The following is a 55,920-nucleotide window of genomic DNA, read 5'->3' on the forward strand; positions in this document are numbered from 1 at the left end:
GTGTGATCGCGATGCTGGCGTTCCGCTGGAGCGAGCGCGAGCAGAAGCGGCCCACGCGTACGTCCCTGCGGCCCGACAGCAACGCCGCGCTGCCCCCGGGGGTGGACACGGTCCTCTCCGTGCTCAGCTCGTCGGCCGTGGTGCTCGACGAGAGCGACAGCGTCGTCAAGGCCAGTTCCGCCGCTTATGCGCTGGGCCTGGTCAGGGGCGGACGCCTGGCGGTCGAGCCGATGCTCCACATGGCCAGGGACACCCGGCGCGACGGTGAGATACGACAGGTCGAGCTGGACCTGCCGCGTCGCGGCACGGGCAGGGGCGAGGCGCTCGCCGTGTCGGCCCGGGTCGCCCCGCTGGGGTCACGCCTGGTCCTCCTGCTGGTCGAGGACCTCACGGAGGCCCGTCGCATAGAAGCGGTGCGGCGTGACTTCGTCGCCAATGTCAGTCATGAGCTCAAGACGCCGGTCGGAGCGCTCTCCCTGCTCTCCGAGGCGGTCATGGACGCCTCCGACGACCCGGAGGCGGTGGAGCGGTTCGCCGGCCGCATGCAGATCGAGGCGACCCGGCTGACCAACCTGGTGCAGGAGCTGATCGACCTCTCCCGGGTGCAGAACGACGACCCGCTGGAGGACGCCGAACCCGTACGGGTGGAGGATCTGGTCGACGAGGCGATCGACCGGTGCCGCCAGCAGGCCGGTTCGAAGCAGATCACCATGGCCTCGGGCGGCACCGCGGACCTCTTCGTCTGGGGCAACCGGAGCCAGCTCGCGGCCGCCCTCGGCAATCTCGTGGAGAATGCCGTCAACTACAGCCCCGCCCGCACACGCGTCGGCATCGCCGCCCGGAAGCTGGCCGCGCCCGGCGGGGATCTGATCGAGATAGCCGTGACCGACCAGGGCATCGGCATCTCCGAGAAGGACCGTGAACGCGTCTTCGAGCGGTTCTACCGCGTCGACCCGGCCCGCTCACGGGCCACCGGTGGCACCGGTCTCGGCCTCGCCATCGTCAAGCATGTGGCCGCCTCGCACGGCGGGGAGGTCACCGTATGGAGCTCGGAGGGACAGGGCTCCACGTTCACCCTGCGACTGCCCGAGTCGGGCGTCGTACGGGGTCGTACCACCGGCGGATCGCTCGTCGTCAACGGTGCTGTTGACCACGACGGGCCGTACGAGACCGATTCTTTTGAACCATTCCCTGCCCCGGAGGCCCTTCCGTGACCCGAGTGCTTGTCGTCGAGGATGAGGAATCCTTCAGCGACGCCCTGTCCTACATGCTCCGCAAGGAAGGCTTCGAGGTGGCCATCGCGGCCACCGGCCCGGACGGCCTCGACGAGTTCGAGCGCAACGGCGCCGATCTCGTGCTGCTCGACCTGATGCTGCCGGGCCTGCCCGGCACGGAGGTCTGCCGTCAGCTGCGCGTCCGGTCCAACGTTCCGGTGATCATGGTCACCGCCAAGGACAGCGAGATCGACAAGGTCGTGGGCCTCGAAATAGGAGCCGACGACTACGTGACCAAGCCCTTCTCCTCGCGGGAGCTCGTGGCCCGCATCCGCGCGGTCCTGCGCCGCCGTGGAGAGCCGGAGGAGGTCACCCCGGCGGCCCTGGAGGCCGGCCCGGTCCGGATGGACGTGGACCGTCACGTCGTCACCGTCTCCGGCGGCAAGGTCGACCTCCCGTTGAAGGAGTTCGACCTCCTCGAGATGCTCCTGCGCAATGCCGGGCGCGTGCTCACGCGCATGCAGCTGATCGACCGGGTCTGGGGCGCGGACTACGTGGGCGACACCAAGACCCTGGACGTCCACGTCAAGCGGCTGCGCGCCAAGATCGAGCCCGACCCCGGGGCGCCGCGCTACCTGGTGACGGTGCGGGGCCTGGGTTACAAGTTCGAGCCGTAAACCGAGGGCTGCGAGCTACGTGGGGGGTGTCTCCGGCGGAGACACCCCCCACGCGCGCGATCAGTGCTCGGCGGCTGCGCCCTCGGCCGGCGGGGCCGTGTCGGTCGCCTCGCCCGAGGGGCTCCCGGACTGCTCGCCCGGCGTCTCGGACGCACCCGGGCTCTCGGACGCACCCGGCGTCCCGGACGCGGAGGCCGAGGGGGTGGGCTTCGCCGACGGCAGTGCGCTCGGGCCGAAGTCCTCGAAGAAGCTGGTCGCCGGGACGATGGCGGCACCGAGGGAGATCTCGCCGGTCTCGCTGAACGTGAAGGCGACGTTCTGCACGTTGCCGTTCGCCCCTGCCTGGCGGCCGTTCTCGATCACGGCCGAGGCGTTGTTCTTCCCGCCGATGATGAGCCGTCCGCCGGCCGGGACCACGAGCGGCCCCTTGCCCTTGGCGGGCTTCAGCGCCACCGTCGCGTTGGTGCCCGGCAGGGCGATCGTCTCCACGACCTCACGCTTCGGGCCGTCGTTGAAGAGGGTGGCGGCGATGACCGCCGGGCCCTCGGCGTCCGGCTCGGGCTGGGTGATGATGTTCAGGTTCTGGATCTTGATGGAGTCGACAGCGGTGGCTGCGTTGTCCGGCCTGACCTGAAGCGTCTGCGCGTTGTTGCCGGCACTGCACGCGGACAGCGCGGCGATCGAGAACACGAGGGCAGTGGCGGCGAAGGCGCCGTGTCGAAGGCTGCGGCTCACGGCGGCGGCAACTCCTTGAACGTTCGGACTGCGGACTTCGGACTCTGCGGACAGGAAGGCCCGAGCGGCCGTAAAGCCGCCCTAAGTGTGTGTCAGCGGCCTCAGGTTACCGAGCCGCCGTCCTGGGCCCGCACCCGACCCGCCCCTGCGGACGCCCGAGCTGCGGACCGGCGCCGCCGGCCGTGGTTCCGACATCCCCCGGCCGTCTCCCCGGGCATGACGATTCGCACGGTGTTCACAAAGCGCGGTGAGCGGCGCGTTGATGTGCCGATGATCGATTTCCGGCGGTGGCGCATTTCCCGCGCATAATCCACCCGGCCCCAGGCCGTTGATCAATTTCAATGACCACGCACGCTAAGAGCCGTACGGGTGATCGAGGGCCGAACGGAGTACAGAAAGTTCACCATCCGGAATCCGGCAAAACGGGACGTTCGGCACCTTCTTGAGGGCTTCCGGCACCTGTGACGCGCGTGTTTCGGCTCGGTCGTACGCCCGCTCCGACCTGCGAATATCGCCTTCCGGAAGGCTCCCGCAGCACGTTCGTGTCTCAGTTGTCAAGCCCCGAGATATGCCCTGACCTGCGAAAACGCCATTCAGGAGAAGCCGTTCTCGTGTTACTCTGGATAGCCACGGAAGGGGTACCTGTCACATGACGTTCAAGGTTGGCGACACCGTGGTCTATCCCCATCACGGGGCCGCGCTGATCGAGGCTATCGAAACTCGCCAGATCAAAGGCGTGGACAAGACCTACTTGGTGCTCAAGGTCGCCCAGGGCGACTTGACGGTTCGTGTACCGGCGGACAATGCGGAGTTCGTCGGTGTGCGTGACGTAGTCGGGCAGGAGGGGCTGGACCGGGTCTTCGAGGTGCTGCGCGCACCGTACGCCGAAGAGCCGACGAACTGGTCCCGACGCTACAAGGCAAATCTCGAGAAGCTCGCCTCGGGCGATGTCATCAAGGTCGCCGAAGTGGTGCGTGACCTGTGGCGTCGCGAGCGCGAGCGTGGACTCTCCGCAGGTGAGAAGCGCATGCTCGCCAAGGCCCGCCAGATTCTGGTGAGCGAGCTCGCTCTCGCGGAGAACACGAACGAGGACAAGGCCGAGGCCCTGCTCGACGAGGTCCTCGCGTCCTGAACCGGACGACACCGGTGACCAAGGTGACACTGGTGACCAAGGTGACCGGACACCGGTGACCGGACCACGCCGGTGACCGGATGACGCCGACCAGCCGGATCCGGTGTCCAGGAAATATGCAGCGGTGCCCGCTGACCAGCCGTTTTCACGGCAGTCGTCGGGCGCTGCGGCATGTTCGGGCCCGAGCGGTATGTCCCGAGCGGCATGTGCGGACCCGAGAAGAAGATCCGTCCCGGAAAGCTGCCGACGCACCCGCTGCCGTCCCCTCGGCAACCTCCACCGGGCCCTGCCGCGGCTCGTCCGACCGGGGGTCACGGAAGGGGTCCCGGTCAGGTCGAGGCGTCGCGCCCGGCTCGTCCCCCGGCCTACGGTCGGGGCACGCCCAGGCCATACCCATGTCGGCCGTGGAAACAAACCTGCCGAAGCTTCGGAGTGCAACCGATGTCACCGATGTCACCGATGCCCGCTGAACCGAGCCCTTCCCGCACCGCTGCCGTGATCCCCGCGGCGGGCCGCGGAGTCCGGCTCGGCCCCGGCGCCCCGAAGGCGCTGCGCACGCTCGGCGGCACCCCCATGCTGATCCACGCCGTACGGGCCATGGCCGCCTCCCGGGCCGTCAGCCTCGTCGTCGTGGTCGCGCCCCCGGACGGGGCCGCCGAGGTCAAGAACCTCATCGACGGGCACGCGCTGCCCGAGCGCACCGACTACGTCGTCGTCGCCGGCGGTGCGACACGCCAGGAGTCGGTGAAGCTCGGCCTCGACGCCCTGCCGGACGACGTCTCCGTCGTCCTCGTCCATGACGCGGCCCGGCCCCTCGTGCCGGTCGACACCGTGGACGCCGTCATCGAGGCCGTACGGGAAGGGGCCCCGGCCGTCGTTCCCGCGCTTCCCCTCGCCGACACCGTCAAGGAGGTCGAGCCGGGGGAGCCGGGTGTGCCGGAGCCGGTCCTCTCGACCCCCGTACGGGCGCGGCTGCGGGCCGTGCAGACGCCCCAGGGCTTCGACCGGTCCACGCTCGTCGAGGCGCACGCGAGTGTGGCCGTCGACGGCGAGGGCGCGACCGACGACGCGGGCATGGTCGAGCGGCTGGGCGCGCCGGTCGTCGTCGTACCCGGGCACGAGGAAGCGTTCAAGGTGACCCGCCCCCTGGACCTGGTCCTGGCGGAGGCCGTTCTCGCACGCCGGAGGGCGAACGATGGATTCTGAGGCAACGACGCAGCCGGCTCCCCTGATCCCGCGCGTCGGTATCGGGACCGACATCCACGCCTTCGAGGAGGGCCGCGAGCTCTGGTGCGCGGGCCTGCTGTGGGAGGGCGAGGGCCCCGGCCTCGCCGGCCACTCCGACGCCGACGTGGTGGCGCACGCCGCCTGCAACGCCCTGTTCTCGGCCGCAGGACTCGGTGACCTGGGGCAGCACTTCGGGACCGGCCGCCCGGAGTGGTCGGGCGCCTCCGGTGTCACCCTGCTCACGGAGGCCGCCCGGATCGTCCGCGCCGAGGGCTTCGCCATCGGCAACGTCGCCGTGCAGGTCGTCGGTCTCCGGCCGAAGATCGGTAAGCGGCGCGACGAGGCCCAGAAGGTGCTCTCCGACGCCGTCGGCGCCCCCGTCTCGCTCTCGGCCGCGACCTCCGACGGTCTCGGCTTCACCGGCCGAGGCGAGGGCATCGCGGGCATCGCGACCGCCCTGGTCTACCGCGCCGCCGGCTGAGGGCTGTCCCGTAGCCCCGACCCCGCCCCCCTTATTGCACATCGCTTGCACGTACGCTGGTGCGGCAAGTGATGTGCCGTTACGGCCGAGAGCGAGGGTGAGCGTCAGTGGTGAGCACGACCGCCGGGGCGACGACGAGGCCGGAAGCGCCGGCCGGAGCGGACGGATACGTCCTGCGGACCGCCACCGCCCAGGACGTCGGCGGCGCCCGCGCCGTCATGCTGGACACCGTCTACCACGACCTGCGCTCCGGCTACGTGCCCCGCTGGCACGCCGACATCATCGACCTCGAGGGCGCCTATCTGCGCCCCGAACGCTGCACCCTCCTGGTCGTCGTGCGCGGCGACGAGGTCGTGGCGACCGGGGCGGTACGGGACCGGGGACCGCAGGCGCCGCCCAATCCGCAGTGGGTCGCGGACCGCTTCCCCTCCGGGTCGACGGCGCAGCTGTGCAGGATCTACGTACGCCCCGATCACCGCAGGCACGGCCTGGCCCGCAGGCTGGTGCGGGAGCTCGGGGCCTTCGCCGCCCGGGCGGGCGGCTACACCTCGCTCTATCTGCACACCGATCCGGCCGTGCCGGGCGCCGAGCCGTTCTGGCGGTCGCTCGCCCATGAGGTCTGCGACGAGCGCGCGCTGCCGGGTGGCGGGCAGGGCATCATCCATTTCGAGCTGCCGATGCCCGAACTCCAGGGGCCCTCGGGGGCGGCCCGGATGACCACCCCGAATATCAGATGACAATCGTTTTCACATAGGGTCTCCGTCATGCCTACGTCCCGAAGCCGCCGCTTCCCGCTGCCGGTCATCGCCGCCACAGCCGCCCTGCTGCTCCCGCTCGCCGCCTGTTCCTCGTCGAGCGGCTCCGGAGCGTCCGGCGACGCACAGCGGCTCCGGGTCGTCATGGCCTTCCCGCCCGCCCAGGCCATGTCCCCGTACGGGGACGACGCGGTCACCCTCAGCCGGCTCGCCGTCATCGAGGGCCTCACCACCCTGGACGAGAACGGCGCGGCGAAGCCCGCCCTCGCCACGTCCTGGAAGCAGGACAACCCCACCACCTGGACGTTCACCCTCCGCGACGCCGTCTTCCAGGACGGTGCGAAGGTCGACGCCGACGCGGTCGCCCGGTCCCTCACCGCCGCGAGCAAGGCGTCCCCGCTGCCCCGGGTGCTCTCCGACACCACCCCGAAGGCCACCGCCGCGGGCCAGGACACCGTACGGATCGTCACCGAGGAAGCCGACCCCTTGCTTCCGCAGCGACTCGCCAACCCCTCCCTCACGATCCTGTCCGCCGGCGCCTACAAGAACGGCAAGGTGAACCCCGCCGGGCACGCCACCGGCCCGTTCACCCTGACCGACGTCAAGGGCGCGGTCGCCGCCACTCTCGAACGCAACGCCGACTACTGGGGCGACAAGGCCGAGGCCCCGGGCGTCGACGTCACCTTCGCCGCGGACGGCACCGCCCGCGCCAACGCACTGCGCACGAAGACCGTCGACGTCGCCGAGTACGTACCGATCGCGCAGGCATCCCTGCTCGGCGACGCGTACGTCCACGAGTTCCCGTCCGCCCGGACCAACGGCCTCTCGCTCAACACCGAGCGCGGCGTCTTCGCCGACCCGGCCATGCGCGCCGCCGCCCGCGAGGCCGTCGACTCCAAGGCCCTGGTCGACGGGGTGTACGAGGGCCGCGCCGACACCGCACAGGGACTCCTCGGCCCCGGCATCCCCTGGGCCGCCGGGAAGCGCACCACGCCCACCGGCCGGACCCAGGCGGCGAGCCGCGCCGAGGTGGCGAAGACGAAGGAGATCGTCCTCGCCACCTACACCAACCGGCCCGAGCTCCCCGAGGTCGCGACGCTCGTCCAGCAGCAGCTGGAGAAGCGCGGGTTCACCGTCAAGCAGGTCGTCCGCGACTACGCGCAGATGGAGGCCGACGCGCTCGCCGGGAAATACGACGCCTTCATCCAGGCCCGCAACACCCTGCTGGACACCGCCGACCCCGTCTCCTACCTGGCCTCCGACTTCACCTGCGACGGCAGCTTCAACATCTCCCAGCTCTGCGACGAGCGGGTCGACGCCGCCGTCGGCAAGGCCGCCTCGCTGACCGGTACGGACGCCCGGCACACCGCCGAGATGACCGCCGAGGCCGCCGTCCTCGGCGCCGACGCCCTCGTACCGCTCGTCCACGAGCGCTTCGTCCAGGGCTACGACGACGCCCGCGTCGAAGGCGTCGCACTCGACCCCATGGAACGCACCCTCATCACCGCCGACACCCGCGTCGGGTGACCGCGTGAAGTACCTGGCCGGACGGCTGGGCGCGCTCCTGGCCGTCCTCGCCGTCATCGGTCTGCTGCCCAGGCTGACCCGCACCGATCCGGCGCTGACCATCCTGCACGCCCGCTACGCGGACCGTCCGCCCACACCGGCCGTGCTCGACGCCATCCGTGCCGAGACCGGCCTCGACGGCGGCCCGCTGCACGTACTCGGCAACTGGGCGTCCGGACTGCTCCGCGGCGACCTGGGGGAGTCCTGGGTCTCCGGGCAGCCCGTCGGCCCCGACGTGACCTCCGCGCTCGGCGTCTCCCTCACCCTCATGGGCGCCTCGCTCGCCGTCGCCGTACTCCTGGCGCTCGCCCTCGTCGCCGGAACGCTCCGGCGGGGCGCCCGCCGCCGGCTCGTCACCACCCGGGCGGGCGTCGGCGCGGCCGTGCTCGCCGCCCTGCCGGAGTTTCTCCTCGCCGCGGTGCTGGCCACCGTCCTGGCCGTACAGCTGGGCTGGTTCCCCGCCCTCGGCTGGGGCGGGCCCGAGCAGCTCGTCCTGCCCGCCCTCGCCATGGGCGTCCCCGCCGGCGCGCTCCTCGGGCGGCTGCTCGACGACGCGCTGCCCGCCGCGTTCACCGAACCCTGGGCGCGCGCCGCCACCGCCCACGGGATGCCCGCCCGCCGGATCGCCGCCCACGCCCTGCGCCGCACCCTGCCCGCACTGCTGCCCCAGCTCGGCCTCGTCGTCGTCGGGCTCACCGGCGGGGCGGTCGCCGTCGAGACGCTCTACGCCGTCCCCGGACTCGGCGGTACGGCCCTGGCCGCCGCCCTGGCCCAGGACCTGCCCGTCCTCCAGGCCTGCGTGCTGCTCCTGCTCCTCCTGGGCGTCGCGGCCGGGCTCGCGGCCCGGCTCGGCTCCAGGGCCCTGCTCGGCCCCGCCCGGGCCGACGGCGCCCTCCCCCCGCTCGTCGCACCGCCCCTCCCCGCGCGCCGCACCGTGGCCGTCGGGGCGGCGGTCCTGGGAGCCCTCCTCGTCGCCGTCGTCCTCACGGGCCTGCTGCGCGATCCCCTGTACGCCGACACCGCCGCCCGCCTCGCGTCCCCCTCGGCCGCTCACCCGCTGGGCACCGACTCCCTGGGCCGCGACGTCCTCGCCCGCCTCGGCCACGGGGCGGCCCGGACCGTGCTCACCGCGGTCGCCGTCGGCGCCGTCACGCTCCTCCTGGGGCTGCTCGCCGGGGCGGCCCGCGCCGGAGCCCTCACCGAGACGGCCAACGCCCTGCCCGCGGTCCTGGCCGGCCTCGTCGTCGCGGGGATCGCGGGCCCCGGCCCCTGGGGCGCGGCCGCCGCCGTCGCCGCCGTCGCCTGGGCACCGCTCGCCGCCCACACCTCCGCGCTGTACGCCCAGGAACGCGCCGCCCCGCACGTCGCCGTGGCCCGCGCCCTCGGCGCCGGACCGTGGCACCGGCTGCGCCGCCACATCCTGCCGGGCGTCCTGCCACCCGTCGTACGCCACGCCGTCCTGCGCGTCCCCGCCATCGCCCTGGCGCTCGCCTCCCTCGGCTTCCTGGGCCTCGGCACCCCCGCCCCCGCGCCGGAGTGGGGCCGCATGCTCTCCGAGAACATGCCCTACGCCGAACGCGTCCCCTGGGCCGTCCTCGCCCCCGCCGCCGCCCTCGCGGCCCTCGGCGCGCTCGCGGTGCTGACCTCGGCGGCCGTACGCGGCAGGCGGCACCGATGACCGCGTTCGCGACGCACACCTGCGCCGTCTGCGGCGGGCGGCACCGATGACGACTCCGGCGACGCACACCCGCGCCGTACGCGGCGGGCGGCACCGATGACGACTCCGGCGACGCACACCCGCGCCGTACGCGGCGGGCGGCACCGATGACGACTCCCGCGACGCACACCCGGTCCGGCGCCGCCCGGGGGCTCACGCCCTACCTCCGGCTCCTGACCGCCACCCAGTTCGCCTTCAACACCGGCTTCTACGCGGTCCTGCCCTACCTCGCCGCACACCTCGGCGACGGCCTCGGCATGGCCGGGTGGCTCGTCGGCCTCGTGCTGGGCCTGCGCACCTTCAGCCAGCAGGGCCTCTTCGTCGTCGGAGGCGCCCTCACCGACCGCTACGGCCCCCGGCCCGTCGTCCTCACCGGCTGCGTGCTGCGCATCGCCGGATTCTGCTGGCTCGCCCAGGCCGGCACCACCGCCACCGTCATCGGCGCCGTCCTCCTCATCGGCTTCGCCGCCGCCCTCTTCTCACCCGCCGTCGAATCCGAGACCGCCAGGGCCGCCGTCGCCCACGAGACCGGGACAGGGACGCCGCGCGCCCAGGTGCTGGCCGTCTTCTCCGCCGCCGGCCAGGCCGGGGCCTTCCTCGGGCCCCTGCTCGGCAGCCTGCTGCTGCTCCTGGGAGGAGACTTCCGCACGGCATGTCTCGCCGGGGCCGTCGTCTTCGTCGGCGTACTCGCCGGACACGCCCGCCTCATGCCCCGACGGCCGCGCCGCGTCCGCACCGGCCCGACGGACACCGCCCCCCTCCGCCAGGTCTTCGCCAACCGCCCCTTCCTCGTGCTCTGCCTCGCCTACAGCACCTATCTCGTCTCCTACAACCAGCTCTACCTCGCCCTGCCGGCGGAGGTGGAGCGGGCCACCGGCTCCCAGAGCGCGCTCGGCGCACTCTTCGCGCTCTCCTCCCTGCTCGTCGTCGCCGCCCAGCTGCCGCTGACCCGCTGGTCCGCCCACCGCGTCGCACCCCGGACCGCCCTCGTCGCGGGGCTCGCCGTCGTCGCCGCCGGATTCGCCGCAGTGCCCCTCGCGCCGGACGGGCCCGCCGGACTGCTCCCCGGGGCGGTCCTCGTCGTCCTGCTCACGCTCGGCCAGATGCTGCTGGTCCCCGCCGCCCGGGGCCTCCTACCGGACCTGGTCGACGACCGGCGGCTCGGGCTCGCCACCGGGGCCCTGTCCTCCGTGTCGGGCCTCGCCGTCCTCGTGGGCAGCGCCGCCACCGGCACGCTCCTCGGCGCCCCCGGACCCGTCCTCTGGACGGTGCTCGCCGCCGTCCCCCTCGCCGGTGCCGCGCTCTCCCTGACCCTGCCCACCGGGCGGCGCACGCCGGAGTCCGTCGGCACCGTCACCGATTAGTTGTGACACGTTTTCCACAGGGGGCGCTGGGCACGGCTGCGGGCCCACTACCCTTGAGGGGTGACTATTCGCCTGCATGACACCAACGCCCGGCAGATCCGTGACTTCGTCCCGCTCACAGCGGGCTGTGTCTCGATCTACCTCTGTGGCGCCACGGTGCAGGCCGCCCCGCACATCGGGCACATCAGGTCCGGGCTGAACTTCGACATCATGCGCCGCTGGTTCGAATACCGCGGGTACGACGTGACGTTCATCCGGAATGTCACCGACATCGACGACAAGATCATCAGGAAGTCCGCCGAGCAGGGCCGCCCCTGGTGGGCCATCGGCTACGAGAACGAGCGCGCGTTCAACGCCGGCTACGACGCCCTGGGCTGCCTCCCGCCCACGTACGAGCCGCGGGCCACCGGCCACATCACCGAGATGGTCGAGATGATGCGCGGCCTCATCGAGCGCGGCCACGCCTACGAGGCCGATGGCAACGTCTACTTCGACGTCCGCTCGTACGAGGGATATCTCGAGCTCTCCAACCAGGACCTCGACGACCTGCGGCAGCCCTCCGGCGACAACGAGACCGGCAAGCGCGACAAGCGCGACTTCGCCATGTGGAAGGCCGCCAAGCCCGGCGAGCCCAGCTGGGAGACGCCCTGGGGCCGCGGCCGGCCCGGGTGGCACCTCGAGTGCTCCGCCATGGCGCACAAGTACCTCGGCAGCGCCTTCGACATCCACGGCGGCGGCATCGACCTGATCTTCCCGCACCACGAGAACGAGATCGCCCAGGCCAAGGCCTTCGGCGACGAGTTCGCGAAGTACTGGGTGCACAACGGCTGGGTCACCCTGGCCGGCGAGAAGATGTCGAAGTCCCTCGGCAACTCCGTGCTGGTCAGCGAGATGGTCAAGCAGTGGCGGCCTATCGTCCTGCGCTACTACCTCGGCACCCCGCACTACCGCTCCATGATCGAGTACAGCGAGGAGTCGCTGCGCGAAGCCGAGTCCGCGTTCGCGCGGATCGAGGGCTTCGTCCAGCGCGTGGTCGAGAAGGCCGGACCCGTCGAGGCCGCCGCCGAGGTGCCGCCCGCGTTCGCCGAGGCCATGGACGACGACCTCGGTGTGCCGCAGGCACTCGCGATCGTCCACACCACCGTCCGGCAGGGCAATTCCGCCCTCGCCGCCGACGACAAGGAAGCCGCCGTCGCCCGCCTCGCCGAGGTCCGCGCGATGCTCGGCGTCCTCGGACTCGACCCCCTCGACCCCCACTGGGCCGGCGAGAGCGACCGCGGCGAGGACCTCCACGGCGTCGTCGACACGCTCGTACGCCTCGTCCTCGACCAGCGCCAGTCCGCGCGGGAACGCAAGGACTGGCCCGCCGCCGACGCCATCCGCGACCAGCTCAACCAGTCCGGCCTCGTCATCGAGGACAGCCCCAGCGGACCCCGGTGGACACTCGGACCGCGCTGAGCGGACCTTCGCACCATGCGTGAGCAGCGCAAATGTGCCGCCCGGCCGTCCGGGCGGCACACTTTCACTTGACGACGTCTTTCTGAAGCAACGAAACAGGTAGGTCATGGCCGGGAACAGCCAGCGCAGGAACCGCCGCACGTCCAACAAGAAGGGCATGCAGGTCGGCAGCGGTGGGCAGCGTCGCCGTGGCCTCGAAGGCCGGGGACCGACGCCGCCCGCCGAGGAGCGTAAGAAGCACAAGAAGAACCGCATGGCCACCGCCAAGGCCAAGCAGGCCGCCAACCGCCGCCCCGCCCCCCGGCGCGGCGGCGTCAAGGGCACCTCGGAGATGGTCGTCGGCCGTAACCCGGTCTTCGAGGCTCTCCGCGACGGCGTGCCCGCCACCACCCTCTACGTCCAGCAGTACATCGACAACGACGAGCGGGTCCGCGAGGCACTCCAGCTCGCCGGTGAGCGCGGCAACATCCACCTCATGGAGGCCCCGCGCCCCGAGCTCGACCGGATGACGAACGGCCTGAACCACCAGGGCCTCGTCCTCCAGGTCCCGCCCTACGAGTACGCGGACCCGCAGGACCTCACCGCCGCCGCCTACGACAACGGTGAGGACCCCCTCATCGTCGCCCTCGACGGTGTCACCGACCCTCGCAACCTCGGCGCCATCGTCCGCTCCGTCTCCGCCTTCGGCGGCCACGGCGTCGTCGTGCCCGAACGCCGCGCCGCCGGCATGACCGCCGGAGCCTGGAAGTCCTCGGCGGGCACCGCCGCCCGCACGCCCGTCTCCCGGGTCACCAACCTGACCCGCGCACTCGAGGCGTACAAGAAGGAAGGCATCGCGATCGTCGGCCTGGCCGCCGACGGCGAGCACACCGTCGAGGACCTCGAAGCCCTCGGCGGCCCCGTCGTCGTCGTCATCGGCAGCGAGGGCAAGGGCCTCGGCCGCCTCGTCGGCGAGACCTGCGACTACCGCGTCCGCATCTCCATGCCGGGCGGCGCCGAATCCCTCAACGCCGGCGTCGCCGCCGGCATCGTGATGTACGAGGTCGCACGCCGCCGGGCGTGACCCCCACCGCACGGGACCTGGCCCCGCGGCCGACGCGGCACGCGGGGCCCCCGCCCACCGGGCGGGATACGCCCCCTGGAGGACCCACGTCCCGCCCCGAGGACGTGCGCGCGTACGCGGACCCGCGCACCGCGGAGGACTGTTGACGGGTCTCGGACACTTCGGACGCGTCAAGGCAGTGTCCTAATCACACATCACTCGGTTAGATGAGTGTGGACACCAGAACGCCTCGGTTCGACGACCAACCCGCCCTGAGCATGACGAAGGTGGACAGCGACCCCGCGCAGGTCATCGTCAGCCACGCCAGCTTCCGGGTGCAGCTCGCCCCGGGCCAGCGCACCCGTCTGCGCCCCGTGGGCCCCGCCGGACCGGCCAGGATCCCCGCCATGAGCGGCGCGGGCGGCCGCAGGCGGGCCCCCGTCGTCTGGAGCGGCAGGTCCGAACCGGGTGACCCCGGAGCGACCGGACTCCTGCAGGCCGTACGGAACTCCACCGCCGGCCATCTCGACTCCCGCACCGGCGGCGACTTCGGCCCGGGCCACGACGACGCGGGCGGCGGCACGCAGGTCATCCCGCGCCTCGACGAGACCCAGCCCAACCCCGTACTCCGGCCCCCCCACCAGCCCGGGGGCCGCACCGGCCCGCTGCTGCCTCCCATGCGGCAGGCCGTCGGAGCGTACGACGCCGCCGACACCCAGGCCCGCGACGCGTACGACCTCACCTACGACGACGACCCCGACACCGAGGGCCAGGACGGCACCTCCGCCGGGGAACGACGCCACGCCAACGACACCGTCCGGCACGCCTACTACCCCGGCCGCCGGATGAACCTCGGGGTCGTGCTCCTCCCGCTGCGCGTCATCCTCGGCTTCCTCGCCATCTACGCCGGCATGGGCAAGCTCTGCGACCCCGCCTACTTCGACGGCGGCGACCGCGGCTCCATGGTCAAGTGGCTGACCTCGCTGCACCCCTGGACCGCCGCCGAACCCCTGCGCGACTTCGCGCTCGGCCACCCCGTCGCCGCCGGCCTCTCCGTCGCCTTCCTCCAGGTCGTCGTCGGAGTCCTCACCGTCCTCGGGCTCTGGCAGCGGGTCGCAGCGGCCTTCGGCGCCCTGCTCTCCGCCGCCATCCTGGTGACGGTCAGCTGGCGCACCGCCGCCGCCTACGACACCCCCGACATCATCCTGCTGGCCGCCTGGAGCCCGCTCGTCATCGCCGGCGCCCCCGTCTACTCCCTCGACGGACGCCTCGCCGGGGAGGCCTGGCGCACCCTCGGCCCGCGCTCCGGCATCTGGGACCTCCGCCGCCGCGTACTGCGCCGCGGCAGCGCGGTCGCCACCGTCGTCGTCGGCCTGACCCTGCTGGTCGGCTCCATGCTCGGCGGCGCCGTCCGCTCCACCGAGGTCGTCACCGTGCCGGGCCCTGACAGCTACCCGACGAACCAGCTGCCCGGTTCCCCGCTCCCCGAGAAGTCCAAGGACAGGAAGGGCAAGCCCTCCAGGACCCCGGACAACCGCACCCCCGAGACATCCCCCTCCAGCGCCCCCGGCACCCCGTCGGCCGAGGAGACGACCCCGGGCTCCGGCTCCGGGCGTGGCTCCGGCCCGACGGCCGGGGCGAACACCGGTCAGCCCAGCCAGACCCAGGGCACCGGCCAGGCGCCCCCGCAGGAGCCGGCCCCGCAGGAACCCCCCACGGGCGACGCGGGCCCCAGCTCGTCGGGTTCCGACGGCTCGGGCGGCACCACCGGCGGCTCGGACGACGGGGGTTCCACCGGCGGCGGATCCGACGGCGGCTCGTCCGGCGGCGCCGGGCAGAACCCCATCGGCGGGCTGCTCGGCTGACGCACGCGTCACCCACCACGAGGACGGTCACCGGAGCCCGGTGACCGTCCTCGCCTACGTACGGGGCCGGGTCTCAGCCGCCCTACAGGTGCGGGTCAGCCGCCCGCGGGGGCGCCCAGCTCCTTCGCCGCCTCCGTGAGGTCCTTCGCGGTGTCGATCGCCCGCCAGTACGCCCCGTGCGGCAGGGGGAACCCGGCCAGCCGGCGCTCACGGGCCAGCCGGGGGAAGGTCGTCCGCTCGTGGTCACCGCGGTCCGGGAGCATCGCGGTGAACGCCGGCGCGAAGACGTACACGCCCGCGTTGATCAGATACGGCGACGGCGGCGACTCGATGAAGTCGGTGATGTGCCCGAACGCGTCGGTCTCCACGGCGCCCCAGGGGATCCGGGGACGGGCGAGCGCGAGCGTCGCGGTGGCATCCCGCTCGGCGTGGAAGGCGGCCATCTCCCGCAGCGAGAAGCGGGTCCAGATGTCGCCGTTCGTCGCATACCAGGGCTCCGACGGATCGGGCAGCCGCGTCGCGGCATGCTTGAGACCGCCGCCCCGGCCCAAGGGCTCGGTCTCGACGACGGTCGTGACACGCAACGGAAGAACGGCCGAGTCCAGCCACTCCTGAAGCACATCGGCAAGATGGCCGCACGAGATCACGGCGTCCGTGACGCCCTCGGCGGCCAGCCAGGACAGCTGATGGCCGATGATCGGGGTCCCGGTCCCCGGGATCTCGACCATCGGCTTGGGGCGGTCATCGGTGTACGGGCGCAGCCGCGAGCCCTGACCACCCGCCAGGATCACGGCCTGCGTCGGATACGTATGCATGCCAGGCACGATATGCCGTGCCCGGACGCACCCGGCTCAGCTGAACTGCGCGACGCCCGAGGCGAACGAGGTGTCGCAGACCGGACGCGAGAAGCGGTGGGCGCGGGTCGGACCGTACTGGTCCACGGCGGCCTTGCCCAGCGCCTTGGCGATCGACATGCAGTGCTTGGCCAGGGACGGCCGCCCCTCGACGGTGCGCTGGAGACTCGTCAGCGCGACACCCGGGTCCTTCTCACGGAGCTCCAGGAGGAGCTTGTCCCGCAGAACGTCCTGAGGTGCCCGGGCCTTCGCCCGCTTGGACACGGTCTCCGAGGCGGCGGTCAGCAGCTGGGTCTCGGTGTCCTGCCCCGACCACTGCACACGGGTGACCGCGAGGGTCCCGGACAGAACCATGACGACGGGCAGTACGAGAGCTAGGGTTCGGCCGATACGGCGCGCGGTGTGGGTCACGCAGGCGAGCGTAGCGGGCAGTGATGACTTGGCGACATTTCGTCACCCTTGCGAGGGATGGTTCGAGAGGTCTTTTCGAATTGCGCGTTGACGCCCTGGGATGAATTGACCGGTGTGCCAGGGTATTTGAGGCCCGTCCGGTCCGAAACCCGATCCTGCCCGCGACACGCGAACGGCCCCGCGTCCCTCGGAGGGAGCGGGGCCGTGGCGGCTGGATCGAGGATCAGTCGGTCAGACGCTCACCGGTCGAGGTGGCGAAGACGTGCAGCTCCTCCGGGCGCGGCACGACGTGCAGCTCGGTGCCCTTCTCCGGGACGGCGCGGCCGCCGACGCGGACGACCAGGTCCTTGTGCTCGCCACCGACCTGCGCGGCACCGTAGACGAAACCGTCGGCGCCGAGCTCCTCGACGACGTTGACGGAGACGGCCAGGCCGGCCGGGGCGTCGGAGGAGGCCTTGGAGAGGCCGGTCGCGGCGGCGCCGCCGTGCTCGACGATGTCGAAGTGCTCGGGGCGGATGCCGACCGTGACGGTGGTGTCACCGCGGTTCGCGGCGGCGGTGAGCGCCTCACGCGAGACCGGGACGACGCTGTTGCCGAACTTCACGCCGCCGTCGGTGATCGGGACCTCGACGAGGTTCATCGCCGGGGAGCCGATGAAGCCGGCCACGAAGAGGTTCGCCGGGCGGTCGTACATGTTGCGCGGCGAGTCGACCTGCTGGAGCAGACCGTCCTTGAGGACCGCGACGCGGTCGCCCATGGTGAGGGCCTCGACCTGGTCGTGGGTGACGTACACGGTGGTGATGCCGAGGCGGCGCTGCAGCGAGGCGATCTGCGTACGCGTCGAGACACGGAGCTTGGCGTCGAGGTTCGACAGCGGCTCGTCCATGAGGAAGACCTGCGGCTCACGCACGATGGCACGGCCCATCGCCACACGCTGACGCTGACCACCGGAGAGCGCCTTCGGCTTGCGGTCCAGGTAGTCGGTGAGGTCCAGCATCTTGGCGGCCTCTTCGACCTTCGCCCGGATGTCGGTCTTGTTGATCCCGGCGATCTTCAGCGCGAAGCCCATGTTGTCCGCGACGGACATGTGCGGGTAGAGCGCGTAGTTCTGGAACACCATGGCGATGTCCCGGTCCTTCGGCGGCAGGTGCGTGACGTCGCGGTCACCGATGCGGATCGCACCGCCGTTGACGTCCTCGAGACCCGCGAGCATGCGCAGGGAGGTCGACTTGCCGCAACCGGAAGGACCGACGAGGACGAGGAACTCGCCGTCCTCGATGTCGATCTCGAGCTGGTCCACAGCCGGCTTCGTGGAGCCGGGGTAGACGCGGGACGCCTTGTCGAACGTGACACTGGCCATGACGATGCTTCTCCTCAACCGGCAGGAACGTGCCGGACGATCCGAGTAGGGAGTGGTGTGGTCCACTGGAGTGAACCTGAGGTGACGCTACCTGGCGTTTTCGGATCTGTCAGTAGTCCGAGGTCTCGAATATCGAGCAGGTTCCGGTGCCGGCGTTGGTTACACTGCTCCCGCACGCCTCCTTAGCTCAGTCCGGCCAGAGCAACGCACTTGTAATGCGTAGGTCGTCGGTTCGAATCCGACAGGGGGCTCAGCGAAAGCCCAGGTCAGACATCCTCTGACCTGGGCTTTTCGGTTGTCCCCCCGCTCCCCGGCCCCTGCCCGCCCGGCGCCCCCGCCCTCAGCCCGTCCATGACCAGGTCCAGGAGGCGGGTGGCGCGGGACTGCCAGTCGCCGTGGGGGTCGAGTTGCCAGAGGCCGGCGATGGCGAGGACGAAGTCGTCCGCCGTGACTCCGGGGCGGATGGTGCCGGCCTCCTCGTTGGTGCGGAGCAGGAGTTCCGCCGCCGATGTCACCGGGGTGTTGCCCGGCTTCGCCGGGCCGTCCGGGGTGCTGGTGGCCTGGCGGATCGCGTCCGCCAGGCCCGCCTTGGTCATGGCGAACCGGGCGAGGTGGTCCATCCACTCGCGCAGGGCGCGGTCGGGTTCGTGGGTCCTGATCAGTTCGGTCGCGGCGTCGGCGACCTGCTGCATCTCGTGGCGGTAGATCTCCAGGACGAGGGACTCGCGCTTGGGGAAGTTGCGGTAGAAGGTGCCCTGTCCGACGCCCGCCTTCCTGGCGATCACGCTGAGCGGGACGTCCGCGCAGCGCGTCAGCTCCGTTACGGCCACTTCCAGGATGCGCTCGCGGTTCCGCTGCGCGTCCGAGCGCAGAGGCGCGTCCTTCTTCCGCTGCACTCGTCCTCCTCGCGGGTTCGTGGCCGAATCCCACCCTTGCTAAGTGGACAACTGTCCACTACGTTTTCCAGTGAACGGACAGTTGTCCACTTCACTTAGGTCCACCTTAGCGGTGGGTGGTCCGGGTGGACAGCCGATGGCCGGCACCGGTCTTCCCCTCACGCGTCTCCGGTCCGGCGTCTCCGCATGCCGCCTCGCCCCCCACTCCCGAGACCTCTCCCTACGTCCTTGTGTCTTCCGTCTCCCTGCCTGCCGGACCGCCCTCGCGTCGCGGTCCGGGAAAGCGAAAGAAGGCTGATCATGGCCCCAGAGCCCTCGTCGACGTACAGCGCCGTCACTCTGAACATCAACGGCGAGAAGCACACGCTGACCGTCGACCACCGCACCACCCTGCTCGACGCCCTGCGTGAGCGTCTCGATCTGACCGGTACGAAGAAGGGCTGCGACCAGGGGCAGTGCGGTGCGTGCACCGTCCTGATCGACAAACGCCGGGCCGTCGCCTGTCTGCAACTGGCGGTGGCGGCCGAGGGCCGGGAGATCACCACCATCGAGGGCATCGCCGAGGGTGAGGAACTGCACCCCGTGCAGCAGGCGTTCCTCGACCTCGACGGCTTCCAGTGCGGTTACTGCACGCCTGGCCAGATCTGTTCGGCCGTCGCGGTGATCGAGGAACACGCCGCGGGCTGGCCGAGCGCCGTCACCGGTGACCTGAGTCCCGAGGCGGGGCCGCCGCCGCTGACCGCCGAGGAGGTGCGGGAGCGGATGAGCGGCAACCTGTGCCGCTGCGGTGCGTACGTGTCGATCGTGCAGGCGGTCGAACGCGCGGCCGGGATCCACGCGGAGGCCGTCCGGGCCGATGAGAGTACGCAGGACGGCGAGCGCGAGGGGGCCGCGGCATGAGGGAGTTCGGATATGAACGCGCGGTCGACGTCCCCGGTGCCCTGGCGCTGCTCGACGCCGACCCGGACGCCCGGTTTCTCGGCGGCGGCACCAATCTCGTCGACCTGATGAAGACCGGTGTCGAGCGGCCCGGCAGGCTCGTCGACGTACGCGAACTCCCGCTGGACCGGGTCGAGGTGACCGAGGGTGGCGGGCTGCGCATCGGCGCGACCGTCACCAACAGCGACCTCGCGGCCCACCCCGACGTGCGCCGGAGCTATCCGGCTCTGGCGCAGGCGGTGCTGGCAGGTGCCTCCGGGCAGCTGCGCAACATGGCGACCGTCGGCGGGAACCTGTTGCAGCGGACCCGCTGCGGCTACTTCGCCGACGTGACCAAGCCGTGCAACAAGCGCGTCCCCGGCAGTGGCTGCCCCGCGATCGAGGGCGAGCACCACAACCACGCGGTCCTGGGCGCCTCCGGCCACTGCGTGGCGACCAGCCCGTCCGACCTCGGTGTGGCGCTGACGGCCTTCGACGCCGTCGTCGAGTACGAGACGGCCGACGGGCCGGGCCGGGTGCCGCTCGCCGAGTTCTACCTGCCGGTGGGGGACACCCCGCACCGGGAGACCGCCCTTCCGGCGGGCGCGCTGATCACCGGCGTGACCCTGCCGCCGGCCTCGGTGGCCGTCAACTCCCGTTACCGCAAGGTGCGCGAGCGTGCCTCGTACGCCTTCGCGATCGGGTCGATCGCCGCCGCGCTCGACGTCCGTGACGGTGTGGTGCACGAGGTGCGGCTGGCCTTCGGGGCCGTCGCCTCCCGGCCGTGGCGGGCCGTCGCGGCCGAACGGGCCCTGACCGGCGGGCCGGCCTCCGCCGCGGCCTTCGCCGCCGCGGCCGATGCCGAACTGGCGGCCGCCCGGCCGCTGCCGAACAACGCGTACAAGGTGACGCTGATGCGCAACCTCGTCGTCGCCGTGCTCAGCGAACTCACCGAGGAGGCCACCCGATGACCACCACCACGACCGGGACCAGGGCGGCCGAGGCCGTCGGCACCGCGCACACCCGCGTGGAGGGCCGGGACAAGGTCACCGGAGCGGCCCGTTACGCGGGCGAGATCCCCTTCGCCGGGCTCGCGCACGGATGGCTGGTGCTGTCGACGATCACCCGCGGCCGTATCCGCTCGGTGGAGGCGGACACGGTCCTGGGGATGCCGGGCGTCCTGACCGTCCTGCACCACGGGAACGCCCCGCGGGTCGACATCGACTACGTCGGCATGCTCGGAAAGCCGGACCCGACCGTCGCCGTCTTCCAGCACGACCGGGTGCCGCACGCGGGCTGGCCGGTCGCGCTGGTCGTCGCCGAGACGTCCGAGCAGGCCAGGGAAGCCGCCGAAGCGCTGGTGGTGAACTACGAGGAGGAGCCGCACGACGTCACCTTCCCCGGCGAACATCCGGACGCGTACACGGCGCCCGGCCCCGGCGGGCCGGGCGTGACGGAGAAGGGGGACCTGGAGGCCGAACTGGCCGCGTCCGCCGTTGTCCTGGACGCCGAATACACCACGCCGGAGGAGCACCACAACTCGATGGAGCCCCATGCGGCGACCGCCCTGTGGGACGGCGGCCGACTCGAGGTCGTGGACTCCAACCAGGGCACGGTGTGGGTCGCGAGCGAACTCGCGAGTCTCTTCTCGCTGGATCCGGACTCGGTGCGGGTGCGGTCCGAACATGTCGGCGGCGGCTTCGGGAGCAAGGGTCTCCGTGCGCACCAGGTGGCCGCGGTGATGGCGGCGACCGCCCTGTCGCGCCCGGTCCGGGTCGTGATGACGCGCCGCCAGCTGTTCTCGCTCGCCGGTTACCGGAGCCCCACGACCCAGCGGATCCGGCTCGGCGCCGACGCCGAGGGGCGGCTGCGCGCCCTGGAGCACAGCTGCCTGAGCCGAACCTCGACCGTGTTCGACTTCATCGAGTCGGGCGCCGGTGTCGCCCGGGTGATGTATGACGCCCCCGCCCACCACACCGCCAACCGGGTCGTGCAGCTCGATGTGCCGAGTCCGACCTTCATGCGCGCGCCCGGTGAGGCGCCCGGGTCGTTCGCGCTGGAGTCGGCGCTCGACGAACTCGCCGAGAGGTGCGGCATCGACCCGATCGAGCTGCGTCTGCGCAACGAGCCCGAGCTGGGTCCGGTCTCCGGGCTGCCGTTCAGCACCCGCAGGCTGCCCGCCTGCTTCCGGGAGGGCGCCCGCAGGTTCGGCTGGGCCGACCGGGACCCGCGTCCCGGCCTGCGCCGGGACGGGCGCTGGCTGCTCGGTACCGGGACGGCGGCGGCCTCCTTCGGCGCGGGGGCGGCGCCGTCCACGGCGGCCGCGACCGCGGAGGCCGACGGTACGTTCACCGTGCGGATCAGCGCCGCGGACATCGGGACCGGGGCGCGGACGGCGCTCACCCTGGTCGCGGCCGACGCCCTTCACGTGCCGACCGACCGGGTGCGTGTCCGGATCGGCGACAGCGAGTTCGGCCCGGCGATGATCGCAGGCGGCTCGATGGGTACCCGGTCGTGGGCCTGGGCGGTCACGGCCGCGGCCGAGGAGCTGCGGGAGCGGCTCGCCCTGAGCGACGTGATTCCGCCGGAAGGCATCACGGTGCGGTCGGACACGACTGAGGCGATCGGGGCGCTCGCGCAGCAGGAGCGGCACTCCTTCGGGGCGCAGTTCGCCGAGGTCGCCGTGGACGTGGCGACGGGGGAGGTGCGGGTGCGCCGGATGCTCGGCATCTTCGCCGCCGGGCGGATCGTCAACCCGCTCACGGCTCGTGGTCAGTTCGTCGGCGGGATGATCTGGGGCATCTCCATGGCTCTGCACGAGGAGGCGGTGAGGGACGGGAACACGGGTGCCCTCTACGGCGCGGATCTCGCGGGCTACCACGTCGCCACGAACGCCGATGTCCCGCTCGTCGAGGCGGACTGGGTGGACGATCCGGACCCGCACGACCCGGTCGGGATCAAGGGCATCGGCGAGATCGGGATCGTGGGGGCCGCCGCGGCGATCGCCAACGCCGTCTGGCACGCGACCGGCGTACGCCATCGCAGTCTGCCGATCCGGCCGGATCGTGTCCTCGCGGCGGGCCCGCGTGCTTGACATCGCCGGCGAGCTGGCCCGTTGGGCCGAGGAGGGCCGGCGGTTCGCCGTCGCCACCGTGGTGTCCGTCGGCGGCAGCGCGCCGCGTGGTCCGGGTGCGGCGCTCGCCGTCGACAGCGAGGGCACGGCCGTCGGTTCGGTCTCCGGCGGGTGTGTGGAGGGGGCGGTGTACGACCTGTGTGTCCAGGCGCTGGAGGACGGCGGGACCGTCGTCGAACGGTTCGGCTACAGCGACGAGGACGCCTTCGCGGTCGGGCTGACCTGTGGCGGGGTCATCGAGGTGATGGTCACGCCGTTCGACGCGCGGTCGCCTGTGCGGGAGGTGGTCCGGTCGGCGCTGTCGGCCGCCGCCTCGGGTGAGCCGACGGCCCTGGTCCGGGTCGTCCGTGGTCCGGCCGAACTCCTGGGCAGGGCGCTGTCGGTGCGCTCGGACGGGTCGTACGAGGGGTCGTACGGGAGTGGCTCCTCGGAGCTGGACCGGACGGCGGCGGCCGAGGCGCGGGCGATGCTGGACGCGGGGCGCACCGGCACGCGGGACCTGGCGGAGGACGGGACGCGGTGCCCGGGTGGTCTCACGCTCCTCGTGGAGTCGAATGTGCCGCCGCCTCGCATGATCGTGTTCGGCGCGATCGATTTCGCCGCTGCGCTGGTGCGCGCGGGGAAGTTCCTCGGGTATCACGTCACGGTGTGCGATGCCCGTCCTGTCTTCGCCACCCGGGCCCGCTTCCCCGAGGCGGACGACCTGGTCGTGGACTGGCCGCACCGGTATCTGCGGCGTACCGCGACCGACGGGCGGACGGTTCTGTGCGTGCTCACGCACGATGCCAAGTTCGACGTGCCTCTGCTGGAGCAGGCTTTGCGGATGCCGGTCGCGTTCGTCGGGGCGATGGGGTCGCGCCGGACGCACGCGGAACGTGACCGGAAGCTGCGGGAGGCCGGTCTGGAGGAGAGCGAGCTGGCGCGGCTCAGGTCGCCGATCGGCCTCGACCTCGGGGCCCGTACGCCGGAGGAGACGGCCCTGTCCATCGCGGCGGAGATCGTCGCGGCGCGGCGGGGCGGGACGGGTGTTCCTCTCACGGGTTCGGCGACGCCGATCCACCACGACGGGGGGCGGCCGGCCGGGGCGGAGGCCGCCTGAGGGGGAGCGGACCGTGTCGCGGGCCGGTCAGTGCCGGCCCGCGATGCGGTCCGCCGCCTTGGCGAGGCGGTCGGTGCCGAGGCGCGGTGAGGCGGCTTCGCGGCGGTCGGCGGCGCGGTAGGCGGCGTAGAGGCCCTGGACGCCGAGCCAGCGGAAGGGTTCGGGTTCCCAGCGGCGGACCTTGTGGTTGACCCAGGGCAGGGCCGTGAGGTCGGTGGGGCCGGCCTGGCCGGAGTCCTGCTGGATCAGGTCGCGCAGGGTGCGGGCGGCGAGGTTGGCGGTGGCGACGCCGGAGCCGACGTAGCCGCCGGCCCAGCCGAGGCCGGTGGAGCGGTCCAGGGTGACGGTGGCGCACCAGTCGCGGGGGACGCCGAGCACGCCGGACCAGGCGTGGTCGATGCGGGTGCCCGCGGTGGTGGGGAAGAAGCGGACGAGCAGGTCGCGCAGGGCCTCGATGGTGGCGGGCTGGGTGCGTCCGTCGTGGTCGGTCGACGAGCCGTAGCGGTAGGGGACGCCGCGGCCGCCGAGGGCGATGCGGTCGTCGGCGGTGCGCTGGGCGTACATGTAGGCGTGGGCCATGTCGCCGAGGGTTTCGCGGCCGTCCCAGCCGATGGTGTCCCAGAGGGCCTCGGAGAGGGGCTCGGTGACGATCATGGAGGAGTTCATGGGGAGCCAGGTGCGTTTCTGGCCCTTGAGGCCCGCGGTGAAGCCTTCGGTGCAGCGCAGTACGTAGGGTGCGCGGACCGTGCCGTAGGGGGTGACGGCGTGCTTCGGCTTGATCTCGGTGACGGGTGTCGACTCGTGGATGGTGACGCCGAGGGCTTCGACGGCGTCGGCGAGGCCCTTGACGAGCTTGGCGGGGTGCAGGCGTGCGCCGTGAGGGGTCCAGCTGGAGCCGACGGCTCCGGAGACGCGGATGCGTTCGGCGGTCTCGCGGGCTCCGCGCAGGACGCGGTCGGTCTCGCCGAAGGCGATCTCGACGGAGTGGAAGTCCTTGAGGCGGGCGAGCTGGGAGGGGGTGTGGGCGACTTCGAGGACGCCGCCGTGGTGGATGTCGGCGTCGATCTTCTCCTCGCCGGCGATGCGGATGACCTCGCCGACGGTGTCGTTCATGGCCTGCTGGAGGCGGACGGCGGCGTCGTGGCCGTGCAGTTTGGCGTAGCGGTCGCGGCCGGCGATGCCGTTGTAGAGCCAGCCGCCGTTGCGGCCGGAGGCGCCGTATCCGCAGAACTTGGCTTCCAGGACGGTGATGTTGAGGAAGGGGACGGCCTTCTTGAGGTAGTACGCCGTCCAGAGTCCGGTGTAGCCACCGCCGACGATGCAGACGTCGGCGGCGGTGTCGCCGGGCAGGGGTTCGCGTGGGGCGGGTGTGCCCTCGTTCGCGTACCAGAACGATATGCCGCCGTTGACCGTACTGACGGTGCTCATGTGTCCCCTGTTTGTCCGTGTGCAGACCGGTCGCTGGAGGGTACCTCTAGGCTCGGGGTGTGATCGACGTTCCCGATGAGCTGGCCGTGCATCTGAGTGAGCACAACGGCGCGGAGGGGCGGGCGTTCGCCGCCGCGCTGCCCGTGCTGGCCGGGAGGTTCCTGGACGAGTGGGGGCTGCGGCTCGACGGGGACTCGATGTGCGGGATGTGCGCGCTGGTGCTTCCGGTGGTGCGGGAGGCGGACGGCCGTGGGGCGGCGCTGAAGCTTCAGATGGTGGACGCGGAGACGGTGGGGGAGCCGGTCGCGCTACGGGTGTGGGGTGCGGCGGGTGCGGGGGCGGTGGGCCTGCTGGAGTACGACGCGGTGACGGGGACGATGCTGCTGGAACGGCTGGACGAGCGGCGCCCGTTGACCGGGGTGCCGGATGCGCGGTCGGCGGTGCGGGTGCTCGCGGAGTCGTTGGCCCGGCTGGTGCGTGTGCCGGCTCCGCCGGGGATGCGGCGGCTGGGGGATCTGGCGGCGCTGATGCTGGCGGAGACGCCCGGGGCGGCCGGGGTGCTGGAGGACGCGGGTGAGCGGCGGCTGCTGCTGGACTGTGCGGCCGCGGTGCGGGAGGTGGCGGGGGAGCCGGGGGACCGGCTGCTGCACTGGGACCTGCATTACGCCAACATCCTGGCGGGGCGCGAGGAGGAGGGCCGGGCGGGGGAGTGGGTGGCCCTGGACCCGAAGCCGCTGGCGGGCGATCCGGCGTTCGACCTCTTTCCGGCGCTGGACCAGAGGTGGGACGCGTCGGAGGTGCTCTGGAGGTTCGATCTGCTGTGCGGGGTGCTGGAGCTGGACCGGGAGCGGGCGAGGGCGTGGACGCTGGGGCGGGTGCTGCAGAACGCGCTGTGGGGGATCCGCCGGGGGAGGCCGCGGCTTTACGCGGACCATGCGGAGATCGCCCGGCAGTTGCTGGGGCGGGACTGAGGCGTGAGGTCCCGCCTGTCTAGGCTGCCCCCATGATTCGCGTAGCCACTCCTGAAGACGTCCCTGCCATCCACGCCATGGTCCGTGAGCTCGCCGAGTACGAGAAGGCGCTCGACGAGGCGAACGCCACCGAGGAGCAGCTCCGCGAGGCCCTGTTCGGTGAGCGGCCCGCCGCGTACGCGCATGTCGCGGTGGCGGACGACGACGGCGCGGTGGTCGGCTTCGCGCTGTGGTTCCTCAACTTCTCGACGTGGCGCGGGGTGCACGGGGTGTATCTGGAGGATCTGTACGTGCGCCCCGAGCGGCGTGGCGGCGGTTACGGGAAGGCGCTGCTGAGGGAGCTGGCGCGGATCTGCGTGGAGCGCGGTTACGGGCGCCTGGAGTGGTCGGTGCTGAACTGGAACGCCCCCTCCATCGCGTTCTACGAGTCGCTGGGTGCGCGTCCCCAGGACGAGTGGACGGTGTACCGGCTTCACGAGGGGGCGCTGGCGGAGCTGGGAGCGGCCTGAGGGCCTCTTACGGTACGAGGACGACCTTGCCCACCGTGCCGCGGGTTTCGAGTGCGCGGTGGGCGGCGGCCGCTTCGGCGAGCGGGAAGCGCTGGACGGCGGGGCGGAGGCGGCCCGCCGCGGCTTCGGCGAGGGAACGGGTCTCCAGGGTCCTCATGCCGCCCCCCTTCTCGATCATGGCGGGGCCGAGGACGCTTCGGGACGTGATGCCGCGCTCGGCGAGTTCCTTCTCGCCGAAGACCGGCGTCCGGCCGCCGGAGGCGCCGTATACGAGGTGCTCGCCGCCCGGGCCGAGCAGGTCCACGGCGGCGCGGGCGGTGATCCCGCCGACCGAGTCGAAGAGGACGGTGGCGGGACGGCCGAGGGTTTCGAGGTGCGCGCGGACGCGGCGCGGCCAGTCGGGGAGGGTGTAGTCGACGGCGAGGTCGGCTCCGTTCTCCGTGACGCGGGCGGTCTTGGCGGGGCCGCCGGCCAGTCCGACGACGGTGGCTCCGGCGTTCTTGGCGTACTGGACGAGGAGCGTGCCGATGCCGCCGGCCGCGGCGGTGACGAGGGCGACGGATTCGGGGCCGAGGTCGGCGAAGTGCAGGATCCCCAGGGTGGTGCGGCCGGTGCCGATCATGGCGACGGCCTCGGCCGCGCCGAGCCCGGCGGGGAGTGGGTGGAGCTTGTCGGCGTCGACGACGGTCAGTTCGGCGTAGCCGCCGGGGGCCGCGCCGATGTGGGCGACGACGTCGCGGCCGAGCCATGCGGGGTCGCTGCCCTCTCCGAGGGACTCGACGGTACCCGCGATCTCGCGGCCGGGGATGGTCGGCAGGTCGGCGGCGGTGATCGGGTAGGGGCCGGGTCTGCCTTCGCGCAGGTGGGTGTCCACGAGGTGCACGCCGGCCGCGGCCACGGCGACGCGGACCTGGCCGGGGGCGGGGACGGGGTCCTCGGTCCGTTCGTGGAGGAGGTTCTCCGCGGGGCCGAAGGCGTGGAGGCGGATGGCGTGCATGGTGGGCTCCCCGGGTGCGGTGTGGTGGCCGGTGGCTGGTGCTCTCCACCCTCCGACCTCAGGTGCGCTTGAGGTCAAGGAGCCTCTGCCGCGCGGGGGGTCTCCTGTGCCGTTCCGCCGATGAGTTTCAGTGCCAGGACCGCCGCTTCGATGCCGCTGTTGAACGCGACTTCGCTGAGGAGTCCCGGGGCGGCGACCTGGTCGCCCGCGAGCAGGATCCCGTCGCCGCGGTCGACGGCGGGCCGGTCGCGCCAGGTGGTGCCGGGCTTGTCGACGGCGCCGGTGCGGCCGGCCGCGAGTGCTTCGCGGCGCCAGGTGGTGCGGTCGCGCCAGCCGGGGAAGCCGAGGTCGAGCAGGTCCTCGGCGCGGCGGACGGCGTCGGCGCGCGGGGTGCCGGGGGCGAGGGGGATCTGCGCCTGGACGAGCTGTTCGCCGGCCGGGGCGAGGGTCGGGTCCTGGGCGGTGAACCGTTCGATCCAGCCGGGGGCGTCGAGGTCGGAGACGATGAACGGGTCGCCGCGGCGGGTCCGCAGAGCGAGGTCGAGCAGGGCGGTGCGGCCGCTGTCCCAGGTCAGGGAGGGGTCTTCCAACAGGGTGCGGGCGGAGTCCAGATGGGTGGCGACGATCACCGGTCCGCTCTCGCGGAGGCCGGTCAGGTCGCGGGGGCCGATGCGGTCGGCGGTCTCGATGCGCACGCCGAGCTTCCAGGCCAGAGAGGCCATCCGGTCGACGAGCCGCGCCCAGCCGCCGACGGGGTAGTGGGCCTCGGGCGGCAGCGCGGTCGCGCGGCGCAGGCGTGGCTGGACGAAGGCGGCGGAGAGCGAACCGGGGTCGTGGTGGAAGAGGGCCACGCCCATGTAGTTCGCCGCCGCGCGGGCACCGTCCTCGCCCACCTGGCCGGTGGCCCAGCTGAGGAAGTCGGTGTCGACGGGCGCCGTGCGGGCGCTGCGGCGGGCGAGGCGCAGCAGGGCGAGGGGCGGGGTCCTGCGCAGGGCGCCGCCCCGGTGGAAGAGGAAACGGGTGCCTTCGAGGGGCGGTACGGAGGCCGTCGGGCCGAGGAGTTTCCGCTGTTCGAGCCAGGTCCGGTGCGGTCCGCGGCGGTACAGGGCGTGCGGGCCCTCGTTGGTGAGGTAGGGGCCGTCGGAGGTCCTGGCCCGTCCACCGAGGGTGTGGTGGGCCTCGTGGAGGGTGACCTGGGCCCGGGACTCGGCGGCCGTGATCGCCGCGGTCAGTCCGGCGAGGCCGCCGCCGACGATGTGGATGCGCTGCATGGCTGGGTCTCCTTGCTGGGGGCGCTTCTGCAGGGAGGACGGTTCGGCCCTCGCGTTCTGTGACACCGGGCCGGGGCGATGTCAGTGGTGTGCGTCACGATGGGGGGCATGGCACGTACAGGCAACAGGAGCAGCAGGGGCGCGGGCGCGAGGGACGGGGTGGCCGAGGCGCGGCGGCCGGAGGTCCGGCTGCCGCCCCTCGTGGAGTACGACGGGGAGGGCCTGGAGCCCGACGGGGACTACGACGGGGTGCGGTTCGGGGAGACGGACCTGGCCGACGCGTCGGGCCCGGGGGCGCGCTTCATGGACTGCGAGCTGCGCGGCTGCGCCCTGGACCGTACGGAGCTGGTGCGGGCCAGGTTCATCGACTCGGTGCTGTCGGGGGTGCGGGGTGTGGGCACCGATCTCGCGGGGGCGTCGCTGCGGGACGTGGAGGTCCTGGACGCGCGGCTGGGCGGGGTGCAGCTGCACGGCGCGGTGCTGGAGCGGGTGCTCGTGCGGGGCGGGAAGATCGATTACCTGAATCTTCGCAAGGCGCGGCTGAAGGACGTCGTGTTCGAGGGGTGTGTGCTCTCGGAGCCGGATTTCGGGGAGGCGCAGCTGGTCCGGGTGGAGTTCCGGGACTGTGTGCTGAAGCGTGCCGACTTCAGTGCGGTGCGGATGGAGTCCGTCGATCTGCGGACGGTCGCCGAGCTCGACATCGCGCGGGGTGTGGAGCGGCTGGCGGGGGCGGTGATCAGCCCGTCCCAGCTGATGGAGCTGGCTCCGGCGTTCGCGGCGCAGATCGGGGTGCGGGTGGAGGCGTAGGGGCCGCCGTGCCGGCGGGCCCGCTCAGAGGCGGGGGAAGCGGGCCTGGAGGTCCCAGACGACGGGGTTGTCGGCGAGGCCTTCGTGCATGTCGGCCAGGTCGGCGATGAGGTCGTGCAGGAAGTCGCGGGCCTCGCGGCGCAGCAGGGAGTGGTTGAAGGTGAGCGGGGGCTCGTCGCCGGGCATCCAGTCGGCCTCGACGTCCACCCAGCCGAAGCGGCGCTCGAAGAGCATGCGGTCGGACGATTCGGTGAAGTCGAGTTCGGCGTACTGCCGGCGGTGCGAGCGGTTGCCCCGGGGGTCGCGGTCGATCTGCTCGACGATGTCGCAGAGCGCCCAGGCGAAGTCGAGCACGGGGACCCATCCCCAGGCTGTGGACACCTCGCGGTCGGCCTTGGTGTCGGCGAGGTAGACGTCCCCGGAGAACAGGTCGTGCCGCAGGGCGTGGACGTCCGCGCGGCGGTAGTCGGTCTGCGGGGGGTCCGGGAAGCGCCGGGAGAGGGAGTAGCCGATGTCGAGCACGGTTCGATGGTGTCATGCCGCGCGAGCGCCCCGCGCCGCTCGCCGGAGGGGGCTTACGGGAGCAGCCGCTGTTCCTTGGCGACGGCGACGGCTCCCGCCCGGGTGTCCACGCCGAGCTTCTCGTAGATCCGGCCCAGGTGGGTCTTGACGGTGGCCTCGCTGATGAAGAGGGCCCGCGCGATGTCACGGTTGCCGAGGCCCTGGGAGAGCTGGCCCAGGATGTCGAGTTCGCGTTCGGTGAGGGTGGGCCGGGGGCTGCGCATCCGGGCCATGACCCGGCTGGCGACGGGCGGGGAAAGTGTCGTGCGGCCCTGTGCGGCGGCGCGGATCGCGGCGAAGAGCTCCTCCGGGCGTTCGGCCTTCAGCAGGTAACCGGTGGCTCCGGCCTCGATGGCCCGGGTGATGTCGGCGTCGGTGTCGTACGTGGTGAGGACGAGCACGTTGGCGGTGCCGGTGCCGGTGCCGGTTCCGGCGGTGATGCGGCGGGTGGCTTCGACGCCGTCGATCCCGGGGCCCAGCTGGAGGTCCATGAGGACGACGTCGGGGCCGAGCCGGGCGGCGAGGGCGACGGCCTCCTCACCGCTGCCCGCCTCGCCCACCACCTCGATGTCGGGTTCGCCGCCGAGGAGGGCGAGCAGCCCGGCCCGTACGACGGCGTGGTCGTCGCAGAGCAGGATCCGTACGGGCCTCACGGGCGGGGTCATGCGCGTTCCTCCGGGGGTGGCGGGGCGGTCTGGGGCAGAGGCACGGCGGCGGACAGGACCGTGCCCTCGCCGGGCGCCGATTCGATGGTCAGGGTGCCGCCGAGCTGCTGGACCCGGGCCCGCATCGCGGGCAGCCCGTGGCCGCGTACACCTTCGGGCGGGCGGGGCGCCGGCCGGCCGGGACCGAAGCCCCGGCCGTTGTCGGCGACGTCGAGGGCGACCCGGTCACCGAGGTGGGTCAGGGTCAGCGCGGCGACGGTGGCGCCGGAGTGCTCGGTGATGTTCGCGAGGGCGCCCTGCGCGATCCGCAGCAGCGCCGACTGCACCCGGTCGGGCAGTGCGGCGGCCGGCACGCCCTCCACATGGCAGCGCACGGTGAGGCGGCCTCCGGCCTGGGCGGTCTCCCGGGCGGCGAGCGCGTGCAGCGCCGCCTCCAGCCCGCCGCCCTCCGCGAGGTCGGCGGGGGCGAGGTCGTGCACGAAGCGGCGGGCCTCGGCGAGGTTGCGCTCGGCGATGCCCGTCGCCGTCAGGACGTGGCGGCGGGCGGTGGCCGGGTCGGTGTCCCAGGAGCGGTCGGCGGCCTGGAGCAGCATCTGCTGGCTGGAGAGGCCCTGGGCCAGGGTGTCGTGGATCTCCATGGACAACCGCTGGCGTTCGGCGAGGGTGCCTTCCCGGCGTTCGGTGGCGGCGAGTTCCCTGCGGGTGCGCAGCAGGTCGTCGATGAGTTCGCGCTGCCGTGCGGCCAGGTCCCGCTGGCGTACGGCCTGGCGCCGCATGTGGACGAAGACGGCGGTGGCGACGGCGGCGACCGCGGGCGGGGCCAGGACGAGATTCGGGTCGAAGCCCGTGGCGAGGCGCAGCTGTGCGGCGACCACGAAGACGGTGAGCAGGGCGACGAGTGCCAGGGCGGCGCGCGGCGGCAGGATGCGCAGGCCCGTGTAGAAGAGCGGGACGGCGCACCACGCGAAGCTCGGCGCGAGGACGACCAGGACCATCCACACCACGACGAGGGCGCCGAGCCAGGTCAGCCGGCGGGGGGTGGGGCGGGAGCCGAGCACCGGCCCGACGAGGTACAGCACGGCGAGCACGGCCGACAGGGTGATGATCCAGGGGGTGCGGGTCTCGCCGGGGTGGCGCATCAGGAAGCGCGCGAGGGAGGCGCCGAGCAGCAGGAAGAACGCGGCGTGCATGAGCAGGGCCATCCACCGGGCGTCCGGGTCACCCGCCGCGTCCGGCCGGCATGTCGGGCCCGCCGCGTCCGGCGCTGCCGTCCGCTCCGTGTCCGGGCCGGTTCCGTTCCGCCGCACCTCGTACCCCGCGCTCCCTCGGCCGTGACCTGTGCCGCCTCAGCACCGCGCTGCTGACCTGCGCGGACACCCCATGGTCACCCCGTGGGGCCACCTGCGCATCAACCGATCGGCTGACGGGGCGGTCGGCCGACCCGGGTGCGGCTTCCAGCCGGTACGCCGACCGTGCGGCCCCGGATCCGGCCGGAGGATCGAAGCAGGAAGCCGAACGGTTCGAGACAGAGCCGGCCACCACCTTACGGAGACCACCATGAAGAAGATGTCGCTGCGCACCCGAGTCCTGACCGGTGCCGTCGCCGCAGCCGCCCTGGGCGCCGGAACCTTCGGCGCGATGTCCGCGAACGCGTCCACCCCGGCCGCCGCGCCCGCCGCCGCCGTGAAGGCCGACGCCTCCGACCGGAATCTCCAGCAGTCCACCCACCTGACCGTCGCCGCCGCCACCAAGGCCGCGCAGGCCGCCCTGGACGCCGCGAAGAAGGAGAACCAGCGCATCTCGGTGGCCGTCGTCGACCGTAACGGCAACACCCTCGTCACCCTGCGCGGCGACGGTGCGGGCCCGCAGTCCCCCGAGTCGGCCGTGAAGAAGGCGTACACCGCCGTCTCCTGGAACGCGCCCACCTCCGAGCTGGTCAAGCGCCTGGAGCAGGCACCGAACCTGAAGGACATCCCCGGCACCCTGTTCCTGGCGGGCGGCTCACCCGTGCAGGCCAAGGGCGCTCCGGTGGCGGGCATCGGCGTCGCGGGGGCCCCGAGCGGTGACCTGGACGAGAAGTTCGCCGCTGCGGGCGTCGCCGCCGTCTCCAAGTAGCGGGGCGAGCCCCCCGAGGCACGGCGCACCTCCCTAGGATCGGCGGCGTGGAACAGCCGACAGCAGCAGCGGCACGCCGCACCGCGCGCGGCGGCGCCCTGCTGCTGGCTGTGCTCACCCTGGTCACGGGCTGCACGGCGGGCCTCGGCGGAAGCGGGTGGACACCGGGTGCGGCCGGGGGCGGTGACCCGTACTTCCCCCGGCTCGGCAACGGCGGCTACGACGTCACGCACTACGGTCTCTCCCTCGACGTCGATTCCACGGCCGGCCGGCTGAACGGCACGGCCGTGATCACCGCCCGGGCCACCCAGGACCTCAGCGCGTTCAACCTGGATCTGACCGGGCTGAAGGTCGCCTCGGTGACCGTGGAGGGCCGCCCCGCCGCCGTGAACCGGGCGGGCTCGGAGCTGACGCTGCGTCCGGACCGCGCCGTCGCGGACCGCCTCCGTGAGGGATCCACCTTCCGTACCGTCGTGCGCTATGCCGGCGCACCCCGCACGGTGACCGATCCGGACGGCTCCGAGGAGGGCTGGCTGAGGACCGCGCACGGGGCGGTGGCGCTGGGGGAGCCGACCGGTTCCATGGCCTGGTTCCCCGGGAACCACCACCCGGGCGACAAGGCCTCGTACGACGTGAGGGTCACCGTCCCGGAAGGGCGGACCGCCGTCTCCAACGGTGAGCTGACGTCCCGTCGTACGGCAGGGGGGCGCACGACGTTCCACTGGCGCGTCCGCGAACCCATGGCGAGCTACCTCGCGACCGTCGCGGTCGGCCGCTGGACGCTGCGGGAGTCGGCCACCGGGAACGGCCTGCCGGTGGTCACCGCTGTCGACCCGGACGTGGCGGGGGCGAGCGCCCGGGTGCTCGCCCGGATTCCGGAGGTCGTCGCGTGGGGGGAGAAGCGGTTCGGGCCGTATCCCTTCTCCTCGGCCGGGGCGGTCGTGGGCCGCCGTGGGGACGCGGGGTACGCGCTGGAGACCCAGAACCGGCCGTTCTTCCCCGGCCCGCCGGACACAGGGCTGCTCGTCCACGAGCTGGCCCACCAGTGGTTCGGCAATTCGGTCACGCCCGCGAGCTGGCGGGACATGTGGCTCAACGAGGGCTTCGCGACGTACGCGGAGTGGCTCTGGAGCGAGGACCACGACGGCATTCCCGTAGCGGAGAGTTTCGGGAAGGCGTACGACGACGAGGCGAACTGGGCCTTCCCGCCCGGCCGCCCGCCGGGCGCCGCCGATCTGTCCCGGCCCCCGGTGTACGGCCGTGGTGCGATGGTCGTCCACAGGATCCGGCAGGAGATGGACGACGACGAGGCCTTCTTCGGCCTGGTCAGGGGCTGGCTGACGGCACATCGGCACGGCAACGCCTCGACGGCCGACTTCACCGCGTACGCCGGGAAGGAGTCGGGCCTGGATCTGACGGAGGTGTGGGACACCTGGCTCAACGGCGGGAGCCGGCCCGCCCGTGGCTGACCGGCTCCCGGTGGTGCTCCGGTTGTTCGCGTTGACGCCGGTTACTTGACGTTGACGCCGGCCCAGGCGGCCTGGACGGCCGTCAGCTCGGCGCTGTCGGCACCGAACAGGTCGGTGGCGGCCTTCTCGGTCGCCTCGCGGGCTCCGGCGTAGTCGGTGCTCGACGTCATGTAGACGGAGAGCGCCTTGTACCAGATCTGGTAGGCCTTCTGGCGGCCGATGCCCGTGACCGTGGAGCCGTCGGCGGTCGGGGAGTCGTAGTCGACCCCGTCGATGGTCTTGGCGCCGCTGCCTTCGGCCAGCAGGTAGAAGAAGTGGTTGGCGACACCGGAGGAGTGGTGCACGTCGAGGTCGCCGACGCCGGAGTCCCAGTAGTCCGCCGAGCCGCCGTCCTTGCTCGGCTTGTCCATGTAGCGCAGGGGTGTCCCGTCGCCGTTGATGTCGATCTTCTCGCCGATGAGGTAGTCGCCGGGGTCGGTGGCGTTGCCGGCGAAGAACTCCACGGAGGTGCCGAATATGTCGCTGGTCGCCTCGTTGAGACCACCGGACTCGCCCGCGTAGTCGAGGTTGGCGGTGGCCGAGGTCAGGCCGTGGCTCATCTCGTGGCCCGCGACGTCGATCGCGGTGAGCGCGCTCCTGTCGTCGGCGCCGTCGCCGTAGGTCATGCAGAAGCAGCTGTCGTCCCAGAAGGCGTTGACGTAGCCGGTGCCGAAGTGGACGCGGGAGTACGCGGCGCGGCCGTCGCCGGCTATGCCGTCGCGGCCGAGCTCGGACTTGTAGAAGTCCCAGGTCGTGGCGGCTCCGTAATGGGCGTCGACCGCCGCGGTCCGGCGGTCGTTCCCGGTGCCGTCGCCCCAGATGTCGTCGGCGTCGGTGACGAGGTCGCCGGTGCCAGTCTGCCCCTGGCCGAGGTCGTACGTCTTGTGCCCGCCCCGGTCGCCGTCGGTGAGCTCGAAGCCCGAACCGGCCTGGGTGGTCGACAGGGTGACCTTCCCGCTGTACTGGCTGTTCCCGGTGCCGGTCTCGACGGCCTCGTAGCTGTGCAGGCGCTTGCCGGTCGTGGCGTCGGTGATGATGTGGAGCCGGCTGGGGGTGCCGTCCTTCCGGACACCGTTCCTGACGGTCTCGAAGGCGAGGGCGGGCTTGCCGCTGCCCGCCCATACGACCGTGCGTGCGTCGGCCGCGGCCTTCAGCTCCGGCTGGGTCGAGGGTACGGCGATGCGGGCCTCGGTGGCCTTGTCGACGCCCTTGGAGGTGCCGTCGGCGGCGGTGTGGGTGACGAGGTCACCGCCGAGGACCGGCAGCCCGGCGTAGGTGCGCTCGTAACGGGTGTGGACGGTGCCGTGGGCGTCCTTGATCACATCACGGACGATCAGTTTCTCCTGGCTGCCGAGTCCGAGGGTCTCGGCGGCGGACGAGGCGTCGGCCTGGGCGGCCCGGAGGGCGGTGGCACGGTGGCCGGCCGTGTTGACGCCGAGGGCGGTGGCGCCGGCGGAAGAGGCGGTGTCATCGGCGGCTCGGGAACCGGCCGTTGCCGTTCCCGTCTGGACGCCGACGACGACCATCGCGGCGACTGCGGCCAGGGCGGCGGCGCGACGGGTGTTCATGTGGGGGGTCATGCCTTCTCCGTTGCTCGTTCCTGTGGGGGTTACGAGCGGAGAGAGTGCCACCGAATGAACAGTTTTGACGGGACGCCGACAATTACCTCACAAGTTTTTGACCAGTTCTTGTCCGGCTGGGATGCGTTCGTGTCCGCTATATGAAGCGAACGCACGGGAGCCCCCGGCCGACCTGAGTCGGGCGGGGGCTCCCGTGGGGAAGCCGTCCGCGTCAGAGGTTGACGCCGAAGTCCTGGGCGATGCCGCGCAGGCCCGAGGCGTAGCCCTGGCCCACGGCGCGGAACTTCCACTCGGCGCCGTTGCGGTAGAGCTCGCCGAAGACCATGGCGGTCTCGGTGGCGGCGTCCTCGCTCAGGTCGTAGCGGGCGATCTCGGTGCCGCCGGCCTGGTTGATGATGCGGATGAAGGCGTTCCGCACCTGGCCGAAGTTCTGGCTGCGAGCCTCGGCGTCGTAGATGGAGACCGGGAAGACGATCTTGTCGATGTCCGCCGGGAGGCCCGCGAGGTTGACGTTGATCTGCTCGTCGTCGCCCTCGCCCTGGCCCGTGACGTTGTCACCGGTGTGGACGATGGTCTGGTCCGGCGTCGCCTTGTTGTTGAAGAAGACGAAGTGGCCGTCGGAGAAGACCTTGCCGGCGGTGTTGACCGCGATCGCCGAGGCGTCGAGGTCGAAGTCGGTGCCGGTGGTGGTGCGGACGTCCCAGCCGAGGCCGACCGTGACGGCGGTCAGGCCCGGGGCCTCCTTGGTGAGCGAGACGTTGCCGCCCTTGGACAGGCTTACAGCCATGGGAAGTCCCTTTCCTCGTCATGTGCGGGCTTCGTGCCATCACGAAAGCTACCGTCACCCGTCCTAACGCAGACAAGAGACCACGAGGTTCCTGTTCCCTTTACTTTCTTTGCCGAACTTCTGGCCGAACGCTCGCAAAACAAGGTGACGAACCGGTCGTACGCCAGGGAACATGGGTGTCATGTCCGGGCCCTATGTCATCCGCGGTTCGGTCTCCCTGCCGGAGGCCGAACTCATGTGGCGTTTCTCGCGGTCCTCCGGGCCCGGTGGGCAGCACGTCAACACGAGCGACTCCCAGGTGGAGCTCCGCTTCGACCTCGCGGCGACCGAGGCCCTGCCCGAGGTGTGGAAGGCCCGGGCCCTCGAACGCCTGGCGAGCCGGCTGGTCGGCGGTGTCGTGTCCGTGCGCTCCTCGGAGCACCGCTCCCAGTGGCGCAACCGTGAGACGGCCGCCGTGCGGCTCGCGGCGCTCCTGGCGGAGGCCACGGCCCCGCCGCCCAAGCCGCGCCTCAAGAAGAAGATTCCGCGCGGCATCAACGAGCGCAGGCTGCGCGAGAAGAAGCAGCGCGGCGACACGAAGCGCGGGCGCTCCGGCCGCGACTGGTGACGGCCCCCGCGAAGGTCCGCGGGCGCGCCGGTCAGCCCAGCTGCCGGTAGCGGCCCCTGAAGTACGTCAGCGGCTCTCCGTCCGCGCTCGGCAGCGAAGCCGTCAGCACCCTGCCGATCACCAGTGTGTGATCCCCGGCCAGGACGCGCTGTTCCGTGCGGCACTCCAGGGTGGCCAGTGCCCCCTCCACCAGGAACGCCCCCGTGACCTCGCCCCGTATGCAGGGGATGTCCGCGAAGAGCAGCCGGTCGCTGATCCGCCCCTTCATGGCGAACCGCCCGGCGATGCTCCGCTGGTTCTCCGCGAGCACCGACACCGCCCACTGCGGCTGCTCGGCCAGCAGGTCGTCCATCCGTGAGTCGTTGCGCAGGCTCACCATGACCAGCGGCGGGTCCAGGGAGACCGACATGAAGGCCGTCGCCGTCATCCCGACGTCCTCGCCCCGGCCGTCCTCGTCCAGCGGCGGCTCCTGGGCGGTGACCAGCACCACCCCGGCGGCCAGTCTGGACAGGGCGGCGCGGAATTCGTCGTTGCTCACCCCTTCAGCATGGGGGACGGCTTCGGGGCGCGGGGCGGGGGGAGTCTTCTGCGGCACACGGGGCACGCTAGTGCCGCGGTACGCCCCGTCGCATCGGGCCAGGGGACCAGCCGGGTCCTAGGACCACGGACCACCGTCCCAGGTGTGCCGATTTGCGTTCGATAAATAGAAGGAGGCCCCCGGAGGCGCCTCGGACACCCTTGAGTACCTGTTGTGACTTGAGTCACAGAGAGCAATATTTGTTGACCCTGTGTACCGGGTGCACAGCTCACTGTGATTCAGTGGCCGTGACAGTGCAACAAGTACGTCGATATGAAACCTGGAGTTGCTGTCGAGGTCTCGGGGAGTGCGAGCAATGGAGGCCGAGTCGGAGCCGTACGTCCGCCTTGCGACCATGCGGCAGTTGCACCAGGCCGTCGCTGATCTCAATACGGCGCGGAGCCTGGCGGACACGCTGCAGTCCGTGGCCGACGGCATCGTCACCGGCCTCGGGTACGAGCTGGGCTGCGTGAACCTCGTCCGCCCCGACGGTGATCTCGTGGTCGCCGCCTTCGCCGGCAACAGCGCCGCGGAAGCCCTGATCACCGGCCGTGTCGGCTCCCGTGAGTCCTGGGAGCGCAGGCTGTCGATGGGCGAGGCCTGGGACGAGCTCCGGTTCATACCCCACACCGAGGGCTGGGTGCTCCTCGACGACGACGTACCGCAGTGGCACACCGAGGGGCCCGAGCCCCGCTTCGAGGACGAGTGGCACCCCCTGGACCGCCTCTACGCCCCCATGTACGCCTCCGGCGGAGGTCTGGACCTCCTGGGGGTCATCTCGGTCGACAGGCCGCGCAACGGCCGCCGCCCCGGCGCCTGGGGCCGTGAGGCCCTCCAGATGTACGCCTCCCAGGCGGCGATTGCGATCAGTAACGCTCGTCTCCGAGCAAACATGCAGCGCGCACTGGTCAGGCTCGAACGCGAACAGCAGGCGCTGCGCGCCAGCGAGGAATCCTTCCGCCAGGCGTTCGAGTACGCCCCCAGCGGCATGGCCATCGCCGAGATGGGCGGCGACCAGCACGGCAGGCTGCTGCGCACCAACGACGCGCTCTGCCGGCTCCTGGGACGCCCCGCGTCCGTCCTGCGCCGCTACTCCTTCGCCGACCTCGTCCACCCCGAGGACATCGGGACCCTGCTCCGCACGTCCGCCGAGGGAGGGCGGGCGGAGCTGCGGCTCGGGCGCAGGGACGGCACGTATCTCTGGGTCTCGCTGCGCAACTCCGTCGTCGCCGACACCACCGACGGCCCGCGTTTCCTGCTCACCCATGTCGAGGACATAGAGGAGCGCAAGCGCAACGAGCTGAATCTCGCGCACCGCGCCTCGCACGACGCGCTCACCGGTCTGCCCAACAGTGCCGAGCTGCGCTCCCGGCTCGGCGCGCGGCTGTGTGAGAGGCCTCACTCGGTCACCTCCAGCGCGATCGAGGCGCTGGACGCGGCCTACGGCGATGTCGAGAGCGCGGTGCACGGCTACCGGGCGGACGGTTACGAGGGTGAGATCGCTCCGGGTGCCGGCCCCTACGACCATCATGTGCACGTCGTGGCGCCCGACCCGGACCGCGACGACGGCACGAAGGGGCTCGCGGTGCTCTTCTGCGACCTGGACGGCTTCAAGTCCATCAACGACCGGTTCGGGCATCACGCGGGTGACGCGGTTCTCATCGAGGTCGCCCGGCGACTCACGACCTGCGTACGGGACGGTGACACGGTCGCGCGGCTCGGGGGTGACGAATTCGTCGTCCTCGCGGACGGTCTCGGGGCCGCAGATGCCGCGGATCTGGCCGTACGCTTGCGTAACGCCATCATTCCGCCCATCCGGGTGGACGGCCGGGCAGTCAGGGTCGGGGCGAGTTTCGGTATCGGCTGGGCCGAGTGCGGCATGACCGAGGAAGAGGTCCTGCACTCCGCCGACCAGCGGATGTATGTGGAAAAGCGGTCACGATCGAAGGTTCACCGCAGAGCCGGCTGACGTTCACGCCCTGGCTGTCCCCGTACACCGCCCGGTTTTCCGGGGGGCCGAGAGCAATTCGACGCGTGCTCCGTTCGGGGTAGGCTCGGCCGGTCGGCGACGGCTGGCGACATGGTGAGGAGTGACCCAGGGATGACGGCCGGAAACAACGGCGCGAGCAAGCCCGAGGACGACGATCCGTTCGGCTATCTGTACGAGGACGGGCGGGCGGCAGGCGCACAGCCGCCCGGGCAGGGTGGATACGGCTACCCCGGTCCGGCCGCGCAGCCCGGCGTGCCCAGAACGTCGTACAACCAGGTGCGGACGGTCGGTGAGCGCCAGTACGGGCAGGTACCGCCGCAGCAGGCGTACGGCCAGCAGCCCCAGTACGGCCGGCCGAACCCGCAGTACGCGGCGCCGGAGACCTACCCCGGCGGGGCGGTGACCGCGCAGCACGGGTCGGTGCCCGGCGGTAACGGCGGTTCCGGCCGTGGGGGCCCCAACACCAAGGCGCTGCTGATCGCGGCCGTCGCGGTGGTCGCGGTCGTGCTCATCGGCATCGGCGCGGCGCTGATGACGGGCGACGACAGCGACGGCAAGAAGGACGAGGCCGGGTCGTCGGCGGGTCCGGCCGACGAGGTCGAGGACTCCCCGAAGCCCGAGAAGTCCGCGAAGGCTTCCCAGGAGGCCGTCGATCTGCCGAAGCAGGACGCGGCGACGCTGACGCTCGGGGGCACGGCGTCCCTGGACAGCACGGTCAAGGGCGCCAAGAGCGCGAACGGCCAGTACATCAGCCTCAACGAGGTCGGCCGGTCGGCCACCTGGACCGTCGATGTGCCGGAGAGCGGCCCGTACACGCTGTACGTGACGTACGGGGTGCCGGGCAAGGACGCCAAGACGTCCCTCACGGTCAACGACGAGGACCCGCGCTCGATCAACATGAAGAACTTCGCGAACGCCGCGGAGGGCGACCTGGAGAAGGGCTGGACGAACACGTACGCGTACGTGCAGCTCGACAAGGGGTCGAACACCCTCATGCTGTCGTGCAACGAGGGCGACTCGTGTGACGCCAACCTCGACCAGCTGTCGCTGAAGTCGGGTCACGTCAAGGACTGATCAGCCGCCCGATACGCTCGGAGAACCAGCACCACCGTCGTCCCGGTCATCGCCCAGCGCGAGCCGGGACGCGGTCGTCCCGGGGGCCGGTCAGGCCGCCGGTGCGTGCTGTTCGACGGTGACCCGGGTCAGCAGGTCCTCGTAGGCGGCGCGGTCGAACTCGCCGGCCGCCGGGGCCAGCACGGTCGCCGTGGACAGGGCCACCGCGCGGATCAGCCGGTCCTGCCAGCCGAGCCCTTCGGCGAGGGCGGAGAGCAGTCCGGCCACGGCGGAGTCGCCCGCGCCGGTGGGGTTGCCCCGTACGGCGGTCGGCGGTGCGGCCCGCCAGACGCCGTCGGGGGTGGCGGCGAGGAGCCCGTCCGCGCCCAGCGACGCGACGACGCTGTGCGCGCCCCGGCGGCGGGCGTCGCGGGTGGCGCGCAGGGGTTCGCGGGCGCCGGTGAGCCGGGCGAGTTCGTCGGCGTTCGGCTTGACGAGGTCGGGGCGGGCGGCGATGCCGCGGCGCAGGGGCTCGCCGTCGGTGTCCAGGAGCACGGGTACGCCGGCCGCGCGGGCGAGCCGTACGAGTTCCGCGTACGCGCCGACGTGGATGCCGGGGGGCAGGCTGCCGCAGAGGGCGACGGCCGCGGCCCCGGGGAGGAGCTCTCCGAACGTGCCGAGGAAGGCCGCCCATTCGCCGGCGCCGATCAGCGGGCCCGGCTCGTTGAGCTGGGTGGTGTCACCGCTGGAGCGGTCGACGACGGCGAGGGTGCGGCGGGTGTTCCCCGCGACGGTGACGAACGCGTCGGTGGGACGGTGGGGGAGTGCGCCGAGGAGTTCGCGCAGGACCGCTCCGGTGGCGCCGCCGGCGAAGCCGGTCACCACGGTCTCGTGGCCGAGCGCGGAGAGCACCCGGGCCACGTTGACGCCCTTGCCGCCGGGGCGCTCGGTCACGTCGTCGACGCGGTGGCTGGTGTGCGGGACGAGTGCGGGGACGGCGTAGGTCAGGTCGAGTGCCGTGTTCAGCGTGACGGTCAGTATCACCTGTACCGGCCCCCTTGATCGTCCGTGCCCACGCGCCGTCTCCCCGCGGCGCCGTCCCTGGTGATCATGCCAAAGAGGCGGCGGCCGTCCCAGGTTTCGGGGACAACCGCCGTCTCTTCGTTACGTGTTCAACCGCCGGTCGTCACGTGTTCAGCCGCCCGTCAGCCGACCGGGGGCTCCACGATCCACTCGCCCCGGCGCATGACGCCCTTGAGCGCGAAGTCCGCGTCCAGGACCACCAGGTCGGCGTCCTTGCCCGGGTCCAGTGAGCCGATCCGGTCGTACAGGCCGAGGAGCCGGGCCGGGTTGGCGGAGATGGACCGGACGACGTCGTCCACGGGGATCCGGTCGACGGTCACGGCCCTGCGGAAGGCGGTGTCCAGGGTGAGGGTGGAGCCCGCGATCGAGCCGCCCTCCACCAGGCGGGCGACGCCGTCCTTGACCTCGACGGCGAGCGGCCCGAGCTCGTAGAAGCCGTCGCCCCCGCCGGCCGCGTCCATGGCGTCGGTGATCAGCGCGACCCGGCCGGCGCCGGCGTGGTGGTAGGCGAGCTCCAGGGCGGCGGGGTGCAGGTGCGTGCCGTCGTTGATCAGCTCGACGGTGACCCGCTCGTCCTCCAGGAGCGCCGCGACCGGGCCGGGCGCGCGGTGGCCTATGGCGGGCATCGCGTTGAAGAGGTGCGTGGCGACGGTGGCGCCCGCGTCGATCGCCTCGACGGTCTGCTCGTACGTCGCGTCCGTGTGGCCGACGGCGGCGATCACCCCGTGCTCCGCGAGCAGCCGTACGGACTCGATGCCGCCCGGGAGTTCGGTGGCGAGGGTGACCATCCTGGCGCTCCCGCGCGCCGCGTCGAGGAGCTTGCGGACCTCCGCGGGGTCGGGGTCGCGGAGGAGGCCCTCGCTGTGGGCGCCCTTGCGGCACGGGGAGATGAAGGGGCCCTCGAAGTGGATTCCGGCGAGCTCGCCCTGCTCGACCAGTTCGGAGAGCATGCCGGCCTGTCGGGCCAGGAAGTCCATCTCGCCGGTGACGGTCGAGGCGACGACGGTCGTCGTGCCGTGGGCGCGGTGCGCCCGCACCGCGGTCAGGGCGTCCTCGGCGGTACCGGTGGCGAAGGACGCGCCACCGCCGCCGTGGTTGTGGATGTCCACGAATCCGGGGACCACCCAGTGGCCCGAGAGGTCGACGGTCCGGGCGTCCTCCCGCGTGCTGCCGGCGATCCGGGTGCCCTCGACGATCACCCGGCCGTTCTCGACGGTGCCGGTGGGAAGCACCACCCGGGCACCTGCGAGAACCGTGCTGTCTGCGCGTCCGGCCATCAGGCGGAAACCTCCGTGGAGAGTAGATCCCAGGCGAGCAGCCCTGCGCCCAGGCATCCGGCGGTGTCCCCGAGGGCCGCCGGGACGATGTGAGGCAGCTTCTGGAACGTGACCCGTTCCTCGACAGCCGCACGCAGTGGTGTGAACAAGGTTTCCCCTGCCTCGGCAAGACCGCCACCGATGATGAGCGTGCGGGGGTCCAGCAGGGTGAGCGCGGTGACCAGTCCGGCGGCCAGCGCGTCGACGGCGTCCCGCCACACGCGCAGGGCCGCCGGGTCGCCCGAGGCGACGGCCTTCGCGCAGTCCGCGGCGTCCGCGTCGGGGTCTCCGGACGCGGCGGCCCAGGCCCTGGACACGGCGGCGGCCGAGGCGAGGGTCTCCAGGCAGCCGCGCTGGCCGCAGCCGCAGTCCGGGCCGTCCGGCCGGACCACGATGTGGCCGATCTCGCCCGCGTAACCGTGGGCGCCCGCCTCGATGGTGCCCGCGATGCCGATGGCGCCGGCGATCCCGGTGCCCAGCGGCACGAACAGGAAGCGGTCCGCTCCCTGGCCGGCACCGATCCGTCCTTCGGCGAGGCCTCCGGTCCGGACGTCGTGGCCGAGCGCGACGGGTATGCCGCCGAGCCGTTCGCCGAGCAGCTTGCGCAGGGGCACGTCGCGCCAGCCCAGGTTCGCGGCGTAGACGGCGATCCCGCGTTCCGCGTCGACGATGCCGGGCACGGCGACCCCGGCGGCGGCGGCACTCTCGCCGAGGTGCTCCTCGCCGTACGCGCGGAGGTCCTCGGCGAAGCGGAGGATCGTCTCCACGACGGCCTCGGCGCCGCGGTCCCTGCCGGTGGCCCGGCGCGCCTCGTGGAGCAGGGTGCCGTCGGCCCCGACCAGAGCGGCCTTCATTCCTGTGCCGCCCACATCGAGGGCGATGACGTGTCTCACGGAAGACAGTTTCGCCCGCCGACCCCTAAAAGGTCTAGTCCACTATCGTGGTTTGTTGAGCACCCATACAAAACGGTCCTGCTAGATTGCCGAATCGATACGCAGGTGGTGTAGACCTCCGTGCGGTCGTTGAGGCAGTATCGCGGGTTCGCCGTCGGGAGCGATGGTGTCCGCGTCGACCAATGTAGGGATGGGCAAGGCTGTGCAGCGGCGCTTTGTGGGTCTGACCGCGGTGGTGGCCGCATTCGGGATGACGGCGACGTTGTCGGGGTGCGGTTCGGACACCGGGGGCGGCGACGTCACCCTGCGACTCGTCGCGGCCGACTACGGTACGGGTGCGGAGAACAGCTCCCAGAAGTACTGGGACGACGTCGCCGGGAAGTTCGAGAAGGCCAACCCCGACATCAAGGTCGAGGTCAGCGTCTACTCCTGGAAGGACGTCGACCGCAAGGTCGCCGAGATGGTGAAGGCCGGCGAGGCCCCCGACATCGCGCAGATCGGTGCGTACGCCGACTTCGCCAAGGCGGACAAGCTCTACGCCGCCGACGAGATGATCGCCATCCGCACCGGGTCGAACTTCCTGCCCTCGCTCACCGACGCGGGAGAGGTCGACAACACTCTGTACGGCCTCCCGTTCGTGGCCAGCACCCGGCTCCTCTTCTACAACAAGGGCCTCTTCGCCAAGGCGGGCCTCGGGGCACCGCAGACCTGGGACGACATCCAGAGCGACGCCACCGTGCTTAAGCAGCGCGGTGTGACCTACCCCTTCGCACTGCCGCTCGGCCCGGAGGAGTCCCAGGCCGAGACCCTGATGTGGCTGCTCAGCGGGGGTGGCGGCTACACGGACGAGGTCGGCAACTACAACATCGACTCCCAGGCCAACATAGAGACCTTCAAGTGGCTGAAGAACAGCCTCGTGGGCAAGGGCCTCACCGGTCCCGTCGCCCCGGGGAAGCTCGACCGGGCGAAGGCCTTCGACGCGTTCACCCAGGGTGACGTCGGCATGCTCAACGGCCACCCGACGCTGATGCAGGAGGCCGAGAAGAAGGGCGTCGAGGTCGGCATGGTCCCGCTGCCCGGGATCGAGGGGCCGACCAAGGGCTCGATGGGCGTGGCCGACTGGATGATGGGCTTCAAGCAGAACGGCCACCGGGCGGAGATCGGCAAGTTCCTCGACTTCGCCTACACGGACGAGAACGTGCTCGCCTTCGCCGACCAGTACGACCTGCTGCCCGTGACCGGCACCGCGTCCGCCGCGATGGAGTCGGACAGCAAGCACAAGCAGCTGCGCGAGTTCCTGTCGGCGCTGCCGAACTCGCAGCTGTACCCGTTCGGCAAGACGTCGTGGGCGCAGGCCAGCGAGAGCATCAAGGAGAAGATCGGCTCGGCGGTCGAGCCCGGCGGCAGCCCGGAGAGCGTGCTCGTGGACATCGCGTCCCAGGCCCGGCAGGCGGAGAGTGCCGAGTAGGTAGGTTGGTTCATATGACCGGCCCTCCCGCTGACGACGCGGACTCCGCTGCCCCGCTCTCCGACCAGGAACGCGCGGTGCTGGCCGTGGAGCGGCGCTCCTGGCCGGGCCCCGGTGCGAAGGAGCGGGCGATCCGGGAAGACCTGGGCATCTCGCCGGTCCGCTACTACCAGCTGCTCAACGCGCTCCTGGACGACCGGCGGGCGCTGGAGGCGGACCCGGTGACGGTGAACCGGCTGCGGCGGGTCCGGGACGCGAGGCGCGGGCGGCGCTGAGCCCCGGCCCTCCCGGGGCTCCGCCCCGGGCCCCGCGCCTCAAACGCCGGCGGGGCTGGGTTTGCCCCGGTGAGCCGCAGGGGTGACGGCGGGCTGGGGCCCTGCCCCGGTGGGCGTCGGGGCCGACGGCTGGGTTCTGCTCCGGTCAGTGCCGGGGCTCCGCCCCGGGCCCCGCGCCTCAAACGCCGGCGGGGCTGGGTTTGCCCCGGTGAGCCGCAGGGGTGACGGCGGGTTGGTTTGCCCCGGTGAGCCGAAGGGATGGCGACTGGGCTGGGTTTAGTTCTGCTCGACGCTACGCTCGGGCCATGGGCAATTCGGCACACCCCATCCCGACCCCGTCCACCCAGGCCGGCCGCGAAGGCCTCGCCGCGCTCCTGGCCCGTCCCTCCCGTGCGGTCGTCGCGCTGGACTTCGACGGCACGCTCGCCGACATCGTCCCGGACCCGGAGCGGTCCCGGGCGCACCCCGATGTCGTCCCGGCCCTCTCCGCGCTCGCCCCCCAGGTCGCCGCCGTCGCCGTGATCACCGGCCGCCCGGCCGACACCGCCGTACGGTACGGAGGCTTCGCGGGGGCGCCGGGACTGGACCACCTCGTCGTCCTGGGGCACTACGGCGCCGAACGCTGGGACGCCGCCACCGCCACCGTCCACGCCCCGCCGCCGGACCCCGGCGTCGAGGCCGTCCGGGCCGCGCTTCCCGCAGTGCTGGAAGGCGCGGACAGCGGTGTCTGGGTCGAGGAGAAGGGCGGCCGCGCGGTCGCCGTGCACACCCGCCGTGCCGCCGACCCGCAGGTCGCCTTCGAGGCACTGCGCACTCCGCTGGGCGACCTGGCCGCGCGTCACGGCCTGATCGTGGAACCGGGCCGTCTCGTCCTGGAGCTGCGCCCGCCGGGCATGGACAAGGGGGTGGCGCTGGAGGAGTACGTGAAGGAGACCGGCGCCGAGACGGTGCTCTACGCCGGTGACGACCTCGGCGACCTCGCCGCCTACGCCGCCGTGGAGAAGCTCCGCACCCAGGGCACCGCAGGTCTGCTGGTGTGCAGCGGCACGGAGGTCCCCGAACTGGCCGACCGCGCCGACCTGTTGCTGTCGGGCCCGGCGGCGGTCGCGGAACTGCTCCGTTCCATCGCCGGGCGCGTCACACAGTCCTAGGCCCGCAGCGCGTCCAGCTGGTCCAGGAACCACTGCTGCGGTGGCAGCGCGGTCGCGGCGGCGGCCAGGCGCTTCGAGCGGGCGCCGCGCTCGTCGGGGTCCATCGTGAGCCCCTCGTGCAGCGCCGCCGCCGTGGCCGACACGTCGTACGGGTTGACCACGATCGCGTCCTCGCCCAGCTCCTCGTACGCCCCCGCCTCGCGGGAGAGCACCAGCGCGCAGCCGTGGTCCGAGACGACCGGGACCTCCTTGGCGACGAGGTTCATGCCGTCGCGGATCGGGTTGACCAGGGCCACGTCCGCCAGCCGGTACGCCGCCAGGGAGCGGGCGAAGTCGTCGTCGACGTGGAGCAGGACCGGGGTCCAGCCCTCGGTGCCGTACTCCGCGTTGATCGCGTCGGCGACCCGCTGCACCTCCGCCGTGTAGTCGCGGTAGACCGAGAGGTCCTGCCGGGAGGGGTAGGCGAAGGCGATGTGCACCACGCGCTCACGCCATTCGGGGCGCTCCTCCAGCAGCGCACGGTAGGCGTGCAGGCCGCGCACGATGTTCTTGGAGAGCTCCGTGCGGTCCACCCGCACGATCGTGCGGCGGTCCGCGCCGACCTGTTCCCGCAGGATCTCCATGCGGTCGTCCACGTCCGCCTCGTGGGAGCGGCGGCGCAGGAAGTCCCCGTCGGCGCCCAGCCCGTGCACCCCGATCCGGGTGCGGCCGGTGCCGCCGAGGATCTCCGTGCAGCTGCTGATGAAGGCGTCCGCCCAGCGGCGGGTGAGGAACGCGGCGCGGTCGGCGCCCAGGATGCCGTTGAGCAACTGCTCGCCGATGTCGTCGGGCAGCAGCCGGAAGTAGTCGACGGGCGCCCACGGGGTGTGCGAGAAGTGCCCGATCCGCAGGTCGGGCCGGAGCTCGCGCAGGAGGCCGGGGACCAGCGAGAGGTGGTAGTCCTGCACCAGGACCGCCGCGCCCTCGCCCGCCTCCTCGGCGAGCGCCTCGGCGAAGGCCTGGTTGTACGCCTCGAAGGAGGCCCACTGCCGGCGGAACTCCGCGTCGAAGACGGGCTCCACCGGCGTCTCGTAGATCATGTGGTGCACGAACCAGAGCACGGAGTTCGCGATGCCGTTGTACGCGTCCGCGTGGACCCCGGCGTCGATGTCGAGCATCCGGACGCCGGGCTCGGAGACACCGCGCCGGACCGCCTCGCGGTCGCCGTCGCCGAGGGCGGCGCACACCCACAGCTTGTCGTCGACGGCGCTCAGGCCGGAGACGAGCCCGCCCCCGCCCCGCTTCGAGTCGAGCGTGCCGTCCTCCCGCCGTGTGTACGACACCGGGCCGCGGTTGGACGCGACGAGTACCTGGGCAGCGTGCTCGGAGACCATGTACCCGAACCTAGCCCGTTCGGGAAGCCGCCAAACGTGAAGTGGGGGCGGAGCCGGACGGGAAGAACCGTTACGCCGCGTTTCGGGAGGCGTACTCCGCGATCTCGCGCATCGGGGGGCGTTCCTCGGTGTCCACCGCATGGGTGTGCGGGACGAACCCGTCGGGCCCCCGCTCGAACTGGGTGATCTCGGGCCGCACGAGGGTCCCCCGGGAGAGCCGCAGCTGCGCCGTCCGGTAGATCGTGGCCGCCATCCGGCCGAGGGCCTGGCCGTCCTGGTGGCGGTGTTTGCGTACGCCGACGTCGACCTGGGCCAGCGCGTCCAGGCCGACCGTGTGCAGGGCGTCGACGAGCAGGCCCAGCTCCACTCCGTAACCGACGGGGAAGGGGAGCTGCTCCAGCAGGGAGCGTCGTACCGCGTACTCGCCGCCCAGCGGCTGGACGAAGCCGGCCAGGCTCGGCCAGTGCAGATTGAGCAGCGGGCGGGCCACCAATTCGGTCACCCGGCCGCCCTGGCCCGCGGCGTCGCCCAGCGGCCGGTCGTACATGGCCTTCACGAACTGCACCGAGGGGTCGGTCAGCAGCGGGCCGACGATCCCGGAGACGAAGCCGGCGGAGAAGTCCTTGAGGTCCGCGTCGACGAAGCAGACGATCTCCCCGCTGGTCACCAGCAGTGATCGCCACAGGACCTCGCCCTTGCCGGGAAGGGCGGGAATCCGGGGGAGTATCGCGTCCCGGTGCACGACCCGGGCGCCGGCCAGCCGCGCCTCCTCGGCGGTGGCGTCGGTGGATCCGGAGTCGATCACCACCAGTTCGTCGACGAGCTGGACCTTCTCCATCAGCTCGCGCCGGATCTCCGCGACGATCGCGCCGACCGTCGCCTCCTCGTTCAGCGCGGGCAGGACGACGCTCACGCGCGAGCGGTGCGGATCCTTCGCCCGCGCGGCCGTGAGCCGGTCCAGCGGGCGGTCGGCAGCAGACCAGGAACGCCTGGTCAGCCAGCGTTCCACCTCTTCCAGCACGGTCGGTACTCCCTGTATGTGATCCATCTCGCGGTTCGGACGACTATCTCGATCGTCCGGTGCTTCGGTTACAGTCTTGAACAACGCGGATGACCCTCGCATGTCGGGGTCGGTCCGCGAATAAACGCCCGGATCCATGGTCCGGTGCCATAGCGCTCATCCAGAGGGACTGAGGGAACGGCCCGTTGAAGTCCCGGCAACCCTCCTGCCGACCGCGAGGTCACGGTGGGGAAGGTGCCAATTCCGTCTTGTGGCGAAATACGTCGCAAGGAAGATGAGGAGAAAGGGCCTCCGCCATCATGGCCGTGCAGACAGTCGCAGCCGACACCCATACCTCCGCAGTGGACCTCGGTCCCGCCGCGGCGCTTTCCTGCCGCGAATGCGGCGAGCGTTTCGAGCTCGGCCCCATTTTCGCCTGTGCGTCCTGTTTCGGGCCGCTCGAAGTGGCGTACGACCTGCCGAGCGGCTCCCCCGAAGAGCTGAAGAAGCGCATCGCCGAGGGCCCGAACAACATCTGGCGCTACGCGCCGCTGCTGCCGGTCCCCGCCGACGTCGCGGACAAGCCCAACATCAACCCCGGTTTCACCAAGCTGGTCAAGGCCGACAACCTGGCCCGTGAGCTGGGCGTCACCGGTGGTCTGTACGTCAAGGACGACTCCGGCAACCCGACGCACTCCTTCAAGGACCGTGTCGTCGCCATCGCCGTCGAGGCCGCCCGCGCCTTCGGGTTCACCACCCTCTCCTGCTCCTCCACCGGCAACCTCGCCGGCGCGGTGGGCGCCGCCGCCGCCCGCGCCGGCTTCCGCTCCTGCGTGTTCATCCCGCACGACCTGGAGCAGGGCAAGGTCGTCATGGCCGCGGTGTACGGCGGCGAGCTGGTCGGCATCGAGGGCAATTACGACGACGTCAACCGCTTCTGCTCGGAGCTCATCGGCGACCCGCTCGGCGAGGGCTGGGGCTTCGTTAACGTCAACCTCCGGCCGTACTACGGCGAGGGCTCCAAGACCCTGGCGTACGAGATCTGTGAGCAGCTCGGCTGGCAGCTGCCCGACCAGCTCGTCATCCCGATCGCGTCCGGCTCGCAGCTCACGAAGATCGACAAGGGGCTCCAGGAGCTGATCAAGCTCGGCCTCGTCGAGGACAAGCCGTACAAGATCTTCGGCGCCCAGGCCGAGGGCTGCTCCCCGGTCTCCACGGCCTTCAAGGCCGGCCACGACGTGGTGCGTCCGCAGAAGCCGAACACCATCGCCAAGTCCCTGGCGATCGGCAACCCGGCCGACGGCCCCTACGTCCTGGACATCGCCCGGCGCACCGGCGGCGCCGTGGAGGACGTGAACGACGAGCAGGTCGTCGACGCGATCAAGCTGCTGGCCCGCACCGAGGGCATCTTCGCGGAGACCGCGGGCGGGGTGACGGTCGGCGTGACGAAGAAGCTGATCGACGCCGGCCTGCTCGACCCGTCCCTCACCACCGTCGTCCTGAACACCGGCGACGGACTGAAGACGCTCGACGCGGTCGCCCCCACGACCGGCCTGTCGGCGACGATCCGGCCCAGCCTGGACGCGTTCCGCGACGCGGGCCTCGCCGCCGCCAACTGACACCCGAGACCGAAGGAAGGCACCCACATGAGCGTCAAGGTCCGTATCCCCACCATCCTCCGCACCTACACGGGCGGTCAGGCCGAGGTCCCGGCCGAGGGTGCCACCCTCTCCGAGGTCATCGCGTCCCTGGAGCAGAACCACCCGGGCATCGGTGCCCGTGTCCTGGACGACCAGGGCAAGCTGCGCCGCTTCGTCAACGTGTACGTCAACGACGACGACGTGCGCTTCGAGGGCGGCCTGGACGCGGTCACCCCGGACGGCGCGGGCGTCTCGATCATCCCGGCCGTCGCCGGAGGCTGATCCCCCGGGGGCCTTACGGCGCCCGACCGCATGACGTGAGCACAGTGGCCCCCTCCGCGGGAAAGCGGAGGGGGCCATTCTGCATGGTTGAGCACGGTACAGTTGGGGAAGTCCCCGCAGCTGCCCGTGCCGCCCGCATATGAGAATGCGCCCGGCCGCGACAAGAAGCAGCCAAAGTAAGTGAACTCCTTGTGGCATAAGTGGCCTTTGTCAGGCCCGACTTGCCCTGGAATCCTATGAATTCCCCCCTTGCGTGCGGTCACCTGTGCCCAGAATTCTCGTCCGATTGACCTGTTGCAGAGGGCAGTTGGGCAGATACATTCGGCCGCGGTCGACGCGTTCCGGCGCACGCCACCCTCTCCTGTCGGAGGGTGAGTTCTGACCCGGGCCCGCGAAGTGCGGTGCTCGTGCAAGGGCCAGTAATAGGGGAGTTAGGCATGGCTCAGGGCACCGTCAAGTGGTTCAACGCGGAGAAGGGGTACGGCTTCATCGCGGTCGACGGTGGTGCGGATGTTTTCGTCCACTACAGCGCGATCCAGATGGACGGGTACCGCACCCTCGAAGAGGGTCAGCGAGTTGAATTCGAGATCTCGCAGGGCCAGAAGGGGCCGCAGGCGGACATGGTCAAGCTCGCCGTCGGCTGAGCTCGGCGCGGTCGGCCAACGACACTACTCACGCACGTGAGGCCCGTACCCCGGCCAGGGGTACGGGCCTCACGTGCGTCCGTACGCCCCCAGGATGTCCACATCCGAAGGATGACGCTTGCACTCGCAGGGGTCGAGTGCTAATCATTGGCGTTAGCACTCTCCAGGTGAGAGTGACAGAAAACTTGGACCGGGCCGGTGAGGCCCGCAGGCCCGGTGGGGCAAGGAACCACCGAGCACGCTGGCCGTCCGTCGCGGGCGCCACTCGGTCCGGAGAAATCCACCCCTGTCCGGGAGGACCACTTCACATGGCCAAGATCATCGCGTTCGACGAGGAGGCACGGCGCGGTCTCGAGCGCGGGATGAACCAGCTCGCCGACGCCGTCAAGGTCACCCTCGGCCCCAAGGGCCGTAACGTCGTCCTCGAGAAGAAGTGGGGCGCGCCCACGATCACCAACGATGGTGTTTCCATCGCCAAGGAGATCGAGCTCGAGGACCCGTACGAGAAGATCGGTGCGGAGCTGGTCAAGGAGGTCGCCAAGAAGACGGACGACGTCGCCGGCGACGGTACGACCACCGCCACCGTTCTCGCCCAGGCGCTCGTCCGCGAGGGCCTGCGCAACGTCGCCGCCGGTGCCAACCCGATGGCTCTGAAGCGTGGCATCGAGAAGGCCGTCGAGGCCGTCTCCGCCGCTCTGCTGGAGCAGGCGAAGGACGTGGAGACCAAGGAGCAGATCGCTTCGACGGCCTCCATCTCCGCCGCCGACACCGAGATCGGCGCCAAGATCGCCGAGGCGATGGACAAGGTCGGCAAGGAAGGCGTCATCACCGTCGAGGAGTCCCAGACCTTCGGTCTGGAGCTCGAGCTCACCGAGGGTATGCGCTTCGACAAGGGCTACATCTCGGCGTACTTCGCCACCGACATGGAGCGCATGGAGTCGTCCTTCGACGACCCGTACATCCTGATCGTCAACTCCAAGATCAGCAACGTGAAGGACCTCCTTCCGCTGCTCGAGAAGGTCATGCAGTCGGGCAAGCCCCTGCTGATCATCGCGGAGGACGTCGAGGGCGAGGCGCTGTCGACCCTGGTCGTCAACAAGATCCGTGGCACCTTCAAGTCCGTCGCCGTCAAGGCTCCGGGCTTCGGTGACCGCCGCAAGGCCATGCTCGGTGACATCGCCATCCTCACCGGTGGCACCGTCATCTCCGAGGAGGTCGGTCTCAAGCTGGAGAACGCCGGTCTCGACCTGCTCGGCACCGCCCGCAAGGTCGTTATCACCAAGGACGAGACGACCATCGTCGACGGTGGCGGCGAGAGCGACCAGGTCCAGGGTCGCGTCAAGCAGATCCGTGCCGAGATCGAGAACTCCGACTCGGACTACGACCGCGAGAAGCTCCAGGAGCGCCTCGCGAAGCTGGCCGGCGGCGTGGCCGTCATCAAGGCCGGCGCCGCCACCGAGGTGGAGCTCAAGGAGCGCAAGCACCGCATCGAGGACGCGGTGCGCAACGCCAAGGCCGCCGTCGAGGAGGGCATCGTCGCCGGTGGTGGCGTGGCTCTGCTCCAGGCCTCGGCCGTCTTCGAGAAGCTCGACCTGACCGGTGACGAGGCCACGGGCGCCAACGCCGTGAAGCTCGCGCTGGAGGCCCCGCTCAAGCAGATCGCCGTCAACGGTGGTCTCGAGGGTGGAGTCATCGTCGAGAAGGTGCGCAACCTGCCGATCGGTCACGGCCTCAACGCCGCGACCGGTGAGTACGTCGACATGATCGCCGAGGGCATCATCGACCCGGCGAAGGTCACGCGCTCCGCTCTGCAGAACGCCGCGTCCATCGCAGCGCTCTTCCTCACCACCGAGGCCGTCATCGCCGACAAGCCGGAGAAGGCCTCTGCGGCCGCTCCGGGCGGCATGCCGGGCGGTGACATGGACTTCTGATCCTCGGATCAGCAGCTCCAGGCGGTACCGCGGTATCCGTACGACGCCGGCCCCCGGGATTCGTTCCCGGGGGCCGGCGTCGTCGTTCGTCGCCGTGGTGCGGTGTTCTGATGCGGCGGGTCAGGACCCGTCGGTGTTCGACGGGCCGAAGAACTCGATCTCGGCGATGGCCACCTGCTTGTCCGAGGACGCGGCGTGGGCCGACTCGACGGTGAAGCGCACCTTGACGGCATCGCCGACGCGGAAGGCCCGTCGCTGGCCTCCGGTGCCCTGATCCAGGGTCAGATGGCGGGTCGACCGCTTTCCGTCCTTGGTCGTGATCGTCGCCTTGATGCGCTGCGGCAGCGCGGACTTGTTCAGGTCGTCGGCCTTGATGGACACACCCGGGGTGATGATCACGTCCAGCAGCCGGGTCGGCTGGTCGAAGCGGGCCTCGATCCACTCGCCCGCACCGGACTGATCGACCCCCGGGCCCCACCACGTGTTGTTCACCTTGTCGAAGGCGAGCTGCGGCTTGTGGCCGGTCCACGAGCGGGACGCCGCGAGGCCGTTGGGGGCGACCATCGCGCGCTTGGCGAAGTGGTCCTTGGTGGCCTGGATGCCGTCGGGGAGATACATCACGCCGAGTACGGCCAGGGTGACGACGACGGCGAGGGTGATCCATGTGCCGATGCGGTCGAAGGCGCGGCGGATGCGGGGCCTGTCGCCGGCCCAGGGGTTCTCGTGCCGGCGGGAGCCCGCGAGGCGGCGCCACCACGGGCGGGGGGCGGGCGCGCGTTCGTCGTTGTCGGCCAGCGGCATCGCGCAGCGGGCGCAGTAGTGGCGGTCGGGGCGGTTGGGGGTGGCGCACCAGGAGCAGGGCGGGCCGTTCCCGGTGTCCTGCTGGGGGCCGGGGACGCGTACCTGCGGCCGGTCGGTGTCGGGGCGGCCGGGCAGGACCGGAGCGGCGGCGGGGGCCGGCGAGGAGTGGGACGGCTCGGGCTCGGCGACGGGCACGAGGAGGGAGCGGGCGCGGTCGGCCGCGCTCTCGCCCGAGGTGGGCAGCGGGACGGTGGGGTCGGTCTCGCCCGGGTGCCGGCCGTCGGAGGCGCCGGGCGAGGCGGTGGCCCAGCCGTCGTTCGCGCCGCCCGCCGCGTTCGCCCGGCCGGGCTCCTGGACGTCGCGGTGGTGGCGCGGCAGGCGGGAGGCGTCGGGTGTCGCGGCCGAAGGGCCGGCCTCACCGGGCGCCGTCGCGGCGGCGCCGGTGTGGACGCCCACGCCGGCGGGGGGCGTCGCTTCCGGGCCGTTGCCGGGCGACGCGGAGCCGGCGGGCGGGGTGGAACCGGCGGTCCGTGCCGCGTTACCGGTGCGGGGACCCGGGCTCCAGCTGAGCACGGCGCCGCAGGCGTCGCAGAACGACTGACCCGGTTCCGCGCGGGTGCCGCACTCGGCGCAGTTCTGCGTGGTCATCTCTCCGGGGTCCTTTCGGCGGCCGTCACGGTGACGGTGTAGGGCATGTGCGCGGGGCGGGCGGCCGCCACGAGGGCGTCCAGGC

52 protein-coding genes, 1 tRNA gene and 1 riboswitch (2 of these 54 only partly in view) are annotated in these 55,920 nt (G+C 71.8%); of the genes, 32 read left to right on the forward strand and 21 right to left on the reverse strand.

The window, feature by feature from the left end; genetic code table 11:
* Both ACIP63_RS07855 and ACIP63_RS07860 read left to right on the forward strand, forming a co-directional pair.
* Positions 1–1,214, forward strand: partial view of a sensor histidine kinase gene (locus ACIP63_RS07855; RefSeq protein WP_401512468.1) — the 3' portion only. The gene continues 55 nt to the left of window position 1, outside the view; 1,214 of the gene's 1,269 nt are visible here — the last part of the coding sequence; its start codon lies off the left edge, out of view; the stop codon is at positions 1,212–1,214.
* Positions 1,211–1,891, forward strand: a complete 681-nt coding sequence (locus tag ACIP63_RS07860; RefSeq protein WP_014047499.1) for a response regulator transcription factor — start codon at positions 1,211–1,213, stop codon at positions 1,889–1,891. The genes ACIP63_RS07855 and ACIP63_RS07860 overlap by 4 nt, the downstream gene beginning before the upstream one ends.
* Before the next feature lie 60 nt (positions 1,892–1,951).
* Here the strand turns inward: ACIP63_RS07860 and ACIP63_RS07865 are convergent, their stop codons facing one another.
* Positions 1,952–2,626 (reverse strand): DUF461 domain-containing protein, encoded by a 675-nt coding sequence (locus ACIP63_RS07865; RefSeq protein WP_401512470.1) that lies wholly within the window; start codon positions 2,624–2,626, stop codon positions 1,952–1,954.
* Positions 2,627–3,275: 649 nt separating this feature from the next.
* Here ACIP63_RS07865 and ACIP63_RS07870 point away from each other — a divergent pair.
* From ACIP63_RS07870 to ACIP63_RS07915, 10 genes are all read left to right on the forward strand, one after another.
* On the forward strand, positions 3,276–3,758 hold the full coding sequence (locus ACIP63_RS07870) for a CarD family transcriptional regulator (protein WP_006380568.1): 483 nt from the start codon (positions 3,276–3,278) through the stop codon (positions 3,756–3,758).
* Positions 3,759–4,199: 441 nt separating this feature from the next.
* Positions 4,200–4,964, forward strand: coding sequence for a 2-C-methyl-D-erythritol 4-phosphate cytidylyltransferase (gene ispD, locus ACIP63_RS07875; RefSeq protein WP_401512472.1), 765 nt, complete (start codon positions 4,200–4,202; stop codon positions 4,962–4,964).
* Positions 4,954–5,466 carry a 2-C-methyl-D-erythritol 2,4-cyclodiphosphate synthase gene (gene ispF, locus ACIP63_RS07880; protein WP_401512474.1) on the forward strand — a complete coding sequence of 171 codons (513 nt, stop codon included), beginning with the start codon at positions 4,954–4,956 and terminating at the stop codon, positions 5,464–5,466. The genes ispD and ispF overlap by 11 nt, the downstream gene beginning before the upstream one ends.
* A 107-nt stretch (positions 5,467–5,573) precedes the next feature.
* Positions 5,574–6,203 carry a GNAT family N-acetyltransferase gene (locus ACIP63_RS07885; RefSeq protein WP_401512475.1) on the forward strand — a complete coding sequence of 210 codons (630 nt, stop codon included), beginning with the start codon at positions 5,574–5,576 and terminating at the stop codon, positions 6,201–6,203.
* Between the two features lie 27 nt (positions 6,204–6,230).
* Positions 6,231–7,748: an ABC transporter substrate-binding protein gene (locus ACIP63_RS07890; protein WP_401512477.1), complete on the forward strand. Its 1,518-nt coding sequence runs from the start codon at positions 6,231–6,233 to the stop codon at positions 7,746–7,748.
* Positions 7,749–7,752: 4 nt separating this feature from the next.
* The gene (locus tag ACIP63_RS07895) at positions 7,753–9,465 is read left to right on the forward strand and encodes an ABC transporter permease subunit (RefSeq protein WP_401512479.1); all 1,713 of its coding nucleotides are present in this window, start codon (positions 7,753–7,755) and stop codon (positions 9,463–9,465) included.
* 146 nt (positions 9,466–9,611) lie between these two features.
* Positions 9,612–10,868 (forward strand): MFS transporter, encoded by a 1,257-nt coding sequence (locus ACIP63_RS07900; RefSeq protein ID WP_401512481.1) that lies wholly within the window; start codon positions 9,612–9,614, stop codon positions 10,866–10,868.
* Between the two features lie 60 nt (positions 10,869–10,928).
* Positions 10,929–12,326 carry a cysteine--tRNA ligase gene (gene cysS / locus ACIP63_RS07905; RefSeq protein WP_401512483.1) on the forward strand — a complete coding sequence of 466 codons (1,398 nt, stop codon included), beginning with the start codon at positions 10,929–10,931 and terminating at the stop codon, positions 12,324–12,326.
* 106 nt (positions 12,327–12,432) lie between these two features.
* Entirely contained in the window at positions 12,433–13,389 is a 957-nt protein-coding gene (gene rlmB / locus ACIP63_RS07910) for a 23S rRNA (guanosine(2251)-2'-O)-methyltransferase RlmB (protein ID WP_401512485.1), read from the forward strand.
* Between the two features lie 206 nt (positions 13,390–13,595).
* Complete coding sequence (locus ACIP63_RS07915; protein WP_401512487.1) at positions 13,596–15,233, forward strand: DoxX family membrane protein; 1,638 nt, start codon at positions 13,596–13,598, stop codon at positions 15,231–15,233.
* Between the two features lie 95 nt (positions 15,234–15,328).
* Here the strand turns inward: ACIP63_RS07915 and ACIP63_RS07920 are convergent, their stop codons facing one another.
* The 3 genes from ACIP63_RS07920 to ACIP63_RS07930 form a co-directional block, all read right to left on the reverse strand.
* Positions 15,329–16,048 (reverse strand): NDP-sugar synthase, encoded by a 720-nt coding sequence (locus tag ACIP63_RS07920; protein ID WP_401512488.1) that lies wholly within the window; start codon positions 16,046–16,048, stop codon positions 15,329–15,331.
* Positions 16,049–16,084: 36 nt separating this feature from the next.
* On the reverse strand, positions 16,085–16,498 hold the full coding sequence (locus ACIP63_RS07925; RefSeq protein ID WP_356707977.1) for a hypothetical protein: 414 nt from the start codon (positions 16,496–16,498) through the stop codon (positions 16,085–16,087).
* Positions 16,499–16,721: 223 nt separating this feature from the next.
* Positions 16,722–17,858 carry an ABC transporter ATP-binding protein gene (locus ACIP63_RS07930; RefSeq protein ID WP_401512491.1) on the reverse strand — a complete coding sequence of 379 codons (1,137 nt, stop codon included), beginning with the start codon at positions 17,856–17,858 and terminating at the stop codon, positions 16,722–16,724.
* 176 nt (positions 17,859–18,034) lie between these two features.
* On the opposite strand from ACIP63_RS07930, the gene ACIP63_RS07935 reads away from it, so the two are divergent.
* A tRNA-Thr gene (locus ACIP63_RS07935) sits at positions 18,035–18,109 on the forward strand.
* A gap of 15 nt (positions 18,110–18,124) precedes the next feature.
* Here the strand turns inward: ACIP63_RS07935 and ACIP63_RS07940 are convergent.
* Complete coding sequence (locus ACIP63_RS07940) at positions 18,125–18,754, reverse strand: TetR/AcrR family transcriptional regulator (protein ID WP_401512493.1); 630 nt, start codon at positions 18,752–18,754, stop codon at positions 18,125–18,127.
* Positions 18,755–19,054: 300 nt separating this feature from the next.
* Between ACIP63_RS07940 and ACIP63_RS07945 the strand changes: the two genes are divergently transcribed.
* The 4 genes from ACIP63_RS07945 to ACIP63_RS07960 are packed head-to-tail and all read left to right on the forward strand — an operon-like array spanning position 19,055 to position 23,904.
* Positions 19,055–19,654, forward strand: coding sequence for a (2Fe-2S)-binding protein (locus tag ACIP63_RS07945; RefSeq protein ID WP_401512494.1), 600 nt, complete (start codon positions 19,055–19,057; stop codon positions 19,652–19,654).
* Positions 19,651–20,643: an FAD binding domain-containing protein gene (locus ACIP63_RS07950; protein WP_401512495.1), complete on the forward strand. Its 993-nt coding sequence runs from the start codon at positions 19,651–19,653 to the stop codon at positions 20,641–20,643. The genes ACIP63_RS07945 and ACIP63_RS07950 overlap by 4 nt, the downstream gene beginning before the upstream one ends.
* Positions 20,640–22,766 carry a xanthine dehydrogenase family protein molybdopterin-binding subunit gene (locus tag ACIP63_RS07955; protein ID WP_401512497.1) on the forward strand — a complete coding sequence of 709 codons (2,127 nt, stop codon included), beginning with the start codon at positions 20,640–20,642 and terminating at the stop codon, positions 22,764–22,766. The genes ACIP63_RS07950 and ACIP63_RS07955 overlap by 4 nt, the downstream gene beginning before the upstream one ends.
* A complete protein-coding gene (locus ACIP63_RS07960; protein ID WP_401512499.1) occupies positions 22,759–23,904 on the forward strand; it encodes an XdhC family protein in 1,146 nt (381 codons plus the stop codon). The genes ACIP63_RS07955 and ACIP63_RS07960 overlap by 8 nt, the downstream gene beginning before the upstream one ends.
* A 27-nt stretch (positions 23,905–23,931) precedes the next feature.
* Here the strand turns inward: ACIP63_RS07960 and ACIP63_RS07965 are convergent, their stop codons facing one another.
* The gene (locus ACIP63_RS07965; RefSeq protein ID WP_401512501.1) at positions 23,932–25,332 is read right to left on the reverse strand and encodes an NAD(P)/FAD-dependent oxidoreductase; all 1,401 of its coding nucleotides are present in this window, start codon (positions 25,330–25,332) and stop codon (positions 23,932–23,934) included.
* A gap of 59 nt (positions 25,333–25,391) precedes the next feature.
* Between ACIP63_RS07965 and ACIP63_RS07970 the strand changes: the two genes are divergently transcribed.
* Positions 25,392–26,303 carry an aminoglycoside phosphotransferase family protein gene (locus ACIP63_RS07970; protein ID WP_401512503.1) on the forward strand — a complete coding sequence of 304 codons (912 nt, stop codon included), beginning with the start codon at positions 25,392–25,394 and terminating at the stop codon, positions 26,301–26,303.
* 32 nt (positions 26,304–26,335) lie between these two features.
* Positions 26,336–26,812: a GNAT family N-acetyltransferase gene (locus ACIP63_RS07975; RefSeq protein ID WP_401512505.1), complete on the forward strand. Its 477-nt coding sequence runs from the start codon at positions 26,336–26,338 to the stop codon at positions 26,810–26,812.
* A 7-nt stretch (positions 26,813–26,819) separates the two neighbouring features.
* Here the strand turns inward: ACIP63_RS07975 and ACIP63_RS07980 are convergent, their stop codons facing one another.
* Positions 26,820–27,809 (reverse strand): zinc-binding dehydrogenase, encoded by a 990-nt coding sequence (locus ACIP63_RS07980; protein WP_401512507.1) that lies wholly within the window; start codon positions 27,807–27,809, stop codon positions 26,820–26,822.
* A 74-nt stretch (positions 27,810–27,883) separates the two neighbouring features.
* Entirely contained in the window at positions 27,884–29,080 is a 1,197-nt protein-coding gene (locus ACIP63_RS07985; protein WP_401512509.1) for an NAD(P)-binding protein, read from the reverse strand.
* Positions 29,081–29,179: 99 nt separating this feature from the next.
* Here ACIP63_RS07985 and ACIP63_RS07990 point away from each other — a divergent pair, with 99 nt between their 5' ends.
* A complete protein-coding gene (locus ACIP63_RS07990) occupies positions 29,180–29,887 on the forward strand; it encodes a pentapeptide repeat-containing protein (protein ID WP_362936398.1) in 708 nt (235 codons plus the stop codon).
* Positions 29,888–29,911: 24 nt separating this feature from the next.
* On the opposite strand, the gene ACIP63_RS07995 is transcribed toward ACIP63_RS07990, so the two are convergent.
* Genes ACIP63_RS07995 through ACIP63_RS08005 form a run of 3 tightly spaced genes read right to left on the reverse strand, consistent with a single transcriptional unit; the run spans position 29,912 to position 32,420 of the window.
* Positions 29,912–30,409, reverse strand: a complete 498-nt coding sequence (locus ACIP63_RS07995; RefSeq protein ID WP_401512511.1) for a hypothetical protein — start codon at positions 30,407–30,409, stop codon at positions 29,912–29,914.
* 53 nt (positions 30,410–30,462) lie between these two features.
* Entirely contained in the window at positions 30,463–31,113 is a 651-nt protein-coding gene (locus tag ACIP63_RS08000) for a response regulator (RefSeq protein ID WP_401512513.1), read from the reverse strand.
* Entirely contained in the window at positions 31,110–32,420 is a 1,311-nt protein-coding gene (locus ACIP63_RS08005; RefSeq protein WP_401512515.1) for a sensor histidine kinase, read from the reverse strand. Before ACIP63_RS08005 ends, ACIP63_RS08000 begins: the two co-directional genes overlap by 4 nt.
* A 250-nt stretch (positions 32,421–32,670) precedes the next feature.
* On the opposite strand from ACIP63_RS08005, the gene ACIP63_RS08010 reads away from it, so the two are divergent.
* Together ACIP63_RS08010 and ACIP63_RS08015 are read left to right on the forward strand one after the other, a co-directional pair.
* Complete coding sequence (locus ACIP63_RS08010) at positions 32,671–33,228, forward strand: heme-binding protein (protein ID WP_401512517.1); 558 nt, start codon at positions 32,671–32,673, stop codon at positions 33,226–33,228.
* Between the two features lie 47 nt (positions 33,229–33,275).
* Positions 33,276–34,697, forward strand: coding sequence for a M1 family metallopeptidase (locus ACIP63_RS08015; protein WP_401512518.1), 1,422 nt, complete (start codon positions 33,276–33,278; stop codon positions 34,695–34,697).
* Between the two features lie 41 nt (positions 34,698–34,738).
* On the opposite strand, the gene ACIP63_RS08020 is transcribed toward ACIP63_RS08015, so the two are convergent.
* Positions 34,739–36,316 (reverse strand): M4 family metallopeptidase, encoded by a 1,578-nt coding sequence (locus ACIP63_RS08020; RefSeq protein ID WP_401512520.1) that lies wholly within the window; start codon positions 36,314–36,316, stop codon positions 34,739–34,741.
* A 211-nt stretch (positions 36,317–36,527) separates the two neighbouring features.
* Positions 36,528–37,103, reverse strand: coding sequence for a TerD family protein (locus ACIP63_RS08025; protein ID WP_104787851.1), 576 nt, complete (start codon positions 37,101–37,103; stop codon positions 36,528–36,530).
* Positions 37,104–37,275: 172 nt separating this feature from the next.
* Between ACIP63_RS08025 and arfB the strand changes: the two genes are divergently transcribed.
* Positions 37,276–37,710 (forward strand): alternative ribosome rescue aminoacyl-tRNA hydrolase ArfB, encoded by a 435-nt coding sequence (gene arfB / locus ACIP63_RS08030; protein WP_187355791.1) that lies wholly within the window; start codon positions 37,276–37,278, stop codon positions 37,708–37,710.
* A gap of 31 nt (positions 37,711–37,741) precedes the next feature.
* On the opposite strand, the gene ACIP63_RS08035 is transcribed toward arfB, so the two are convergent.
* A complete protein-coding gene (locus tag ACIP63_RS08035; RefSeq protein WP_401512523.1) occupies positions 37,742–38,248 on the reverse strand; it encodes a flavin reductase family protein in 507 nt (168 codons plus the stop codon).
* Between the two features lie 355 nt (positions 38,249–38,603).
* Here ACIP63_RS08035 and cdgB point away from each other — a divergent pair, with 355 nt between their 5' ends.
* Together cdgB and ACIP63_RS08045 are read left to right on the forward strand one after the other, a co-directional pair.
* Positions 38,604–40,256, forward strand: coding sequence for a diguanylate cyclase CdgB (gene cdgB / locus ACIP63_RS08040; protein ID WP_401512524.1), 1,653 nt, complete (start codon positions 38,604–38,606; stop codon positions 40,254–40,256).
* Between the two features lie 132 nt (positions 40,257–40,388).
* Positions 40,389–41,351, forward strand: a complete 963-nt coding sequence (locus ACIP63_RS08045) for a carbohydrate-binding protein (protein ID WP_401512526.1) — start codon at positions 40,389–40,391, stop codon at positions 41,349–41,351.
* 90 nt (positions 41,352–41,441) lie between these two features.
* Here the strand turns inward: ACIP63_RS08045 and ACIP63_RS08050 are convergent, their stop codons facing one another.
* The 3 genes from ACIP63_RS08050 to ACIP63_RS08060 all read right to left on the reverse strand — a co-directional run bounded on the left by ACIP63_RS08050 (position 41,442) and on the right by ACIP63_RS08060 (position 44,583).
* A complete protein-coding gene (locus ACIP63_RS08050) occupies positions 41,442–42,374 on the reverse strand; it encodes a 1-phosphofructokinase family hexose kinase (protein WP_401512527.1) in 933 nt (310 codons plus the stop codon).
* 161 nt (positions 42,375–42,535) lie between these two features.
* On the reverse strand, positions 42,536–43,690 hold the full coding sequence (gene nagA, locus ACIP63_RS08055; RefSeq protein ID WP_401512529.1) for an N-acetylglucosamine-6-phosphate deacetylase: 1,155 nt from the start codon (positions 43,688–43,690) through the stop codon (positions 42,536–42,538).
* On the reverse strand, positions 43,690–44,583 hold the full coding sequence (locus tag ACIP63_RS08060; protein ID WP_401515004.1) for an ROK family protein: 894 nt from the start codon (positions 44,581–44,583) through the stop codon (positions 43,690–43,692). The genes nagA and ACIP63_RS08060 overlap by 1 nt, the downstream gene beginning before the upstream one ends.
* Before the next feature lie 229 nt (positions 44,584–44,812).
* On the opposite strand from ACIP63_RS08060, the gene ACIP63_RS08065 reads away from it, so the two are divergent.
* The 3 genes from ACIP63_RS08065 (at position 44,813) to otsB (ending at position 47,516) form a co-directional block, all read left to right on the forward strand.
* Complete coding sequence (locus ACIP63_RS08065) at positions 44,813–46,090, forward strand: ABC transporter substrate-binding protein (RefSeq protein WP_401512530.1); 1,278 nt, start codon at positions 44,813–44,815, stop codon at positions 46,088–46,090.
* A 14-nt stretch (positions 46,091–46,104) separates the two neighbouring features.
* Positions 46,105–46,365 carry a DUF3263 domain-containing protein gene (locus ACIP63_RS08070; protein ID WP_401512532.1) on the forward strand — a complete coding sequence of 87 codons (261 nt, stop codon included), beginning with the start codon at positions 46,105–46,107 and terminating at the stop codon, positions 46,363–46,365.
* Between the two features lie 305 nt (positions 46,366–46,670).
* The gene (otsB, locus tag ACIP63_RS08075) at positions 46,671–47,516 is read left to right on the forward strand and encodes a trehalose-phosphatase (RefSeq protein WP_401512534.1); all 846 of its coding nucleotides are present in this window, start codon (positions 46,671–46,673) and stop codon (positions 47,514–47,516) included.
* On the opposite strand, the gene ACIP63_RS08080 is transcribed toward otsB, so the two are convergent.
* Complete coding sequence (locus ACIP63_RS08080) at positions 47,513–48,889, reverse strand: trehalose-6-phosphate synthase (protein ID WP_401512536.1); 1,377 nt, start codon at positions 48,887–48,889, stop codon at positions 47,513–47,515. The two genes, otsB and ACIP63_RS08080, sit on opposite strands and share 4 nt — an antisense overlap.
* A gap of 70 nt (positions 48,890–48,959) precedes the next feature.
* Positions 48,960–49,910, reverse strand: coding sequence for a glucosyl-3-phosphoglycerate synthase (locus ACIP63_RS08085; protein WP_401515007.1), 951 nt, complete (start codon positions 49,908–49,910; stop codon positions 48,960–48,962).
* 153 nt (positions 49,911–50,063) lie between these two features.
* Positions 50,064–50,191, forward strand: a riboswitch (SAM riboswitch).
* Positions 50,192–50,209: 18 nt separating this feature from the next.
* Between ACIP63_RS08085 and thrC the strand changes: the two genes are divergently transcribed.
* From thrC to groL, 4 genes are all read left to right on the forward strand, one after another.
* Positions 50,210–51,508 carry a threonine synthase gene (gene thrC, locus ACIP63_RS08090; protein ID WP_401512538.1) on the forward strand — a complete coding sequence of 433 codons (1,299 nt, stop codon included), beginning with the start codon at positions 50,210–50,212 and terminating at the stop codon, positions 51,506–51,508.
* A gap of 27 nt (positions 51,509–51,535) precedes the next feature.
* Positions 51,536–51,811: a MoaD/ThiS family protein gene (locus ACIP63_RS08095; protein ID WP_099174090.1), complete on the forward strand. Its 276-nt coding sequence runs from the start codon at positions 51,536–51,538 to the stop codon at positions 51,809–51,811.
* A 437-nt stretch (positions 51,812–52,248) separates the two neighbouring features.
* Positions 52,249–52,455: a cold-shock protein gene (locus ACIP63_RS08100; RefSeq protein ID WP_003967346.1), complete on the forward strand. Its 207-nt coding sequence runs from the start codon at positions 52,249–52,251 to the stop codon at positions 52,453–52,455.
* Positions 52,456–52,763: 308 nt separating this feature from the next.
* The gene (groL, locus tag ACIP63_RS08105) at positions 52,764–54,386 is read left to right on the forward strand and encodes a chaperonin GroEL (protein WP_351272810.1); all 1,623 of its coding nucleotides are present in this window, start codon (positions 52,764–52,766) and stop codon (positions 54,384–54,386) included.
* A gap of 120 nt (positions 54,387–54,506) precedes the next feature.
* Here the strand turns inward: groL and ACIP63_RS08110 are convergent, their stop codons facing one another.
* Positions 54,507–55,835, reverse strand: a complete 1,329-nt coding sequence (locus ACIP63_RS08110; protein ID WP_401512540.1) for an NADase-type glycan-binding domain-containing protein — start codon at positions 55,833–55,835, stop codon at positions 54,507–54,509.
* Positions 55,832–55,920, reverse strand: the 3' end of a protein-coding gene (locus ACIP63_RS08115) for a phage tail protein (RefSeq protein ID WP_401512542.1). It continues 469 nt past the right edge of the window; 89 of the gene's 558 nt are visible here — the last part of the coding sequence; its start codon lies off the right edge, out of view; the stop codon is at positions 55,832–55,834. Before ACIP63_RS08115 ends, ACIP63_RS08110 begins: the two co-directional genes overlap by 4 nt.

This window comes from Streptomyces sp. NPDC088746 (assembly GCF_044751065.1).
Taxonomy (GTDB): Bacteria; Actinomycetota; Actinomycetes; order Streptomycetales; family Streptomycetaceae; genus Streptomyces.

Coding starts and splice junctions, on each gene's coding strand:
- ACIP63_RS07930 (WP_401512491.1), bottom strand. CDS start 17,858: ATGGCCAGTGTCACGTTCGACAAGGCGTCCCGCGTCTACCCCGGCTCC.
- ACIP63_RS08045 (WP_401512526.1), top strand. CDS start 40,389: ATGACGGCCGGAAACAACGGCGCGAGCAAGCCCGAGGACGACGATCCG.
- ACIP63_RS08080 (WP_401512536.1), bottom strand. CDS start 48,889: ATGGTCTCCGAGCACGCTGCCCAGGTACTCGTCGCGTCCAACCGCGGC.
- ACIP63_RS08060 (WP_401515004.1), bottom strand. CDS start 44,583: ATGAAGGCCGCTCTGGTCGGGGCCGACGGCACCCTGCTCCACGAGGCG.
- ACIP63_RS08065 (WP_401512530.1), top strand. CDS start 44,813: ATGGGCAAGGCTGTGCAGCGGCGCTTTGTGGGTCTGACCGCGGTGGTG.
- ACIP63_RS07900 (WP_401512481.1), top strand. CDS start 9,612: ATGACGACTCCCGCGACGCACACCCGGTCCGGCGCCGCCCGGGGGCTC.
- ACIP63_RS07950 (WP_401512495.1), top strand. CDS start 19,651: ATGAGGGAGTTCGGATATGAACGCGCGGTCGACGTCCCCGGTGCCCTG.
- thrC (WP_401512538.1), top strand. CDS start 50,210: ATGGCCGTGCAGACAGTCGCAGCCGACACCCATACCTCCGCAGTGGAC.
- ispD (WP_401512472.1), top strand. CDS start 4,200: ATGTCACCGATGTCACCGATGCCCGCTGAACCGAGCCCTTCCCGCACC.
- ACIP63_RS07980 (WP_401512507.1), bottom strand. CDS start 27,809: ATGCACGCCATCCGCCTCCACGCCTTCGGCCCCGCGGAGAACCTCCTC.
- ACIP63_RS08020 (WP_401512520.1), bottom strand. CDS start 36,316: ATGACCCCCCACATGAACACCCGTCGCGCCGCCGCCCTGGCCGCAGTC.
- ACIP63_RS07985 (WP_401512509.1), bottom strand. CDS start 29,080: ATGCAGCGCATCCACATCGTCGGCGGCGGCCTCGCCGGACTGACCGCG.
- otsB (WP_401512534.1), top strand. CDS start 46,671: ATGGGCAATTCGGCACACCCCATCCCGACCCCGTCCACCCAGGCCGGC.
- ACIP63_RS08100 (WP_003967346.1), top strand. CDS start 52,249: ATGGCTCAGGGCACCGTCAAGTGGTTCAACGCGGAGAAGGGGTACGGC.
- ACIP63_RS07975 (WP_401512505.1), top strand. CDS start 26,336: ATGATTCGCGTAGCCACTCCTGAAGACGTCCCTGCCATCCACGCCATG.
- ACIP63_RS07955 (WP_401512497.1), top strand. CDS start 20,640: ATGACCACCACCACGACCGGGACCAGGGCGGCCGAGGCCGTCGGCACC.
- nagA (WP_401512529.1), bottom strand. CDS start 43,690: ATGGCCGGACGCGCAGACAGCACGGTTCTCGCAGGTGCCCGGGTGGTG.
- ACIP63_RS08110 (WP_401512540.1), bottom strand. CDS start 55,835: ATGACCACGCAGAACTGCGCCGAGTGCGGCACCCGCGCGGAACCGGGT.
- ACIP63_RS08025 (WP_104787851.1), bottom strand. CDS start 37,103: ATGGCTGTAAGCCTGTCCAAGGGCGGCAACGTCTCGCTCACCAAGGAG.
- ACIP63_RS07920 (WP_401512488.1), bottom strand. CDS start 16,048: ATGCATACGTATCCGACGCAGGCCGTGATCCTGGCGGGTGGTCAGGGC.
- ACIP63_RS08010 (WP_401512517.1), top strand. CDS start 32,671: ATGAAGAAGATGTCGCTGCGCACCCGAGTCCTGACCGGTGCCGTCGCC.
- arfB (WP_187355791.1), top strand. CDS start 37,276: ATGGGTGTCATGTCCGGGCCCTATGTCATCCGCGGTTCGGTCTCCCTG.
- ACIP63_RS08070 (WP_401512532.1), top strand. CDS start 46,105: ATGACCGGCCCTCCCGCTGACGACGCGGACTCCGCTGCCCCGCTCTCC.
- ACIP63_RS08095 (WP_099174090.1), top strand. CDS start 51,536: ATGAGCGTCAAGGTCCGTATCCCCACCATCCTCCGCACCTACACGGGC.
- ACIP63_RS07870 (WP_006380568.1), top strand. CDS start 3,276: ATGACGTTCAAGGTTGGCGACACCGTGGTCTATCCCCATCACGGGGCC.
- cdgB (WP_401512524.1), top strand. CDS start 38,604: ATGGAGGCCGAGTCGGAGCCGTACGTCCGCCTTGCGACCATGCGGCAG.
- ispF (WP_401512474.1), top strand. CDS start 4,954: ATGGATTCTGAGGCAACGACGCAGCCGGCTCCCCTGATCCCGCGCGTC.
- ACIP63_RS07915 (WP_401512487.1), top strand. CDS start 13,596: ATGAGTGTGGACACCAGAACGCCTCGGTTCGACGACCAACCCGCCCTG.
- groL (WP_351272810.1), top strand. CDS start 52,764: ATGGCCAAGATCATCGCGTTCGACGAGGAGGCACGGCGCGGTCTCGAG.
- ACIP63_RS08000 (WP_401512513.1), bottom strand. CDS start 31,113: ATGACCCCGCCCGTGAGGCCCGTACGGATCCTGCTCTGCGACGACCAC.
- ACIP63_RS07965 (WP_401512501.1), bottom strand. CDS start 25,332: ATGAGCACCGTCAGTACGGTCAACGGCGGCATATCGTTCTGGTACGCG.
- ACIP63_RS07945 (WP_401512494.1), top strand. CDS start 19,055: ATGGCCCCAGAGCCCTCGTCGACGTACAGCGCCGTCACTCTGAACATC.
- rlmB (WP_401512485.1), top strand. CDS start 12,433: ATGGCCGGGAACAGCCAGCGCAGGAACCGCCGCACGTCCAACAAGAAG.
- ACIP63_RS07890 (WP_401512477.1), top strand. CDS start 6,231: ATGCCTACGTCCCGAAGCCGCCGCTTCCCGCTGCCGGTCATCGCCGCC.
- ACIP63_RS07990 (WP_362936398.1), top strand. CDS start 29,180: ATGGGGGGCATGGCACGTACAGGCAACAGGAGCAGCAGGGGCGCGGGC.